Origin of the sequence: Chryseobacterium polytrichastri, assembly GCF_900142445.1 — a bacterium.
Taxonomy (GTDB): Bacteria; Bacteroidota; Bacteroidia; order Flavobacteriales; family Weeksellaceae; genus Chryseobacterium; species Chryseobacterium polytrichastri.
This window is the reverse complement of record NZ_FRAV01000013.1, coordinates 57,672-115,342: the sequence shown is the minus strand read 5'-3', so window position 1 is coordinate 115,342 and position 57,671 is coordinate 57,672. Positions and strand designations below refer to the sequence as shown.

55 protein-coding genes (2 of these 55 cut by a window edge) are annotated in these 57,671 nt (G+C 33.8%); 27 read left to right on the top strand and 28 right to left on the bottom strand.

Annotated features, from left to right (window positions below; all coding sequences use genetic code 11):
• Positions 1 to 3,164, bottom strand: the 5' portion of a protein-coding gene (locus BUB80_RS10175; protein ID WP_073292820.1) for a PKD domain-containing protein. 1,711 nt of this gene lie to the left of the window's left edge; only the first 3,164 of its 4,875 coding nucleotides appear in the window; the start codon lies at positions 3,162 to 3,164; its stop codon lies beyond the left edge, outside the window.
• Positions 3,165 to 3,502: 338 nt separating this feature from the next.
• Between BUB80_RS10175 and BUB80_RS10170 the strand changes: the two genes are divergently transcribed.
• A complete protein-coding gene (locus BUB80_RS10170) occupies positions 3,503 to 5,611 on the top strand; it encodes a prolyl oligopeptidase family serine peptidase (RefSeq protein WP_073292819.1) in 2,109 nt (702 codons plus the stop codon).
• 68 nt (positions 5,612 to 5,679) lie between these two features.
• Here the strand turns inward: BUB80_RS10170 and BUB80_RS10165 are convergent, their stop codons facing one another.
• Complete coding sequence (locus BUB80_RS10165; RefSeq protein WP_073292818.1) at positions 5,680 to 6,483, bottom strand: T9SS type A sorting domain-containing protein; 804 nt, start codon at positions 6,481 to 6,483, stop codon at positions 5,680 to 5,682.
• A 222-nt stretch (positions 6,484 to 6,705) separates the two neighbouring features.
• On the opposite strand from BUB80_RS10165, the gene scpA reads away from it, so the two are divergent.
• Both scpA and BUB80_RS10155 read left to right on the top strand, forming a co-directional pair.
• Positions 6,706 to 8,826 carry a methylmalonyl-CoA mutase gene (scpA, locus tag BUB80_RS10160; RefSeq protein ID WP_073292817.1) on the top strand — a complete coding sequence of 707 codons (2,121 nt, stop codon included), beginning with the start codon at positions 6,706 to 6,708 and terminating at the stop codon, positions 8,824 to 8,826.
• Positions 8,827 to 9,115: 289 nt separating this feature from the next.
• Positions 9,116 to 10,096 (top strand): M28 family peptidase, encoded by a 981-nt coding sequence (locus tag BUB80_RS10155; protein ID WP_073292816.1) that lies wholly within the window; start codon positions 9,116 to 9,118, stop codon positions 10,094 to 10,096.
• A 40-nt stretch (positions 10,097 to 10,136) separates the two neighbouring features.
• Here BUB80_RS10155 and BUB80_RS10150 read toward each other — a convergent pair whose 3' ends face one another.
• From BUB80_RS10150 to BUB80_RS10140, 3 genes are read right to left on the bottom strand one after another with little or no spacing between them, the layout of a single operon-like run.
• A complete protein-coding gene (locus BUB80_RS10150) occupies positions 10,137 to 11,297 on the bottom strand; it encodes an ABC transporter permease (protein WP_175549595.1) in 1,161 nt (386 codons plus the stop codon).
• Positions 11,298 to 11,301: 4 nt separating this feature from the next.
• Positions 11,302 to 11,949 carry an ATP-binding cassette domain-containing protein gene (locus BUB80_RS10145; RefSeq protein ID WP_073292814.1) on the bottom strand — a complete coding sequence of 216 codons (648 nt, stop codon included), beginning with the start codon at positions 11,947 to 11,949 and terminating at the stop codon, positions 11,302 to 11,304.
• A complete protein-coding gene (locus BUB80_RS10140) occupies positions 11,942 to 13,393 on the bottom strand; it encodes a hypothetical protein (RefSeq protein WP_073292813.1) in 1,452 nt (483 codons plus the stop codon). Before BUB80_RS10140 ends, BUB80_RS10145 begins: the two co-directional genes overlap by 8 nt.
• Before the next feature lie 601 nt (positions 13,394 to 13,994).
• Here BUB80_RS10140 and BUB80_RS10135 point away from each other — a divergent pair.
• From BUB80_RS10135 to BUB80_RS10105, 7 genes are all read left to right on the top strand, one after another.
• Positions 13,995 to 14,735 carry a hypothetical protein gene (locus BUB80_RS10135; RefSeq protein ID WP_073292812.1) on the top strand — a complete coding sequence of 247 codons (741 nt, stop codon included), beginning with the start codon at positions 13,995 to 13,997 and terminating at the stop codon, positions 14,733 to 14,735.
• 27 nt (positions 14,736 to 14,762) lie between these two features.
• On the top strand, positions 14,763 to 16,154 hold the full coding sequence (locus BUB80_RS10130) for an RtcB family protein (RefSeq protein ID WP_073292826.1): 1,392 nt from the start codon (positions 14,763 to 14,765) through the stop codon (positions 16,152 to 16,154).
• Positions 16,155 to 16,237: 83 nt separating this feature from the next.
• Positions 16,238 to 16,783 carry a nucleotidyltransferase domain-containing protein gene (locus BUB80_RS10125; protein ID WP_073292811.1) on the top strand — a complete coding sequence of 182 codons (546 nt, stop codon included), beginning with the start codon at positions 16,238 to 16,240 and terminating at the stop codon, positions 16,781 to 16,783.
• A 6-nt stretch (positions 16,784 to 16,789) separates the two neighbouring features.
• Positions 16,790 to 17,410: a hypothetical protein gene (locus tag BUB80_RS10120; protein ID WP_073292810.1), complete on the top strand. Its 621-nt coding sequence runs from the start codon at positions 16,790 to 16,792 to the stop codon at positions 17,408 to 17,410.
• 6 nt (positions 17,411 to 17,416) lie between these two features.
• Positions 17,417 to 18,115: a peptide chain release factor H gene (prfH, locus tag BUB80_RS10115; RefSeq protein ID WP_073292809.1), complete on the top strand. Its 699-nt coding sequence runs from the start codon at positions 17,417 to 17,419 to the stop codon at positions 18,113 to 18,115.
• Positions 18,102 to 18,626: a tetratricopeptide repeat protein gene (locus tag BUB80_RS10110; RefSeq protein WP_073292808.1), complete on the top strand. Its 525-nt coding sequence runs from the start codon at positions 18,102 to 18,104 to the stop codon at positions 18,624 to 18,626. The genes prfH and BUB80_RS10110 overlap by 14 nt, the downstream gene beginning before the upstream one ends.
• Before the next feature lie 25 nt (positions 18,627 to 18,651).
• Entirely contained in the window at positions 18,652 to 19,644 is a 993-nt protein-coding gene (locus BUB80_RS10105; RefSeq protein WP_073292807.1) for an enolase C-terminal domain-like protein, read from the top strand.
• Positions 19,645 to 19,689: 45 nt separating this feature from the next.
• On the opposite strand, the gene BUB80_RS10100 is transcribed toward BUB80_RS10105, so the two are convergent.
• Entirely contained in the window at positions 19,690 to 19,980 is a 291-nt protein-coding gene (locus BUB80_RS10100) for a c-type cytochrome (RefSeq protein WP_073292806.1), read from the bottom strand.
• 213 nt (positions 19,981 to 20,193) lie between these two features.
• Here BUB80_RS10100 and meaB point away from each other — a divergent pair, with 213 nt between their 5' ends.
• Positions 20,194 to 21,207 carry a methylmalonyl Co-A mutase-associated GTPase MeaB gene (meaB, locus tag BUB80_RS10095; protein ID WP_073292805.1) on the top strand — a complete coding sequence of 338 codons (1,014 nt, stop codon included), beginning with the start codon at positions 20,194 to 20,196 and terminating at the stop codon, positions 21,205 to 21,207.
• Positions 21,208 to 21,250: 43 nt separating this feature from the next.
• Here the strand turns inward: meaB and BUB80_RS10090 are convergent, their stop codons facing one another.
• Positions 21,251 to 21,775, bottom strand: a complete 525-nt coding sequence (locus BUB80_RS10090) for a DUF4251 domain-containing protein (protein ID WP_073292804.1) — start codon at positions 21,773 to 21,775, stop codon at positions 21,251 to 21,253.
• 110 nt (positions 21,776 to 21,885) lie between these two features.
• On the opposite strand from BUB80_RS10090, the gene BUB80_RS10085 reads away from it, so the two are divergent.
• Both BUB80_RS10085 and BUB80_RS10080 read left to right on the top strand, forming a co-directional pair.
• Positions 21,886 to 22,692, top strand: a complete 807-nt coding sequence (locus BUB80_RS10085; protein WP_073292803.1) for a M48 family metallopeptidase — start codon at positions 21,886 to 21,888, stop codon at positions 22,690 to 22,692.
• A gap of 92 nt (positions 22,693 to 22,784) precedes the next feature.
• Positions 22,785 to 23,096 (top strand): hypothetical protein, encoded by a 312-nt coding sequence (locus BUB80_RS10080; RefSeq protein ID WP_073292802.1) that lies wholly within the window; start codon positions 22,785 to 22,787, stop codon positions 23,094 to 23,096.
• A 39-nt stretch (positions 23,097 to 23,135) separates the two neighbouring features.
• Here the strand turns inward: BUB80_RS10080 and BUB80_RS10075 are convergent, their stop codons facing one another.
• The 12 genes from BUB80_RS10075 to BUB80_RS10020 all read right to left on the bottom strand — a co-directional run bounded on the left by BUB80_RS10075 (position 23,136) and on the right by BUB80_RS10020 (position 33,937).
• Entirely contained in the window at positions 23,136 to 23,753 is a 618-nt protein-coding gene (locus BUB80_RS10075; RefSeq protein ID WP_073292801.1) for an outer membrane beta-barrel protein, read from the bottom strand.
• Positions 23,737 to 24,552, bottom strand: a complete 816-nt coding sequence (locus tag BUB80_RS10070) for an ABC transporter ATP-binding protein (RefSeq protein WP_073292800.1) — start codon at positions 24,550 to 24,552, stop codon at positions 23,737 to 23,739. The genes BUB80_RS10075 and BUB80_RS10070 overlap by 17 nt, the downstream gene beginning before the upstream one ends.
• Complete coding sequence (locus tag BUB80_RS10065) at positions 24,552 to 25,304, bottom strand: MlaE family ABC transporter permease (RefSeq protein ID WP_073292799.1); 753 nt, start codon at positions 25,302 to 25,304, stop codon at positions 24,552 to 24,554. Before BUB80_RS10065 ends, BUB80_RS10070 begins: the two co-directional genes overlap by 1 nt.
• Before the next feature lie 35 nt (positions 25,305 to 25,339).
• Positions 25,340 to 26,710 (bottom strand): exopolysaccharide biosynthesis polyprenyl glycosylphosphotransferase, encoded by a 1,371-nt coding sequence (locus tag BUB80_RS10060; RefSeq protein WP_073292798.1) that lies wholly within the window; start codon positions 26,708 to 26,710, stop codon positions 25,340 to 25,342.
• 44 nt (positions 26,711 to 26,754) lie between these two features.
• Positions 26,755 to 27,384: a 7-carboxy-7-deazaguanine synthase QueE gene (locus BUB80_RS10055; RefSeq protein WP_073292797.1), complete on the bottom strand. Its 630-nt coding sequence runs from the start codon at positions 27,382 to 27,384 to the stop codon at positions 26,755 to 26,757.
• Positions 27,385 to 27,391: 7 nt separating this feature from the next.
• The gene (locus tag BUB80_RS10050; RefSeq protein ID WP_073292796.1) at positions 27,392 to 28,276 is read right to left on the bottom strand and encodes a bifunctional 5,10-methylenetetrahydrofolate dehydrogenase/5,10-methenyltetrahydrofolate cyclohydrolase; all 885 of its coding nucleotides are present in this window, start codon (positions 28,274 to 28,276) and stop codon (positions 27,392 to 27,394) included.
• Between the two features lie 7 nt (positions 28,277 to 28,283).
• Positions 28,284 to 28,934 carry an FkbM family methyltransferase gene (locus tag BUB80_RS10045; RefSeq protein ID WP_175549594.1) on the bottom strand — a complete coding sequence of 217 codons (651 nt, stop codon included), beginning with the start codon at positions 28,932 to 28,934 and terminating at the stop codon, positions 28,284 to 28,286.
• 83 nt (positions 28,935 to 29,017) lie between these two features.
• The gene (pgi, locus tag BUB80_RS10040) at positions 29,018 to 30,658 is read right to left on the bottom strand and encodes a glucose-6-phosphate isomerase (RefSeq protein ID WP_073292794.1); all 1,641 of its coding nucleotides are present in this window, start codon (positions 30,656 to 30,658) and stop codon (positions 29,018 to 29,020) included.
• Between the two features lie 218 nt (positions 30,659 to 30,876).
• A complete protein-coding gene (locus tag BUB80_RS10035; protein ID WP_073292793.1) occupies positions 30,877 to 31,485 on the bottom strand; it encodes a hypothetical protein in 609 nt (202 codons plus the stop codon).
• Entirely contained in the window at positions 31,475 to 31,984 is a 510-nt protein-coding gene (locus BUB80_RS10030) for an RNA polymerase sigma factor (RefSeq protein WP_073292792.1), read from the bottom strand. The genes BUB80_RS10035 and BUB80_RS10030 overlap by 11 nt, the downstream gene beginning before the upstream one ends.
• Positions 31,985 to 32,009: 25 nt before the next feature.
• A complete protein-coding gene (locus tag BUB80_RS10025) occupies positions 32,010 to 32,879 on the bottom strand; it encodes a TraB/GumN family protein (RefSeq protein WP_073292791.1) in 870 nt (289 codons plus the stop codon).
• 155 nt (positions 32,880 to 33,034) lie between these two features.
• The gene (locus BUB80_RS10020; RefSeq protein WP_073292790.1) at positions 33,035 to 33,937 is read right to left on the bottom strand and encodes a DUF4349 domain-containing protein; all 903 of its coding nucleotides are present in this window, start codon (positions 33,935 to 33,937) and stop codon (positions 33,035 to 33,037) included.
• Between the two features lie 295 nt (positions 33,938 to 34,232).
• Between BUB80_RS10020 and BUB80_RS10015 the strand changes: the two genes are divergently transcribed.
• On the top strand, positions 34,233 to 35,591 hold the full coding sequence (locus BUB80_RS10015) for an acyl-CoA dehydrogenase family protein (protein WP_054512721.1): 1,359 nt from the start codon (positions 34,233 to 34,235) through the stop codon (positions 35,589 to 35,591).
• A 90-nt stretch (positions 35,592 to 35,681) separates the two neighbouring features.
• Here BUB80_RS10015 and BUB80_RS10010 read toward each other — a convergent pair whose 3' ends face one another.
• Complete coding sequence (locus BUB80_RS10010; protein ID WP_073292789.1) at positions 35,682 to 36,059, bottom strand: MauE/DoxX family redox-associated membrane protein; 378 nt, start codon at positions 36,057 to 36,059, stop codon at positions 35,682 to 35,684.
• 154 nt (positions 36,060 to 36,213) lie between these two features.
• Between BUB80_RS10010 and BUB80_RS10005 the strand changes: the two genes are divergently transcribed.
• Positions 36,214 to 36,468 (top strand): bacteriocin-like protein, encoded by a 255-nt coding sequence (locus tag BUB80_RS10005; RefSeq protein WP_073292788.1) that lies wholly within the window; start codon positions 36,214 to 36,216, stop codon positions 36,466 to 36,468.
• Between the two features lie 55 nt (positions 36,469 to 36,523).
• Here BUB80_RS10005 and BUB80_RS10000 read toward each other — a convergent pair whose 3' ends face one another.
• Both BUB80_RS10000 and lon read right to left on the bottom strand, forming a co-directional pair.
• Positions 36,524 to 37,636 carry an AI-2E family transporter gene (locus BUB80_RS10000; RefSeq protein ID WP_073292787.1) on the bottom strand — a complete coding sequence of 371 codons (1,113 nt, stop codon included), beginning with the start codon at positions 37,634 to 37,636 and terminating at the stop codon, positions 36,524 to 36,526.
• A gap of 149 nt (positions 37,637 to 37,785) precedes the next feature.
• Entirely contained in the window at positions 37,786 to 40,191 is a 2,406-nt protein-coding gene (lon, locus tag BUB80_RS09995) for an endopeptidase La (RefSeq protein WP_073292786.1), read from the bottom strand.
• 259 nt (positions 40,192 to 40,450) lie between these two features.
• On the opposite strand from lon, the gene BUB80_RS09990 reads away from it, so the two are divergent.
• The 12 genes from BUB80_RS09990 (at position 40,451) to BUB80_RS09935 (ending at position 53,512) form a co-directional block, all read left to right on the top strand.
• Positions 40,451 to 42,601, top strand: coding sequence for a SurA N-terminal domain-containing protein (locus BUB80_RS09990; RefSeq protein WP_073292785.1), 2,151 nt, complete (start codon positions 40,451 to 40,453; stop codon positions 42,599 to 42,601).
• A gap of 130 nt (positions 42,602 to 42,731) precedes the next feature.
• The gene (locus BUB80_RS09985; RefSeq protein ID WP_073292784.1) at positions 42,732 to 43,682 is read left to right on the top strand and encodes an MlaD family protein; all 951 of its coding nucleotides are present in this window, start codon (positions 42,732 to 42,734) and stop codon (positions 43,680 to 43,682) included.
• Between the two features lie 8 nt (positions 43,683 to 43,690).
• On the top strand, positions 43,691 to 45,025 hold the full coding sequence (locus tag BUB80_RS09980) for a 4Fe-4S dicluster domain-containing protein (RefSeq protein WP_073292783.1): 1,335 nt from the start codon (positions 43,691 to 43,693) through the stop codon (positions 45,023 to 45,025).
• Positions 45,026 to 45,028: 3 nt separating this feature from the next.
• Positions 45,029 to 45,649, top strand: coding sequence for a hypothetical protein (locus tag BUB80_RS09975; protein WP_073292782.1), 621 nt, complete (start codon positions 45,029 to 45,031; stop codon positions 45,647 to 45,649).
• A complete protein-coding gene (locus BUB80_RS09970) occupies positions 45,639 to 46,418 on the top strand; it encodes a (Fe-S)-binding protein (RefSeq protein ID WP_054512731.1) in 780 nt (259 codons plus the stop codon). The genes BUB80_RS09975 and BUB80_RS09970 overlap by 11 nt, the downstream gene beginning before the upstream one ends.
• A gap of 110 nt (positions 46,419 to 46,528) precedes the next feature.
• Positions 46,529 to 47,017, top strand: coding sequence for a hypothetical protein (locus tag BUB80_RS09965; protein ID WP_073292781.1), 489 nt, complete (start codon positions 46,529 to 46,531; stop codon positions 47,015 to 47,017).
• 6 nt (positions 47,018 to 47,023) lie between these two features.
• A complete protein-coding gene (locus BUB80_RS09960; RefSeq protein WP_073292780.1) occupies positions 47,024 to 48,139 on the top strand; it encodes a glycosyltransferase in 1,116 nt (371 codons plus the stop codon).
• A complete protein-coding gene (locus BUB80_RS09955) occupies positions 48,139 to 49,785 on the top strand; it encodes an asparagine synthetase B family protein (RefSeq protein ID WP_073292779.1) in 1,647 nt (548 codons plus the stop codon). The genes BUB80_RS09960 and BUB80_RS09955 overlap by 1 nt, the downstream gene beginning before the upstream one ends.
• A gap of 3 nt (positions 49,786 to 49,788) precedes the next feature.
• Entirely contained in the window at positions 49,789 to 51,036 is a 1,248-nt protein-coding gene (locus BUB80_RS09950) for an oligosaccharide flippase family protein (RefSeq protein WP_073292778.1), read from the top strand.
• 126 nt (positions 51,037 to 51,162) lie between these two features.
• The gene (locus tag BUB80_RS09945; RefSeq protein WP_228433758.1) at positions 51,163 to 51,558 is read left to right on the top strand and encodes a hypothetical protein; all 396 of its coding nucleotides are present in this window, start codon (positions 51,163 to 51,165) and stop codon (positions 51,556 to 51,558) included.
• Positions 51,559 to 51,623: 65 nt separating this feature from the next.
• Positions 51,624 to 52,892: a serine--tRNA ligase gene (serS, locus tag BUB80_RS09940; RefSeq protein WP_073292776.1), complete on the top strand. Its 1,269-nt coding sequence runs from the start codon at positions 51,624 to 51,626 to the stop codon at positions 52,890 to 52,892.
• A gap of 428 nt (positions 52,893 to 53,320) precedes the next feature.
• Entirely contained in the window at positions 53,321 to 53,512 is a 192-nt protein-coding gene (locus BUB80_RS09935) for a bacteriocin-like protein (RefSeq protein WP_073292775.1), read from the top strand.
• Positions 53,513 to 53,636: 124 nt separating this feature from the next.
• Here BUB80_RS09935 and BUB80_RS09930 read toward each other — a convergent pair whose 3' ends face one another.
• From BUB80_RS09930 to ccoN, 6 genes are all read right to left on the bottom strand, one after another.
• The gene (locus BUB80_RS09930; protein WP_073292774.1) at positions 53,637 to 54,404 is read right to left on the bottom strand and encodes a sulfite exporter TauE/SafE family protein; all 768 of its coding nucleotides are present in this window, start codon (positions 54,402 to 54,404) and stop codon (positions 53,637 to 53,639) included.
• On the bottom strand, positions 54,395 to 54,847 hold the full coding sequence (locus tag BUB80_RS09925) for a FixH family protein (RefSeq protein ID WP_073292773.1): 453 nt from the start codon (positions 54,845 to 54,847) through the stop codon (positions 54,395 to 54,397). The genes BUB80_RS09930 and BUB80_RS09925 overlap by 10 nt, the downstream gene beginning before the upstream one ends.
• Positions 54,848 to 54,938: 91 nt before the next feature.
• Positions 54,939 to 56,393: a cytochrome c oxidase accessory protein CcoG gene (ccoG, locus tag BUB80_RS09920; protein WP_073292772.1), complete on the bottom strand. Its 1,455-nt coding sequence runs from the start codon at positions 56,391 to 56,393 to the stop codon at positions 54,939 to 54,941.
• Positions 56,394 to 56,495: 102 nt separating this feature from the next.
• Positions 56,496 to 57,377 (bottom strand): cbb3-type cytochrome c oxidase N-terminal domain-containing protein, encoded by an 882-nt coding sequence (locus tag BUB80_RS09915; RefSeq protein ID WP_073292771.1) that lies wholly within the window; start codon positions 57,375 to 57,377, stop codon positions 56,496 to 56,498.
• A 10-nt stretch (positions 57,378 to 57,387) separates the two neighbouring features.
• Positions 57,388 to 57,585: a cbb3-type cytochrome c oxidase subunit 3 gene (locus BUB80_RS09910; protein WP_034740204.1), complete on the bottom strand. Its 198-nt coding sequence runs from the start codon at positions 57,583 to 57,585 to the stop codon at positions 57,388 to 57,390.
• 18 nt (positions 57,586 to 57,603) lie between these two features.
• A protein-coding gene (ccoN, locus tag BUB80_RS09905; RefSeq protein ID WP_073292770.1) for a cytochrome-c oxidase, cbb3-type subunit I crosses the window boundary here: on the bottom strand, positions 57,604 to 57,671 show its 3' end. It continues 2,194 nt past the right edge of the window; the window shows 68 of its 2,262 coding nt (coding positions 2,195-2,262); the start codon falls outside the window, past its right edge — the gene reads right to left on this strand; the stop codon is at positions 57,604 to 57,606.

Sequence of the window (57,671 nt, the reverse complement as noted above, 5' to 3'; positions counted from 1 at the left end):
GCAACTATAGAAGCGGTAGAAAAATACCAAGTATACCTATTGGCCGGATTATATCCTATAGGAGAAAGATTAATCACTTCTCCTACACATGCTGAAGCCGGTAATGAAAAGTTTAAATTCGGAATCGCTGCCAATGTAATAGTCTGCGTAGTAGTACACGTTGGTTTTCCTGGTGCAGACATTGTCATTGTAAAGGTATAAGTACCTGGCGCCAAATTGTTATAGGTAGCCGTTTGTCCTGATTGATTAGGCTGTCCACCTCCACTAAATGTGTATGAAATTGATGATCCGTTGATGTCAAATATAGTAGATGTGTTGAAAAGAGTAACATTGTATCCATTTCCATTACATACCTGACTAACATTAAACTTCGGTTCATAATTCTTTCTTACTTCTATTCCTTGGCTATACCAACATGTACCATATCTTAATTTTACAAAGACAATATGTGCCCCTGCAAGAGTTGTTTGGTAGGTTGGGGTAGCAGTTCCCTGACCAGAAGCTAAAGTAAGAACATTATCAGATAGCCATTGAATCTCATCCGGAGTTCCAAGGTAACTTAACCCTGTTACTGAAATTGTATTACAACCTGTCCATTTCGGAATAAAGCTGATTTGAGGATTTGCTGTACAGTTATTACCTGTAGGGCAAGACTGTATTACTTTGATATCCTGTGAATAAACAACACAACCATTCTGGTCTGTTGCTTTTACTTTATAAGTTCCTAAAGCAGTAGCTCCTGAAATAGTATAACTATTAGTAATAGCTCCCGGTATTTGTGAACCATTTTGGTACCATTGCCAACCAGTAGTGTTGGTAAGCCCGGTAGAACTATTAGCTGTAAGAGTATACGGGGGCATAGTAGTCGGATCACAAACAGCGATATTATATACTGGAGAAACTGTAATAATTGTTTCAGGGAATATAGTAAAGCTTGCTGATGCTGTAGGTTTGTAATTACATCCGTTAGTTCCGCTATAGCTTACCACAACTGTTTGAGAAATATTACCTCCTGTATTGTTCTGAATATAGCTGTTATTTGGGAAACTATAATTTCCTGATGGATTGAAAGTTGTAGAATACGTTGATCCATTAGCAAAAGTGAAAGTAACATTTGTAGCTGAAGTAATCACTCCCTGATTCACAGAGAAAGAAAGATTTGAACCTAAACAAACTCCTCCAATATTTGTGAAGCTAACAGTAGGAAGCGTAAGTAAAGCCACCTGCATGTTTATAATTTTTGTTACTCCGCACTTTACTACTCTTAAACTCAGATTAGTAAAGCTTGGTCCAGAAATTTCATTGAAATTTACAGTAATATTAGAAGTACCTTGCCCTGCTACAACACTTCCAAAGTTAGAATCTGTAAAACTCCATTCCATAAAGTCAGGAATAATTCCACCTAGATTAGCACTGAAAGTTTGTGTACTACTCGGACAGAAAGGTCCAGGTTTAGGATTGATTGTAATTGTATTAAGATCTATTGGCGTTACAATCAATGAAACTGGAGATGAGAGACAACCTGCTGTTGAATTTTCTGCTCTGTTACGTACTGATATGCCTGAGGCATTAGAGTTGAATATAACAGTAACTGAAGTTCCTGTATTACTTCCTTGAATGACCCCATTTCCAACCTCCCATACTGGAATCATTCCTGGATCTACTGGAGTAATAGTGTACACATATGGCTTTCCAGGGCATACTCTTTTTTCTCCTAAAGGAAATCCTGTAGGGGGCTGTGGAATAGGAGATACCTTTATAACTCTTGCATTGCTCTCGCAACCTCCTCCTTGTTTAGTTGCTGTAACAGTATAGGTACCAAATGTTGCAAAGGTATAGTTAAAAGGTCCCGTTATTGGTGATGATGTATATGTAGAGCCACCTGCTGTTACTTTCCATATGACAGGTACGTTAGGTGTAGCTGTAAATGTCTGAGTAGTTCCTACACAGATTTCGTCTGGTGATCCGCTAATTACTACCGGTTGTTCTACTATAATGCTAATAGTAGCTTGTCCTTTACATCCTAATAGGGTATTGAAGTAACTTGCAGTAAGAGTATAAGTACCTGCCTGAGATGCTGAGAAAATAACTTCGTTTCTCTGCTGAGTATAATTCAATTGACTTCCTGAAGGGCCAGTTACATTCCAATTAACAGTTGTAGTTGGCCATTGAGGAATTGAATAGGTGTATTGCTTATTTGCACACACTACTGATTGTCCCTTAACTTTGGCATTCTTTAAAATTACCGGAATTTTAATGGTTGTCCACTCAGGGCATGCACATTGAGATAAATACTTTACATAACCAAAGCCATCAAGAGGATCTACCTGATCCCATTTTACTTCGATTTCATTACCGTTGATATTTATAATTGTTCCACCGATAACGTCCCATTTTCCTTCTTTACATCCATCCTGTACGCTGTATTTTTCAGTACTGCCTTCACATACTACGGATGCACAGCTAATCTGTACAGGGGGTGCTTTTAATACTTCCACATCTCTTTTATAAACATCCTGACAACCGCACTTATTAGTTACAGTTAAGCGAACGGTATGTACCCCAGGATCTGTATAGGTATGAGAGGGTTCAAAAGCTGTGGATGTTGTTCCATCCCCAAATTCCCAGAAATAATTAACAATGTCTGATCCACCGTTCTGCTGAGAAAGGTTATCAAAATAGATTGCTGTATTTTTACATACCCTATAATCTATGTTCATTATTTTGAAATCGGCAATCGGCTTATTAATCTTTTCAATGCAGATTGTCTGAACTTCTATAGTTCCGTCGTTATAGGTAATTGAAGCTTGTAAAGAACCACTACCCGCAACTCCCCAAGTGACAGCTGCAACAGGGCTTCCAAGTCCAGAAGATACAGTTCCTCCTGAAGAGGACCATATTACGTTAGCAATATTTTGCCCTGTAACTGTATAGGTTATAGTGCTTTTTTCACAAACGCGGAGGCATTGGGATGAATTGATATAAGAAAAAGCCACTCCATTGTCGGGCACTTGATCTTCTTTGTCGCCACGAAATTCCTGGCATCCGACCTGAGAGGTCCATGTAATTCGAGCTTGTGCTTGTAGTGCCCATGGGACTAAAAGCCAACATAGTAGTAGCCATCTAAAGATGTGCTGCCTACCAAAATAGGTGTTGTTTTTCATAGTTATTAAAAATGTGTTCTAGTTTTTTTCGAAAATAATAAAAAAAACAAGACGAAATTCATTTTGCGGTGAAATAATAGAAAAATCTTTTGGTTATTATTTATGTGTGGTATTTATATATGTGAAATCAATAAAAGGTAAGTGCTGCAGTACTATGTGTTGCATGGGAAAATTTAAATACTGACTATTTCAGTATTTTTTAGGTTACTTTGGCTTTAGGTGGTAATCATTCATGTATAAAAATTGTTTTTATAGTTAATTATAGGCGATGTAAAGATGCCTCATATCCATTTTTTTTATTTCCAATACTTTGCGTATTTTTGGTAAAATCGTTCAATATGAATTTTAAACCTATCTTATTAACAGCTGGAGTTTTGTTTTCAGCAACATTTTATTCTCAAAAAATGAATTATCCTAAAGCATTAAAAGGTAATCAGACAGATACTTATTTTGGAACTGCTGTAGCAGACCCTTTCAGAGATTTGGAAAACGATTCTGAAGCTACCAAAAAATGGGTTGATGAAGAGGTAAATTTTACTCAAAACTATCTTTCAAAAATCCCTTTTAGAGATCAGATTAAGAGCCAATTGAAAGAAATATGGAATTATGAAAAAATTTCTGCACCGTTCAAAGAAGGTGATTATACTTATTATTCAAAAAATGATGGTCTACAGGCTCAGTCAGTTTACTACCGAACAAATAATAAAACCAAGGCAACTGAAGTTTTCTTAGATCCGAATAAATTTTCAGAGAAAGGAACAACTTCTTTGGCGCAGTTATCATTCAATAAAAAAGGAACCTTAGCAGGGTATTCTATTTCAGAAGGAGGAAGCGACTGGAACAAAATTATTATCATTGATGCCATCACAAAAAAGCAGATTGATGATACTTTGGTTGATGTAAAATTCAGTGGAATTTCTTGGTTAGGTGATGAAGGTTTCTTTTATTCAAGCTATGACAAACCGAAGGAAGGAACTGTACTTTCTGGAATGACGGATAAGCATAAAGTGTATTTCCATAAATTAGGAACAAAGCAGTCTGAAGATAAATTAATCTTTGGAGGCGAAAAAACGCCGAGAAGATATCTTGGAGCTCATGTAACGGAAGACCAAAGGTATTTGGTTATTTCAGCTGCAAATGCGACTAACGGAAACGAATTATACATAAAAGACCTTAAGAAAGGAGGTGATTTTGTTCAGATCAATAAAGGATTTGACATCAATGCTAATATCGTTGACACAGAGGGAGATGATATCTTTATTTCTACCGACAAAGATGCGCCCAACATGCGATTGGTAAAAACAACCATCAAAAATCCAACTCCTGAAACTTGGAAAAATGTAATTCCTGAAACTGAAAACGTATTAGGAGTTTCTTCTGCTGGTGGATATTTCTTTGCAATTTATATGATCGATGCCATTGATAAGGTAAAACAATATGATAAAACTGGAAAGTTAGTAAGAGAAATTGCTCTTCCAGGAAAAGGAACGGTTAATGGCTTTGGTGGAAAAGAAACGGAGAAGGAACTATATTTTTCATTCGGGAATTATATCACTCCGGGAACCATTTATAAATTCAATGCAGATTCCGGAAAATCAGAAGTATACCAAAAACCAAAAGTGAAATTTAATCCTGAAGATTATGTTTCAGAGCAGGTTTTCTATACTTCAAAAGATGGAACGAAGGTTCCAATGATGATCAATTATAAAAAAGGAACTAAACTTAATGGTAAAAATCCTACAATTCTTTATGCGTACGGAGGTTTCAATGTAAGTTTACAGCCAGGTTTTTCTGTTTCTAATGCGATCTGGATGGAAAATGGAGGAGTTTATGCCGTTCCAAATATTCGTGGAGGTGGAGAATATGGAAAAAAATGGCACGATGCAGGAACAAAACTTCAAAAGAAAAATGTTTTTGATGATTTCATTGCTGCTGGAGAATACTTACAAAGCAAAGGCTATACTTCTAAAGAATATATGGCTATTTCAGGAGGTTCAAACGGAGGATTACTTGTTGGAGCTACGATGACGATTCGTCCTGATTTGGCAAGAGTAGCATTTCCAGCGGTTGGTGTATTGGATATGTTGAGGTATAATAAATTTACTGCTGGCGCAGGTTGGTCTTATGACTACGGAACAGCGGAAGATAGTAAAGAGATGTTTGAATATCTAAAATCATATTCGCCTTTACACAATGTGAAAAAAGTTTGCTATCCATCAACAATGGTGACAACTAGTGATCACGATGACAGAGTAGTACCTGCCCATTCATTTAAATTCGGTGCAGAATTACAGGAAAAACAAAGCTGTGACAACCCTGTTTTATTAAGAATTGAAAAAAATGCAGGTCACGGTGCAGGAAGATCTACAGAACAGATCATTGGCGAAAGTGCAGATAAAATGTCTTTTGCTTTGTATGAGATGGGGATTAAGCAATTAGGAAAATAATTCTTTAAATCCTTTGAAAATATAAATCCGACTGAATATTCAGTCGGATTTTTTTATGAGGCTTACAGTTAGTTTTTGGTAAACTTAGAACTAAGTTCTCCTACTTTGTAAATGTAAATTCCCTTTGGAAGGCTTTCTACATCAATTGAAATTTTATGTTCAGATGTTGAAAAAGATTTGTCTACAACCAGCTTTCCCGTTGTATCGTAAACCTGTACTTTATTTGCGCTGTTTCCGGGATTTACAATGTTTAAGATTTTATTTGTTGGAATTGGAAATGCGGATAATTTAGTTCCTGCTTGAATTTCTTTTGTTGTTAATACAGATGTCGGTAGCGCATAAACGTCTGTTTGAGGGATAGGATTATAATTAATAGTAGTAATATAAGACTCATTGTGTACAACCAGCTTATTAACATTCAATACTGAATCATGGAAGATTTCAAATTTTTCTGCATAGCTTATAGAAGCAGGATTTGGATTGAAATCTTTAAGCAAAGTTCCGTCTTCATTAATTAAAAGAAGCTTTGTTTCATAACTATTACTATTGTTATTATAATTATAAACAGCAATTAGAAATTCGAATTTACTATCAGTATTAAAAATGTTTTTTGAGATAATATAATCTAGATTATCTGACGCAAAACTTAGTACGCTGTAGTTTGCCGGCATTGGTACGTTCACCGTTTTATAAAGAGTATAATTCGAATTATAAATTTTAAGCTTATTGTCTACCGTTTTAGAAACGTAATATGTTTCGGATGGAGTTGAATACGTCAAAGTCCGTTCCTCTGTAAAAGAATGTTCAAGAGTAAGCTGTCCAAAAGCAAAATTAGCAACAACTAATGCCGCAGAAAATAATAATTTTTTCATGGTTTTATTAATTAAAGTTTAAAATAATTTGAATCGACAAAAATACTAAAAATTTATAAGGAGGTAATAATTGAAATACTGAGTAATAGGCAAATGATAGTAGTTTGAACAAAATGTAATAGATCATAACTTTATTTTAAAGTTCACTTAATCATAAGATTATCAATAGTAATTTGTTATTTCAAAAATGCTTAATTTTAGGCATCTAATAAATCTGAAAGTATGAGACGGGAAGTTCAAAACAAAACTCCTCAATTTAATATAACTGGAAAACAAACCGAAATCTATCCATTCGAAAAAGATGGATTAGAATTAAAATCATCTTATACAAAAGACGATGTTAAAAATGAATCTTTAACACAGACTTCTCCGGGAATTGCACCTTATTTAAGAGGTCCATATTCTACGATGTATGTTCAAAAACCTTGGACGGTTCGTCAGTATGCAGGTTTTTCTACAGCAGAAGAATCTAATGCATTTTACAGAAGAAACTTAGCGGCTGGTCAAAAAGGACTTTCGGTAGCTTTTGATTTGGCAACGCACAGAGGATATGATTCAGATCACGCAAGAGTGGTTGGTGATGTTGGAAAAGCAGGTGTTGCAATTGATTCTGTTGAGGATATGAAAATCTTATTTAATGAAATTCCATTAGATCAGATCTCGGTTTCCATGACGATGAATGGTGCGGTACTTCCGATTTTATCTTTCTATATCGTTGCAGCAGAAGAACAGGGTGTAAAGCAGGAACTTCTTTCAGGAACCATTCAGAATGATATTTTGAAGGAATTCATGGTAAGAAATACCTACATTTATCCACCTTCACCTTCCATGAAAATTATTGCTGATATTTTTGAATATACAGCACAAAACATTCCTAAATTCAACTCAATTTCTATTTCAGGCTATCATATGCAGGAAGCGGGAGCAACTCCGGTTTTGGAGATGGCTTATACGTTAGCAGATGGATTGGAATATGTAAGAACGGGAATAAAAGCAGGAATGAATGTAGATGATTTCGCACCAAGACTATCTTTTTTCTGGGCAATCGGGATGAATCACTTCATGGAAATTGCTAAAATGCGCGCCGCAAGATATATTTGGGCAGAACTGTTGAAGCAATTTAATCCTCAAAATCCAAAATCGTTAGCATTAAGAACACACTCGCAAACTTCTGGTTGGTCTTTAACGGAACAGGAACCTTTTAATAATATCACAAGAACGGCGATTGAAGCATTGTCTTCAGCATTGGGCGGAACCCAATCTTTACACACGAATGCTTTGGATGAAGCGATTGCTCTTCCAACAGATTATTCAGCTAAAATTGCAAGAAATACACAAATCATTCTTCAGCAGGAAAGTGGAATTTGTGATGTAGTAGATCCAATGGGTGGAAGTAATTTAGTGGAAAGTCTTACGCAGCAGATGATCGAAGAAGCGATGAAATACATCGATGAGGTTGAGAAAGAGGGCGGAATGACAAAAGCTATTGAAGCTGGAATTCCAAAAATGAGAATTGAAGAAGCCGCAGCAAAAAAGCAAGCTAAAATTGATAGTGGAGAAGAATTTATCATCGGCGTAAATTCATTTAGATCTTCATTAAAACAGACGCCAATAGAAATCTTGGATATCGATAATACCGAAGTTCGTAGAAAGCAGCTCGAAAGATTAGAGTCAATAAAAGCAAATCGAAATACTGAAGCTGTTGAGCAGATTTTAAATGAAATCAGAGAATCAGCAAAAACAGGAAAAGGAAATTTATTGGCATTGTGTATCGAAGCAGCTCGCAGAAGGGTAACCTTGGGAGAAATGAGCGATGCCATGGAAGAAAGCTTCGGAAGATATAAGGCAAATATTAGAACAATTTCTGGAGTATATGCCATGAATGCAGGAAAAAATGAATATTTCGGACAAGCCCTTGCGCTCACTCAAAAGTTTGAAGAAGAAGAAGGACGTCGCCCGAGAATTATGGTGGCTAAAATGGGGCAGGATGGTCACGACCGAGGCGCAAAAGTTGTTGCAACAGCATTTGCTGACATGGGATTTGACGTAGATGTAGCCCCGTTATTCCAGACTCCGGAAGAGGTGGCAAAACAGGCGGTGGAAAATGATATTCATATTTTAGGAGTATCTTCTCTCGCGGCTGGCCATAAAACGTTGGTTCCGCAAGTGGTGGAAGAATTGAAAAAGCTAGGAGCTGATGACGTTACAATTGTTGTTGGGGGCGTAATCCCGCAACAGGATTATGAGTTCTTGTATGCTAACGGCGCAGATTTCATTTTCGGTCCTGGAACTAATCTTCCAAAATGTGCAGTAGACATTTTGAAGAAGTTTTTAGGCGAATAAATAAATTTTATGACTATCCACAATTTGATATAATTGAAAAATAGGATTAAACTTTTTCTTTTTACCACAAAAGGAGAAAAAGATTAATATATTAGTATTTAAGTAATAAGCCGAAAATAAGACCACATTAGTTTTAAAAAATCTTTGATTTTTATTATTTTGATAGCTTTTGTTTTCTAACAATTAAAACAGTTTTAGCCATACAAATAGCTTTTGCGCCTTTTGTGGTTAAATTTTCAAGAGTGTTAACAGAGTAATTATTAAAAGTGGACATTCAAAATAATTTGTAATGAATTTCAAAAACATAGTAAAATCCACGAAAAGAAACATCCTTCTTTTCGTGGGTTTATTTTTTATAGGAATAATACTCTTTAATTCTTTTAAAGGACCTCAAGCAGCGGAAAAATCGCCTGTTCCGGCTGATCGTAATTTAGTCAAAGAACATTTAATAGCACTTACTCAAACGCCCCGATTTCGAAACTATAAAAACCTTGATCAACTAAATACAATTGCAGAATATATTCATCAAAACTTCAATAAATACAGCGACAGTACAAGCCTCCAAGAATATCAAGTTGGAGAAGAAACATATAAAAATGTGATCTGCTCTTTCGGGACAGAGAATAAAAAAAGAATCATTATTGGGGCTCATTATGATGTCTGCGGAGATCAACAGGGAGCGGATGATAATGCAACAGGAGTTACGGGCTTATTAGAATTGGCAAGAATGCTTAAAGGGCAAAAGCTCAATTACAGAATAGATTTGGTTGCTTATACTTTAGAAGAACCTCCGTATTTCAGAACTGAAAATATGGGCAGCTACATTCATGCAAAATATCTGAAAGACAACAATATTGATGTGTACGGAATGGCAAGCGTAGAAATGATAGGATATTTTAAAGACGAAGAAAATTCACAGGACTATCCTTTGGGAATCCTTTCATGGTATTATGGAAATAAAGGAGATTATATTACGTTAGCTAAAAAGTTCGGAGGCGGAGAATTTGTAAACAATTTTAGTGATCATTTTGTTGAAGCCAATCAGGTTAAAACAGAAACCTTTACAGCTCCACAATTTATTAAAGGAACCGATTATTCTGATCATTTGAATTACTGGAAATTTGGATATTCCGCGATGATGATTACCGATACTTCTTTTTTCAGAAATAAAAATTATCATCAACCAACAGACACGTTAGCAACACTGGATTTAAAGAGAATGACAAAAGTAATTGACGGTATTTTTCTCAGTTTGATTCATTTACAATAAAGAAAAATGGCTATCAATTTTTGATAGCCATTTGTTTATTTTATATTTTCCATGATCGGAGCAACCATCGGTAAATCAGTTCTTTCACAAAGAAATAAACCAAAATTGGGATAATGATAATCGCTGTCCAGAGCCAAGGATTAATATAGATTGATAACAATCCGTTCGATACACTGGATTTTGCGAGAAAATACTGTCCGGCAGCTATTAAAATTAAACTTAAAGCTAAGACGATCATTAAATGAATACTGAAACGTCTGCTGATATTACTCACCATTTTTTTCGGAGAATAACCCAAGCTATTTTTAATAGAAACTTCTTCCTGCTTTTCTAAAAATTGAATCTTAATAAAGCTTACAATAATGTAAAGGCATAATGCAAAAATGAAAATACCTAATACGGCAATCGCTTTTAGCACAAGGAAAAGTTTAGACTTTATCTTGGCTGAGCGCAAGCTTTCCTGATTAGATTCATAATTGTTTTCTTTCATTTTTGAAATCAAACCTTCATCTCCGGAATCTTTTACCTGAACCAAAACTCTGTTATAGATTTTAGGTTGATTTGCTAGTTGAGGTTTTTCTGCCAAATTCAAAGAATCAAGAAATTTTTTCGGTATCAAAACAGAATGGATTCGGTCTGAAAGCCCAACCATTCTTCCTTTGTACGTCTTATTTTGTTTGTTGACAACAATATTAATGTTGATCTCAATTTTCTTGGCAAAATCTTCTGAAATTTGTGGAAGCCCTTGATTTAAAGCAAATCCATAATTATAAAGATTCAGATATTCCCTTGAAATAATAATCGGAATTACGTCTCCTTTCACCTGAAATTCATCATCTGTCAACGGAACATCAATCGCTTTTAAATCCAGACCTTCAAAATAAAGATCTGTATAAAAAGGAATAAAATCCCCGCCATTCGCAGAAGCTTTAAATTCATTGGCTGAAAACGGATAAACAGTCTTTATTTCAGACCATTTTTTCAGTTTTGCAACATCATTTTCATTGAAACCAAGAAGCTCTTTTCTTCCGATATTATCTGGCGTTAATTTTTTACTGAAAGTCAGCCAATAGTTGCTGTCACTGCTTTTGCTTCCGAAAAGTCTGTTGGCATTTTCGTACAGTTGCAGGCATGAAATCACAAGAATGAATGCAATAAACAAGCCTGCGTACAATATGATTGAGTTAAAAATTTTCTTCATAAGCTTATAAATGAAGAATTTGATAATCATGCTCAAAAGGAAATTCATTCAGTTCAAAAAATAAAACTGAACTTCCGCTTTTTTGAGACACTTCATTAATTAATGAAAAAGCAATCTTTTTGTTCTCCATATCCAGGTGACTGAAACATTCGTCGTAGATCAGAAAATCGGTTGGATTCACCAAACTTCTAACAATCGCGCTTCTTTGTCTTTCTCCATACGAGCAGTTTTCTGCTTTCTTGCTCAATAAACTTTCTACGCCTAATCTTGCTGCATATTCCTCCATAATCGGAATGAATTTTTTCCGATCCTGATTAAAAACACGCAACAGAATATTCTCAGAAATCGTGAGGTCTTTAATTAGTCTTACGTCCTGAAATAATAAGCTTACACCATCTTTTCTATTTTCTACAATCTTCTCAAGATGAAGGTTTTTTACAATCTGCTGATCGTATTTTATATTGCCTTCATACTGAAAATGAGTTCCGAGAATAGCAGTTGCCAAAGTAGATTTTCCACTCCCAGAGGGTGCAACAATCAGGAATTTCTTCCCCTTCTGGAAAGTGATGTTCTTTTTCCAGATCTGTGACTGTTCCAAATCTTTGGGAGTGAAATATTTAGGAGAAATATTTTCTAGAATAATATTATCCATTCATTATCAAATAATACAATGCGTTTTCATCTTTTTTATCTAGAGTAAATACCGTTTTAGAAACCATATTTCCTCCGTCTTCCTTCGTTTCGTTCACCATATCTATGATCTTCACCGCAGGTTTTTCTTTAGTATTATATTCTTTACCATCAGACCAAGAATATGCGGTAACACCTGATTTCTTATCAAGCTTAGCATTTTTCCCTGCCTTTTTATTTTGGAATTGATAAATTACATTGTTGTCTTCAGAGAAAATTACCTGATTATCAGTGATCATATATTTTTTACTTTGACCAAGAGGGCCGGCCAATAAAGACGTAAGGTCTGCCTTTTTCTTTGGATTAAATTCTAATACTACCGCATTTTTTGTTCTGTAATAATCCATAGAATCCGCAGGAGAAGATTTGAAATCTACAAATGCATAATCTCCCGTAAAAGTAGAGGTAATGTCTTCCAGTGTTTTGTCGGTTGAAGATAAATAATGATTAATTGTAGCTTCAAAGCCAGCTTCTTTAATCAGATATTTCATAAAATCTAAACTGAAAAATCCGATAGAGAAAGATTTAGCATTGTCTAGCTCTACATTTTTTACCAAGTCGTAATTGATCTTGTTTTTATTGTAATATTTTTCAACAATTTTCTTCATGTCTGCATTGAAGAAAGTTTTGGTATCCATTTCAGATTTCCCTTTGTCAAAATTAAAATCGAAACCAATTCCGGAATCTTTTATTAGTTTATTTACAGCAAGTGTCTCGATGTACCCTTTTGATGCATAGCTGGCAACAGCAGCAAGATTTACCCATCCGCTAACATCTTTATCACCAACCAAAGATTGATCTACCTGATCTTTTATCGCAGAATTTGAAGTTCCCTTACGGCTCCAGAAATCTGTGAAATATTTTTCATTAAGTGCAGAAGAAGTATCAATACCTGGTGTGTTCATATAATCATAACCAGCATAAGGATTATATTTCTTATCGGTTGTTACGATGGCCATATCACCTTTTATGCTTCCGCTCAGTTTACCGTCTACATAGATGTAATCTTTTTTGTCGATGGTAACTTTACTTTTGGTAAGATCAGACATGCTTTTTTGGAATTTTGTTTTGTCATCAACCCAGAAAAAAGCTTTTACATCAGGATCATAGGTTGATTTTCCTTGGTCAACGATAAAATAAAGAGGTTTGTCAATATTAATCCCCGATTCTTTGGGTTTGTTTACCAATTGCAAGAAGAACTTCTCTTCTTCTTTTAGGTCTTTTTTCTCTTTCAGTATTTTCTCAACTGGGATCTTATCCGAAATTGTTTTAAGGTTTACTCTGGACAAGCCTAAGGTGGCATCCGTTGTATAGTTCAGAATATCACTGTTCTTGTTAGAATTACAGGAGAATAGGATCGCGACTGCGAATACGTAAAATAACGTTCTCAATAATTTGTTTTTCATAGTTTTTATTATAAGAAAACAAATATACTCTTTTGTAAATAAGGAGAATAAAATTTCATCTCAAAGAGACTTATTTACAGCTAAATCTCAAAAAAATAAAAATAAAATCTTGATTTTCAAGAATTTTTATATATTTGCACCAGAAAATAAAGTTTAACCCATTAAAAAAACAACGAAGCAATGTTCAGATTAGATCATATTTCTCCTTTCGGTTTGCCACTTATGGTGGTAAGGCTTCGTGGTTTGGTACACTCTTAGAATAACAGTACAATGATATATCAAAACCCGAAGTCGCAAGATTTCGGGTTTTTTATTGTGTCATAATTCAAACTTCAAATTTCCCCGAAATCATTTTTAATACAATTTAGGAGCTATTTCCCGCTTTCCGCTATATCCTTTTTGCCTTTGCTTTTTTCAAGCCATCGCAAAAAAAGGATGTCGCTGCAATCGGGGCTAATGATAACGCTCTGTCAATAAACCTCATAGGTTTCAAAAACCTATGAGGTTTGAAAAACTCATCAACTAAAATATTAGTTGACAAAGATTTAATGTGGCGTATAGAAATCAAACTTCCATACCTCACCTCTAATATCTATAATTAATGGAGAATAATAACCTTCTGTTTCATCGCTTAAGAAGCCTGAGAAGCAGAAAAAGAATAAGTAGAAAAGATGTAGAAAAGCAGATAAGAAAAAAGTATAAGCGTAGTAGAGAACTTTGGGAAACAAGAAGAAAGATTCCATTAGTTCCATTGGAAAAGCCTTATCAAAAGGGATTTGTGAGATTCTTTGTCGTAAGAGATGATGTGAAAAGAACTAAAGACGGAAAGTTTTTTGAAGGAATTCTTATGAAGATCAACACCTACATGTATTCTGAAACCCGAAAATTTCAAAAAAAGAAAAGAAAATTCGGAAGAAAAATATATGTACCAAGAGATCAGAAGCTAGATCGTCTTTTACCCTACCAATGGAATGATCCAAAATTGGGATTAACAACCAGAGAAAAACAATACTTTCTGAAAAGAGAAGAATACGATCCGCTCAGAAAAAAGTATGATACGTACTACGAATTCATCGAGCCATGGAGGTTTACTTTACGAATAAAACCTTATATGATTACTCATTATAAGCCTTTAAGCTCCGATTTGGAAAAAGAAATAGATGAGCTTGATTCTTATTTAAATCAACATAAAATTGTTGGATTAATCAATAAGAAAATTCACGGTCAATCTGGCAATTGGAAAAAATACGGTGAAGAAACACATCTTATCGAAAGTAGAAAATACTTTCACTACAAAAAAATGTCCGCAACAGAGTTTGCAGATTATTTTATGGACGAATGAGTCCAATAAATGTTTAAAACAAAAACAATGGGAAATTTAAAATTAAAAGGAAAAGATATATTAAAAATAGGATATCCAAATAATCAGAGTGTTAATATCGCTTTGGAAGTCATGAAAAGAAATTTTGCGACTAAAAATATTCATCATGTGAAATCTCTTTTAAAGGAAATTCTGGTTAATCCGGAGAATTATGAAAAAGATTTAACCTTCGGACAAATTGCAGAAGCGCTGCTTTCATCCAAGAAAACAGAAAAAAGAATGTTGAATGCCAACCGTACTTCTTTTCAGATTTTCGGAAATAATATTTCGGATGAAGCGAAGAATCAATTATACACAGGATTGAAGCTTCCGATTGCACTTCAAGGAGCCTTAATGCCCGATGCCCACAGCGGATATGGACTTCCAATAGGTGGAGTTCTTGCGGTAGATAATGCTGTAATTCCTTACGGAGTTGGGATGGATATTGGTTGCAGGATGAGCCTCAGTATTTTGGATACTCCGATTTCATATCTGGACGGTGCTAAAGATAAATATGAAAAAGCACTGGCCGAACACACCAAATTCGGGATGTATGAAACGCATAAATCTCACGTTGATCATGAAATTTTCGACAGAGACACATTCGATATGATCCCGATTTTAAAACGATTAAAAGGGAAGGCGATCAAACAAATGGGCAGCTCCGGTGGTGGAAATCATTTTGTGGAGTTCGGAGAAGTTGAAATTACGGAAGAAGACGAGCAAATCGGACTTCCAAAAGGAAAATACCTCGGAATTCTTTCACACAGTGGTTCGCGTGGATTGGGCGCTGAGATTGCCCAATATTATTCAAGAGTTGCAACAGAACAATGCCCGTTGCCAAAAGAAGCACAAAACTTCGCCTGGCTGGATTTGAATACCCATCTCGGTTTAGAATATTGGACTGCGATGAACTTAGCAGGAGATTATGCTTCGGCCTGTCATGACGATATTCACAGAAGATTGGTGAAAGCGGTCGGAGGCAGAGTAAAAGCTAAAATAGAAAATCATCACAATTTCGCGTGGAAAGAAATTCACAACGGAAGAGAAATGATTGTCCATAGAAAAGGCGCAACTCCAGCCAATGAAAATGAATTGGGAATGATTCCGGGTTCAATGACCGCAAAAGGTTTCATCGTGCGCGGAAAAGGAAATCCGGATTCGTTGAATTCAGCTTCGCACGGTGCGGGAAGAGCTTTCTCGAGAGGAGAATGTAGAAATCTTTTTACTCAAAATGACATCAAAAAAGAATTAAAATTAAAGAATGTCACTTTGATGGGCGGAAATACCGAAGAAGCACCAATGGCGTACAAAGATATCAATGAAGTCATGAATGCCCAAAGCGAGTTGGTAGATATCCTCGGAACTTTTCAGCCAAGAATTGTGAGGATGGATAGGTAAATTGGTTGATAGGTTATAGTTGTTGGTTGATAGATTTTGACTGACAGCTATAAACCATCAGTAATCAACAAAAATTAACAAAAATGGGAGCACCACATAATATAAAAAGATACGGTGAAGTCTGGCCGGAATTTAGAATTCAACACGGACTGGAAATTTTAGAAAAATTAAAAAATAAAGTCATTTTATCAGGAGGTTGGGCATGGCATTTTATGTCTGAAATTGGGCATACAGAATACAAACATGCTCACGATCATAAGGATATTGATGTTTTTGTAAATAAGGAAAATGTAGCTGAAGTTGTTATGATTCTTCAGCAGGAAGGTTTTCAGAAAGTATGGACGCGTTACGATCATTTGCCAAGCGAAGAGAATTTCCGCAGGTATGAGAAAACAATCGAACGGGAAAATGAAAAATTTCACAGAATAACGATTGATTTCTTTGAAAGAAACGATTTAGAAACCGTTGAAACAAATGGGTTTACTGTCGTAAGATCTGATATTTTACTTTCATTTTACAGAAATATTCATTCGAGTGATAAATGTTGGGCAGTCATGGCTGCAAAAGATTTATTGGAAAAAGGAATTGATCCTGTTGGTCATCCGAGATTAAGTGAAATACCAAAATAAATTTAAATGAACAATAATATTAAAGGAGAAATATTTGAATTTATCAATCAATATTTTTCAAATGACAGAAAAATATTGAGAGAAAAAGCAAATGAGTTTTTGAAAGAATCTTATTTAACTGATTTATTTTTAAAAGAATTTGAAAGCATAAATATTGTTACTCACTTTCAATCTTTATCTTCCGAAACAGATAAATTTTTGAAAGAAGAAATGGGAGATATTTCTGACGTTTGGACATTTTATTTAAATGAAGATATTGATGAAGTAGATACAAGTGAAGGATATGAAGATTGGGATTTTAGAAAATATTTGGAAACAGGAAAATCACTTCATTGTTGCAGAGTCTGGATCAATTGGTTTTTAAAGATTTATTACATTCAAAATTTTGGAATAGTTAGAAAAGAAAAAATTGAAACAGATTATATCTTGAAAACTTTTGAAGCTTATGAAAATGAAAAATATAATTCGATTTTAAATATCATGAACAAAAAAGGGTATGAGAAAATTACTGATGAATTGGCTCTATTAAAAGTAGAATCAATATCTACAGATTGTAATGATAATCCTAATATTTTTGATTGTCTGTTTTCAGATATTATCTATCCTATTCATTTTAGAATTAATTAAAACAAAATGGAAAAACTGATACAAATAACCTCGGGAAGAGGACCTTTAGAATGCCAATGGGTTGTAGCAAAAGTTCTGAAGGTCTTCCTTGAGGAAACAAAAAATAATAATATAGACTACGAAATTATTCACCGTGAAAATGGGGATGAAAACCTGACATTGAAATCTGTAACCATCCTTTTAAAAGCAAAAGATTTAAATGAATTTTTAAAAACATGGTTAGGAAGTATTTGTTGGATGGGAAAAAGTACGTTCAGAAAACTGCATAAAAGAAGCAATTGGTTCATTGGTACTTTTGAATTGGAAGGATTGGAGAAAATCAATTTCAATGAGAAAGATATCCTGTTTCAAACAACGAGAAGTCAGGGAAGTGGTGGGCAAAATGTGAATAAAGTGAACACGGCAGTTCGTGCGACACACATTCCAACGGGGCAAAGTGTTTTCGTGCAGGATACGCGTTCACAATTGGAGAATAAAAAATTGTCTGTCACAAGATTAAAAGAAAAAGTGATGGAAATTCACATTCAGCAATTGGAAAAAAGAATGCAGGAAACCTGGAACAACCATTTGCAGGTGCAAAGAGGAAATCCGATCCGTACGTTTTCCGGAACAGATTTTAAAAAGAATTATCAGGAAAAATCTTTCAAAAAACAAAGAAACGTCCTGAAAAACGAGTTAAAAAACTACAAAAATGACCTTAACTAAAAGTAAATATTACTTCGAGGCTTTAGACAATTATCCTTACAGCTTGCCGGATTGTCTGGAAGCATTGAATTATGCGCTTTCTTATGATCCCGAAGATGCAGACAGTCTTTGTTTGATGGGAAGAATCTACAGCGAAATGTTAATAGATTACGAAAAAGCAAAGCTGTATTTTGAAGAAGCAATGCTGTATGATGTGACAAACTTAAATGTTCCACAATACTACATCAAATGTCTTTTAGACAACGAAGATTTCCATGAAGCTGCAAAACTGATCCATTATTCATTAAAAATTAAAGGAATTGATAAATCAACTATATGGCTTCATAGATCTTTGCTTTCCGAGAAAAGAGGAAGTTTAAAAAATGCTTTGAAATTTTTAAATGAAGCCGAAAAGCACTGTTTCACATCTTCTAGTCTTGATTCAATAAAAGAGCGCAAAAAATTTGTGAAATCTAAAATGCCTAAAAAGCCAAAGAAAAAACAAACTAAAAAGCAGAAGGAGACGAATTAAGTCTCCTTTTTTTGTAAATTTAATAATGGAATTACGTTTTGAGCTGAAAGGTTTACGTTTAAAAGAAACGTTCTCAATTGCTTATGGAAACTACGACAAAAGAGAGGCTTTACTTATAGAATTGTCTCATCAAAATTGTAAAGGATATGGAGAATGTGTTGCGATAGATTATTATCAAATCAATCTTCAACGTTTTGTTTTAAAGTTGAAGGAAATTCAAACTAGAATTGAGTCCCACAAAATCATTCATCCGAAAGAATTTTTCAAGTTTTTATTGAGCTTACATCTTCATCCGTTTTTACTTTCAGCATTGGATTGCGCGTATTGGGATCTTTTCGGAAAATTAGAGAATAAAAGTTTCATTGAATTCAATCAACTTCCTTCTGAAAACTTGATTGAAAGCTCGATCACGATTTCCGTCGGAGATATTGATACACAGATTCAAAAAATTGAAAATAATAGTTGGAATAAATTCAAAGTGAAATGTAAAGGTTTAAACAAAGCTGATATTGAAAAGCTTTTGGAATTAAATCAAAATATTGCTTTAGATTCTAATGCAAGTTTTACTGATGAAGATTGTATTTGGCTTCAGGAAAATTCTGATGTTCAGAGGTTTTCCTATTTAGAACAGCCAAGACCAATTGATCAGTATAAAGTATTGAACAAAAATAGTTTTGCCAATTGGATGGCAGATGAAGATTGCCAAAACTTAGATTCTTTGGACGAATTAATTCCTTATTACAAAAGCATTAATATCAAACTCATGAAATCGGGTGGTTTAACGCCTGCTTTAGAAATGATAAAAAAAGCCCGTGAATTAAACTATAAAATTATGATAGGTTGCATGACAGAATCCTCTGTCGGAATTTCTGCGGGTTGTGCTTTGGCAGGACTTGTTGATTATGCAGATTTAGATGGAGCAAGCCTTATTTCCAATGATTACGCAACAGGAAGTTGTGTGGAAAATGGTAAAATAATGTTGTCCGGAAAGCCCGGATTAGGAATTGAGTTAAAATAAAAAAAGCCTTCGTAGGAAGACTTTATATTTATTTAATGTAAAAAATTACTTTTTCACAGAAACGATATAATCGTAAACCCACTGATGTTGTTCATCTGTTAACTTCGCTTTTGGTGCCATAGAATTCATAATTCCTACCCATTTCACAGAAGTATGTGCTGTAGGATCTGGTAATTTATGACATCTTGTGCATGAGTTTTCAAAGATTGTTTTTCCTTGGGCAATCTGCTCTGCTGTAGAAGTTGAAGCTACGGGAGTAGTTGCTGTTGTAGCTTTTGGCGTACAAGATGCTAATAAAACAGCAGTGAATGATGCTATGGCGATTATTTTTTTCATGTTTAAACTATTTGATTGAAACAAATGTAGGAAATTCCCTTTTCCATTGATGATACGACACTTAATTTAGAAGAAATACAAATTAGAAAATCTGAATGGTGAATTCGTTTCAGTTGTCAATTGTAAATTTTTTTAATTTAAATATTTAAAAAATTCACAGGTAAAGCACATTCACTATTGACCATTCACGGTTTAATCCTTATTTTTGAACTAATGAAATTTTCTACAGAAGAGCTTATAGAAGGAATACAATCAGGCAATAAACGTTTGATTGGAAAAGCTATTACTTTGGTTGAAAGCAAAAAAGCGGAACACAGAATTCAGGCCGAAGAATTATTAAAGCAAATAATGCCTTTAACAGGAAAATCTGTGCGTGTAGGAATTACAGGGGTACCGGGAGCTGGAAAATCAACCTTTATAGAAAATTTCGGAAGACTTGTGATTTCTCATGGTAAAAAAGTAGCTGTTTTAGCCATTGATCCAAGTTCAGCCATTAATAAAGGCAGTATTTTAGGCGATAAAACCAGAATGGAAGAATTGTCAAAAGAAGAAAATGCTTTCATTCGTCCTTCTCCAAGTTCCGGGTTTTTAGGCGGTGTTGCCAATACCACTTTTGAAACGATGATGATTTGTGAAGCAGCTGGTTATGATTATATTTTAATTGAAACCGTTGGGGTAGGGCAATCCGAAGTGTTAGTTTCTGATATTACCGACGTGTTTTTATTTTTAAAAATCATTGGTGGAGGTGATGAACTCCAAGGAATAAAACGTGGCATCATGGAAATGGTGGATGTCATCTTCATTAATAAAGTGGATCAGGATAATCTTCAAAAAGCAAAAAATACAAGATTAGAATTAAAACGAGCGCTAGATTTTATTCCTCCTAAAGAAAAAGACTGGAAAATTCCTGTTTTACTTGGCTCTGCTTTGCATAACGAAGGTCTCGGAGAAATTTATGCTAAAATTGATGAATTTATCGATTTAAAAAAGAAAACGGAGCGCTTTGAAATAGTACGAACTCAGCAGGCTGAAAAACGTTTTGAATATTGGGTCCAGGAATATATTTTAGCCACGATGAAGAAAAGTAATTCTGTTGAGGAGGCTTATCTGGAGCATAAAAAAAATGCTTCGACAATGGTTTCAAGTCCAAGTACCGAAGCAAAATTATTTGTTGAGAAATTTTTACAAAATCCAAAATCCGAGTTTCGTGATTCTGAGGAAATCTAATATTCAGTTTAAGCTCGCATCGCGAATCATGTAGCAATTATAACTATTTCGTTTCTTCATTTTTTGAAATGTAACCATCATAAGAAATGGGCTGTCTGTCATTACTTCTTACTGAGGTAAATGCTTTCCCATTTTTATAAACTTCAACGATAATTTCATCTACATTATTAACGTCATTAGGTTTGATCTTGATGATCCATTTTCCTTTTTTGTTTTGAGATTTAGTTAAGGTATAATCTTTTGAGGTGAATCTGTAACTGTTATCACCTCCAACATTTGCTTTAAATGATCTTCCAAAATAAGGAAGTACAACATCCAACATTTTATCTTTTACAATAATGGTATAGTCTCCATTCAAGTCCAAAATTCTTGTTGAAGTAGAATTGGGCATAGAATTCATTACCTTAATTACATCATAATTCGTAGGGTTTGCTCTTTGTGCATGGAAGGTAAACTCCTGAGAATTGACAAGCGCATCAACTGTTTTAGAATCTGTATCCTGCGCAGAATAGCTCTGGAAGAAAAGCAAAAAACCAAAAACAAATAAGATTGAAATATACTTTTTCATAATTGTAAAATAATAGTTAAATTTATATAGCAAAATGTATGCAAATATATAGTTTGTAAAATGTTTTGGAATAGAAATTGTTAAGCTTGAATTAATAACACTCGAAAAATATGAAAATTACACATCTATTAGGAATAGGAGCAGTTGCTTTATCGGTTACTGCTTGTACAACAAACCCAATTACGGGGAGGTCTTCTTTGCAGATAGCTAATAACTCTGAGATATTAACAATGTCTGCTCAAGAATACAAAACAACATTGTCTAAAGGTAAAGTGATTACCGGGACAACAGATGCGAAAAGAGTGGTAAGCGTAGGAAGCAGAATTAAAAGCGCAGCTGAAAGATATTATCAAACCATAGGAAGATCAGCTGATCTTGCGAATTACAGTTGGGAATTTAATCTTCTACAAAGCAATGAACTGAATGCATGGTGTATGCCGGGCGGAAAAGTAGCCGTATATACGGGAATTTTACCAGTCACTAAAAATGATAACGGACTTGCCGTAGTAATGGGTCACGAGGTTTCTCATGCTTTAGCAGGTCATGGAAATGAGAGAATTTCCCAGGCAATGGTGGCTCAATATGGAGGATCTATTTTGGGAAGCACTATGTCGAACTCTCAGTGGGCAGGAATCTTTCAAAAAGTATATCCTATAGGCTCTCAGGTTGCTTTATTAAAATACGGAAGAAATCAAGAGTCTGAAGCTGATAAAATGGGATTGTATTTGATGTCTATGGCAGGATACGACCCAAGAGAGGCTGTTCCTTTTTGGGGTAGAATGGAGGCTGCTTCTACAGGAGGAAGACAACCCGAATTTTTATCAACACACCCGAACCCTGAAACAAGAATTTCAGATATTAATAAAGACCTGCCAAAAGCGCTAGAATATTATAAGGCTGCGGGAGGAAAAATATAACTTATATAGAATTTTAATCTTGAATAAGGCCTTATTAAATTTTTAGTAAATTTGGTAAGGCTTTTTAATTTAACCACCTAAACACAAATATTATGAAGAGTTTATCAATTACGGGACTTATCCTTTTAGCGGTATCTACATTACTTTTTTATCTTACTACAGATTTTACGGTTGAGAAAATAGGACTTCCTCATATTATGGGAGTTATGGCTGGTGTCGGAATTGGTTTGATTATCGGAGGAATGGTAGGTTATGTGAGCAAAGGAAGTGCAATAAAGCAAGACCAGAAAAGAAAAGAATTCAAACAATTACAAAAAGATAAAGAAGAACTGGAAAAGCAGGCTGCAGAGATTGCAAAACGCGAAGCAGAACTTCAAACACAAAATAAAAATCCTCAAATCTAAGACTTGAGGATTTTACAGTTGATATTTTCAGTTATTTCATTAAAACTTATATCCTAAACCTACCATAAATAGGTTTGGTCTGTTGTCATATCTAATTTCTTCACCAGATACTTTGCTGATAAAGTTTCTGGTATCCTTACTAAATGCACCTTCGTATTTTGCATTTACAATTAATTTTTTGATTTCAAGCTGAGCTCCAAATTGGTAACCTACCGTGAAGTTATCTCTTGAATTTTCTTTAAAGTCATTGAAAGTATCTTCTTTGCTCAAATTGTAGCTTGCAACAGGCCCGATAAATACACCAAGCATGTTTCCTAATACTTTATGACCTACAAGTACAGGTAAATCAATTCTGTTGCTTTTAACATCAAAAGTAGTATTTGAAGTAGGATCTGTAAAATCACTTTTAAAGTGAGTGTAATATAATTCCGGCATTAGGAAGAAAGACATCGGAAGGTTCGCTTTCAAGGAAAGACCAACATTAAAACCAACATTGTTTTTCCCTTCACCTTCAATTGCATTGTTCACAGTTCCTTTAATGTTTTTCCATGAAGGAGATCCCGTAGGAAATATTAAATTTGCTTTACCTGCAAGAGAAATCTGTGCAGTAGCAAGCATGGAGAATCCTATTAGCGCCATACTAAATATCTTTTTCATTATCGTCTATTTTATGTATTGTATTCTCAATCGTTTTATTGTTTTCGAGTAAATACTCTCTCAATTGTTTGAATAGCTCTGAAGAATAAACGAAGTCAATAAGGTTTTTATTGCCTGCCGTAATCAGAACGTCTTTATTTCCTTCCCATTCTTTGATCCCTAATCTTAAATAAACGATCTTCTGGCCAATCGTCATTACAGAGTTCATATCATGGGTGTTGATAATTGTTGTGGTGTTGTATTCCTGAGTGATCTCAAGCAATAGATCATCAATAATATTAGAAGTGTAAGGATCCAAACCAGAGTTGGGCTCATCACAGAATAAATATTTAGGATGGTTTACAATTGCTCTTGCAATGGCCACACGTTTTTGCATCCCTCCGGAAATTTCAGATGGATACTTTCTGTTGGCCTTATCTAAATGTACTCTTCCTATTACTTCAAAAACTCTTCTCTTTTTTTCTCTGAAAGTTAAGTTGGTGAACATGTCTAAAGGAAACATAATGTTTTCTTCTACTGTTAAAGAGTCAAACAAAGCACTTCCCTGAAATACGGTTCCGATTTCAGAACGCAAATGCTGTTTTTCTTCTCTGTTCATCACATTGATATCTCTTCCATCAAATAGAATTTCCCCCGAAGAAGGTTGATATACATTCAAAAGACTTTTAAGGAAAACAGTTTTTCCCGATCCACTTTGTCCAATGATAAGGTTTACTTTTCCTTTCTCAAAATTTGTTGAAATCCCTTTAAGTACTTCAACTTCTTCAAAACTCTTTCTAAGATTTTTTACCTCGATCATTAGCTTAATATTAATTGGGTTAATACTAACTCAGAAAGGATAATGAATACCATTGTCCAAACCACAGCCTGCGTACTTGCTCTACCCACTTCTAGTGAACCTCCTTTTACATTATATCCGAAATACGATGGAACTGTTGCAATAATAAAGGCAAACACAGCCGTTTTAGTAAAGGCATAGTAAATAAACATGTTAGGCATGTACATTTGAATACCAGTGATATAGTCAGATTGTGTCCAGTTTCCTGTTATCATTCCTGCAAGATAACCTCCACCAATACCAAATACGATACTAATCGCGATAAGTAACGGATTGAAGATAACACAGGCAATAATTTTTGGAAGGATCAAGAAATTAGGGGAATTTACACCCATAATATCTAATGCGTCAATTTGTTCTGAAACCCTCATGGTTCCAATACTTGATGCAATATATGAACCCACTTTTCCTGCTAAAATCAAACTGATGATAGTAGGTGCGAATTCCAAAATTAATACCGCTTTTGTTGCATATCCTACAAATGCAGGAGGAATAGGAAAGGAAGAAGAATCAAAGTTATTAAACATTTGAATGGCAACTACCGCCCCTACGAATATAGATGTAAAGATAACCAACCCAAAAGAGTTGACTCCTAAATCATTAATTTCTCTCATGAACAGCTTCCAGAATACCCTCGATTTCTGAGGCTTCTGCATTGATTTACCTAGAAGGATAATGTATTCTCCTATCGCTGTAAAAAACTTTTTTAACATTCTGCTAAATTAGACTTTTTTTATTAAAGCATTATTTATTTTGCATTTTTGTCTCCTCCGATTACTAATAAAATAGTTTTCAAAATGATCACCATATCTAAGACAAAACTCCAGTTTCTAACGTAAAAGGCATCGGCCAAAATACGTTTATTCATCTCCACTTCTACATCTCCTGAGTCCCCGCGTAAACCATTGACCTGTGCTAGGCCGGTAATACCGGGACTTACCATACTTCTTAAGCTATATCTTCCTATTTTCGGTTTATAATAATTGTCAACAGACAGCATATGTGGTCTTGGCCCTACAATAGACATTTCTCCTTTCAATACATTAATGAATTGAGGCATCTCGTCAAGACTCGTTTTCCTTAGGAATTTTCCAATTCTAGTAATTCTGCTATCATTTTCTTCAGTAGTTTTGGTTGAAGATTCTTCATTAACGATCATTGTTCGGAATTTAATACAATTAAAAACCTCCTCATGAAAGCCATATCGTTTCTGCAAAAATAAGACCGGACCTTTAGATGTTGTTTTTATTAATATAGCAATGATTGGAAACAACCAAGAACAAACAAATATTAATATAACAAATGAGAATAGGATGTCAAAAGTTCTTTTCAATAAATAGTTCGAATAATAATCTAAAGGATATCTTGCCTGGTTTAATACGGGCTGAGTCTGGATATAGGCCAAATCATAAAGGAAAAAATCACTTTGTGTAATACTCGGAACTAATGAAATGTGAACTTTATTAGCTTCTGCCAATCTAAAAATATCATCTTCAGTTCTTTCATCAAAAGAATTCTCAGATGGAAAGAATAGAGTATGTATCCCGTGGTCTTTCCAAAACTCTACCAATTCAAAAGAATTGATTTCAGATTTATCGTATTCAAAAATCTTGTATCCGTAATCTTTTCTTTCACTGAATATATTTTTTAATATCTCCGTAGAACTGTTTTCATTAAGAAACATGATATTCCTAAAGTTGATACCTAAACTACGGAAGTATTTAATCCCGAAATAAATGATAGATTTCGCGAAAAATATAAAGAAAAACAGGTAAAATGAAAGCCAATAAATATCAGAATTAAAAAAAACATTATAGCTTACTTTTCCTATTAAAAGTACTCCAAGAACAAATAGTAAAAAGTGAATGAGTAGCCGCTCAAGAAATATCGTATAGGTTAAGTTCCTGGAAATATTATAAATTTTTGTTCTACCACTCAAGAGCATCCAGAACATAAATAATAAGACTAAGGAAAAAACATTCTGATACCAGGTTTCCTGATCATATTTTAAATTTTCATTTCTACTGATAAAAAAGAAAACGAAAACAGACGCTATAACCAAAAGGTCTAGCAAGATAATAATCGATTTTAAATATCTAGAGTATCGAATTCTTTGCATCTATCGGCTTTATAATGGATACGAAGAGCTAAATTACGCTTTTTTTATGGTATATTAAGATATTTATGAGTCTGAACTGAGGCCTGCCATTCCGGATGTGCTAAAATAAAATCTGTAATTTTAGGATACATTTCATCACGCTTGCTCCATTCGCTTTGAAGATACAACTTACAGTTTGCTGAAACTTTTGCGGCCTGTTCTTCTGCAAATTTAAGATCGTTGTTATTGAAAACAATTACTTTAAGCTCGCTTGCTTTCTCATAAATTTCCTCTTTAGGAAGTCCTGTTTTCTTTGGGGAAAGCGTAATCCAGTCGATATGTCCACTCATCGGATATGCTCCCGAAGTTTCTATATGAATGGTGCATCCCAATTCTTTTAATTTGGATGTTAAAATATCAAGATTCCACATTAATGGCTCGCCACCTGTTAAAACAACAGTTTTACAATGTTTGGCAGCGGTTTCTGCAATTTCTTCTGCATTCATTAACGGATGTAAAGTTGGGTCCCAACTTTCTTTTACATCACACCAATGACACCCGACGTCGCAACCTCCCAATCTAATGAAGTATGATGCTTTTCCCGTGTGTGCTCCTTCTCCTTGAAGAGTGTAAAAATGCTCCATCACAGGGAGCATTTTACCTTCTTTTAATAAAATATCTTCTTCTTTATTCATTTTAAAATTAGTCGTTATAGACTGAAGTCTTATAAGCAATGATGGTATTCTTCATCAACATCGCTCTTGTCATAGGTCCAACTCCTCCCGGAACCGGCGTAATCCAGCTTGCTTTTTCTGCACAACTGTCAAAATCTACATCACCAGCCAAATAATATCCTTTAGGAGAATCATTATCTACTCTTGTGATACCTACGTCAACAATTACCGCTCCGTCTTTGATCATTTCACCTTTTAAAAAGTGAGGATCGCCTAAAGCTGTAATTACGATGTCTGCTTTTTTAGTATATTCTTCAATGTCTTTTGTATAAGAGTGTGTAAGTGTAACCGTTGAATTTCCTGGGAAATCTTTTCTTCCCATCAAGATACTCATTGGTCTTCCTACTATTTTACTTCTTCCGATAATAACACAGTCTTTTCCTTTTGTTTCGATATTGTATCTTTCTAATAAAGTTAAAATACCAAATGGAGTTGCAGGCAAGAAAGTATCCATTTCCAATGCCATTTTTCCAAAATTTGTAGGGTGGAAACCGTCAACATCTTTTCTTGGATCAATTGCGTTAATGATTTTCTCCTGATCAACCTGATCTGGTAAAGGCAACTGAACGATAAATCCGTCTACAGATTTATCCTTATTAAGTTCCTCAATTTTTTCTAATAATTCAGATTCAGAAACTGTGCTTGGAAATTTAATTAAACTAGATTGAAATCCTACTTCTTCGCAATCTTTCACTTTAGCATTTACATATGCCTTGCTTGCTCCGTTGTTACCAACAAGAATTGCTACCAAATGAGGTGCTCTTCTTTTGTTTGCAATGATCTTATCAACTTCAACCTTGATTTCTGCTTTTATTTCTTTGGATACTTTTAGTCCGTCAAGAATTTGTGCCATTTTACTTTTATTTACTTTTTATTAGATTCTTATTGATTAATGATATCTCATCATAGGTTTCAGAAATGCCAAAGACCAGAAAACCATGTGCTTTTAGTTTCTCTAATATATCTATTGTTTTCTGCTTTCCATTTGGGAAAAAACGATCATGAAATTCAACAAGAATTTGTCCAATTTCAATGTCAGAATCCAAAATATTTTCTAATACCTTATATTCTGCGCCCTCAATATCCATTTTTAAAACATCCACTTTCTTGTGTTCTAATAAAGACATTGTATCATTCAGAGTTTTAAGTTGAACTTCAATCTTTCGATCTAAATTTATATTACTCTGTTCTACTGTACTTCCAGAAACAAAATCAGGGTTTTTGGGAAAATAAAAAAAATCTGTTTTTGTTGTGTCTCCAATGCCAAAATCGAAAAACTTAAAATTTTGAGACAATTGGTTTGATTTTACCCAATTGATTGATTTTGGTGTAGGGTCAAATCCAAAAACCATACAATTATATTTCTCAATTATTTCTGTGTCAAAAGAAATATCTTCTCCAACCCCAAAAGAATAAACAATAGAATCTCTATTTAAAAATTCTGTTGCTACCAAAAAACCTCCATAGTCATTACCAAACCATTTTTTCTTTAGCGATACATCTTTTTTCAAATGATTGGTCTCGCTACTCAAAAATAACTTGATAAATTCAATTTTTCTTTTGATTTTATCTTTTGTTTTTCTGCTAAGCATTTTTATTTATTTCCTTTATAATAATTAATCAACCCATTTGTTGAAGAATCATGAGAGCTAATTGCTTCATTACTTTCAAGTTCTGGCAAGATTTTGTTTGCTAAAACTTTTCCTAATTCCACTCCAAACTGGTCAAAACTGAAAATGTTCCAGATAACTCCCTGAACAAATATCTTGTGTTCATATAATGCAATTAATTGTCCTAATGCAAATGGAGTTAATTCATTGAAAATAATTGAGTTAGTAGGTGTGTTTCCTTGGAAGACTTTGTAGTTTAATAAGAAGTCAATTTCTTCCTCAGATTTTCCTGCGTTTTTTAATTCTTCTTCAACTTCTTCTTCTGTTTTTCCGAAGGCAAGTGCTTCAGTTTGAGCAAAAAAGTTTGCTAACAATTTATCTTGATGATCAGAAACCTTATTCGGGCTTTTCGCATAAGCGATAAAATCCGCAGGGATTAATTCTGTTCCTTGGTGAATCAATTGATAGAATGCATGTTGTCCGTTTGTTCCAGGCTCTCCCCAGATGATTGGTCCAGTTTCATATTCTACAAACTCACCGTTTCTGTCAACACATTTTCCATTACTTTCCATATCTCCTTGTTGAAGATACGCTGCAAATCTGTCTAAATATTGAGAGTAAGGAAGGATAGCATATGTTGTTGCCGCGTAGAAATTACGATACCAAATTCCTATTAATCCCATTAAAACAGGAATGTTTTCAGAGAAATCTGCGGTCTGAAAATGTTGGTCGCTATCAGAAGCTCCTTTTAATAATTGCTCGAAGTTTTCATATCCAACTGAAAGAACAATGCTTAAGCCGATTGCACTCCAAAGTGAATATCTTCCGCCAACCCAATCCCAGAATTCAAAGATGTTTTCTTCTGCAATTCCGAAGTCTTTAACTGCTTGAACATTAGTTGATAAAGCGACAAAATGTTTAGCTACATCTTCCTGTTTTCCTGCTTTTAAGAACCAATCTTTTGCTGAATTAGCGTTCGTCATTGTCTCCTGTGTCGTGAACGTTTTAGAAGCAATGATAAATAAAGTGGTTTCAGGATTTAAGTTCTTTACAACTTCTGCGATATGATTTCCGTCTACATTGGATACAAAATGAACATCCAATCTTGTTTTAAAATGCTTTAAAGCTGAAACTACCATCACAGGTCCTAAATCTGAACCTCCGATTCCGATGTTCACAACATCGGTAATTTCTTTTCCGCTGAAACCTTTATGTGATCCTGAAATAATGCTTTCAGAGAAAGATTTCATATGGTCCAAAACTCTTTTGATCTGTGGTTTAATATTTTCACCATCAACCAAAATTTCTTTGTCAGAAAAATCCCTCAAAGCTGTATGTAAAACTGCTCTTCCTTCCGTTTCGTTGATTTTATCTCCTGAGAACATTTTAGAAATAGCGTCTTTTAACTGACATTCTTCTGCCAGGTTCAATAGAAGTTCTTTCGTTCTTGAGTCAATCAAGTTTTTAGAATAATCAAAAAGAAAATTGTCTTTTTTTAATGAAAACTCTTCAAAACGATTCGGGTTGTATTGGAAAAGAGTTCTTAGTTCGAAATCATTTCCTGCAAAGTGTTCATCAAGAGCTTTCCAGCTGTTTGTTTGTATAGGATTTATTTTTGATAGCATATATTTCTAAAGGATTTAGATTATTAATTTTAGAAATTAGTTTTCTGAATAAAAATTTCTAAAAAATTTGGTGTCGTTAAATTTCTAATATGCAAATTTAAGGAAAAATAAAACCTCAGATAAATTTGAGCGTTATAAATAACAATTTTTTAAAAAACAAACCCCAGATCAAGTCTGAGGTTTCATGGTTGTTATTTTTTGATAGATAAATTATAAAATTATTCGTCTATTTCGTTCAGTATATTTTCGAGTTGTTTGGCATTTTTTCCATAGAAATATCTAGTCCATAAAACAATACCTGCTACAATCGCGATAGTTCCTATGAGAACGCTGAAGATTAAAATCTGCTGATTATGGCTTGACATATTTCCTAAAGATTCTCCTTTTTTCGCCAATGTATTATAAAACACGAGTCCTAATGTGATCATAAAGTGAGGAAGAAGAAGGAATCCTAAAGATTGATATCTTTCCATGTTCAGTTTCAGTTCATGGTATATTTTCCAAAGGCTGTTTTGGGTATTTCCGGTATACAGTTCGGTTTGTTTATAAAATTTAAAGAATCCGAAAAAGTAATAAGAAGATATTACCACAAATAGGGTGTAGGAGGTATAATAAATAATATGCTGCGATGCAGGAAAATCCAGTTGCTGCGGAAAGAATCCGATAAGAATAATGCCAATAATCTGGAATGGAAGTTCCATTTTCATGCTTTTTTGGATCTTTTCAATAGGATGTTTACTTTTCTTTAATTGTTCTATATTGTTGGGAATATTTACGCTGTCGGCGTCTTCGTTATTCCATTGTTCTTTTAATCGATCAAAATTCATAGCCTGATTTTTTTATGATTTGCTGTATTTTTTCTTTGGTTCTGTTCAGTTTTACACGGGCATTGCCTTCACTAAGTCCTAAGTTATCCCCGATTTCTTTATGTGACATACCTTCCATAAAGTAAAATATGACAGCTTTTTCTAGAGATTTAAGTTCTTGAACCGAAGCGTAAAAAACTTCTAATTGCTTGTCTTTTGCAGGATTGTAATCTTCGCTTTGGACTTCAAAATGATCGGGCACATCCGTTTGATTGTTTGTCCGCTTTTTTTCTTTTTTTAAATAAGTAATAGCGGTGTTAATGGCTACGCGGTACATCCAGGTTGAAAATTCACTATTACCTTTGAAGTTCTGATATGATTTCCAAAGCTGAATAAGAATCTCCTGCTGCAGGTCTTCTCGGTCTTCCAAAGAATCGGCATAGATGCGTGAGGCCTTATACAAAATACCTTTGTGTTTGTTAACGAGATTTAAAAAAGCGGTTTCAGTTGGATTGCTCACGGTGATTTCATGGTTTGGTTATGTGCTAAAGGCTTGATACAGGTTTCAGGGTATATCCTTTTGATTTTAAAAGTTGGATAACTCCGTTTTTACCCATAAGATGAGCGCCTCCTACTGCAAAGAACGAACTTTCTTTTTTCATAATTTCCGGCATTTTTTCTGCCCAGTTATTATTTCTGTCCGTAAGCATGGCCTTTTCTTGTTCGGCATTCATTAATTTATCATTTTTAAAGTGTGTGTAAAGAGATGTTACATCTTCATTTTTAAATGCAATTACCATTTTCTTAAGAAGGATTTCATATTCCTTTCCCATTTTTAGCTGCTCAATGACTGCTTTCAAACCATAGGCTTTATTAATGGATGTAAGTTGGTCTTCTACTTTTTCAAGCCCGTAGACTTTCTTTTTACTTTTAATAGCATTTTTAAGAAGTTCTATTTCATAAAGTTTCATTTCAGTTTGAGGACATGGTGTAGCTTTTAAGGCAATAAGCGAATATAAGGCTTGTGAACTTGAATTATCCATTTTCTTTAAATCTGTTCCATAATCGTTGAGGATTTTGTCTAATTCCTTTGCTTCCGCAGGAGTAAGCTGATCTGATAGTTTTTTATCCGTCTGATACATTTTCTGCATGGTTGCCATTTCAGCAGGATCTGTATAATTAACCTCCATTACAAAATTATCAGATTTTTCCAGCGCTTTCATCACTTTCGATTTTATCTCAAAATCCGAACTGCACATTGTATGAAACGTTCCTGAAATATAAGATGGTTTTGTGAGCCCGTTCCCTGAAACTTCCCAAAGTATACTGTTTTCTGGATTGGTACTTTGCGCTTTTGCTGTCGTGAAGGTTGCTGATAATAATACTGCGAACCCAAGTTTTACTAAATTTTTCATGTGATTAAGTTTTAATTATTTATTCTTTAAACAGTAGGTAAGGGCAGTATTATAATCGTTACAGTTTTTTTTTGAAAAAAATAAAAACCTCCTGAAAATGGAGGTTTGAAAATCTAAAATTATGTTGATAACCATCAAGGTTAGGATAGTTTCAATTAAATATGATCAGGCTTTTTAAAATATTTTCTTTTTCTCAATACATACATGATGACTGCTGCAATGAGTAGAATAGGCCAGATGGTAATTAACCCCACCGCAATTCTTTGAATTAAATAGAAGCCTTCCACAAATGCATTTTTTGCATCGTAAATGAAATTGAATTTATATTTATTGTCAATGCTTTTGGTATTGGTAACCGCAATTTCTGCAATTCTAAGTTTAGGTTCTTTAATGTAAATGTCAACGGTGCTGTATTTGAGGTTGTCAACAATATTCATGCTTTCCAATTGTTGTTGATTTCCTTCTTTCATATTATCATTACCTATGTTTACTTTGTCTTTGTTGACTTTCATCTGAGCAATGTTTTCGTTGGTTTTTTTATTTCTTTGAGTTTCTAATTCTGCATATTTGATGCTGGCTGTTACATCTTCTGCATTAATAATTCTTGAATTCAGAAATAATTTTTTATCATTAATTAAGGTTAATAATTCTCCCAATTTATCGGTCGGAACACGAACCTGCATCGTGTTTTCAGTTTGAAATTTTTTCACCAACATTGAATTTTCGTTAGACGTATTATAAGTGTCTTCTGAAACTACATTGCTCTGCAAATTACTTTTTGTGACAAATCCGCCAAGCTGCTGAATAGATTTTTCAATGGAAATTGTTGCATCATAAACATCTTTCACTTCCATATTTACCTCTGCAGTTTTGATAAACTGTTTGTCTTTCACTTTGGTGGTTGCAGCGGAGGAAACACTATCTGAAACCACAACTGCCGCAGAATCTGCTGTGCCTTCAAGTTCATATTTGCTTGCTGTAGCTTCTCCCTTTTTACAAGAATAGATTCCTAATAAAAGAATACTGGCTAGGGATAATTTGATGTACGTAGTTTTCATATATAGATATTTTTTATGTTCAATTGTTGAATGTAATCGCCGTTTTTAAACTGAGATAAGCAATGGGATTTATTGATAGCGATTTCGTCAGGTTGACTTTTACTGTTTTTGCTTATTCCAAAGTTCAGGCTGAATGGGTTGTAATGTTTGAAAATCACGAGTAAAAAAGTTGTAAAGCAAAAAAGTTAATTTAATTAGTTTAAAATCAGTGTTTTGTAAATTAAACAAATGTGTTGGAGTTAATTTTCGGATTGATTTTTGCATATTTTTTACAAATCAAAACCACACAATAACTATGTCTAATACTTTTTCCAAAATCAGAAACACGATAGAATTATTCAGATCAATAGATTTTGATCAGCTAAGTGCTATTTCTCAAAAGGTAGATTTACCGAAATTGATGCAAAGCTTTTCCAAATTAGATGATAAACAATTAGGAGGATTGATGAAAATGCTGGATCCCAATAAGAAGAAAAAAGAGCTTCCGCCAATTGATGGAGATTTCTACGATATTTATCATACGTTGACTCCTGAGCAGAGAGAAATTCAACTTAAAGTAAGAGAATTCATGGAAAAAGAAGTGAAGCCTTTGGTGAATCATTATTGGTTGAGAGACGAATTTCCTCATGAATTAATTCCAAAATTCCAAAAATTAAATATCTGTGGCGTAACCTACGAAGGATATGGCTGCCCGGGAATGCCTTTCTTGATGGAAGGGGTTATTGCCATGGAAATGGCTAGGGTTGATGCTTCTATTGCTACATTTTTCGGTGTGCAATCTGGTTTGGCAATGGGTTCTATTTATATTTGTGGATCTGAAGAACAAAAGCAAAAATGGCTTCCTCAAATGCAGAAATTTGAAAAGATTGGAGCATTTGGGCTTACAGAACCTGAAGTGGGTTCTGGAGCAGCTGGCGGATTAACGGTAACCTGCAAAAAAACTCCTGAAGGCTGGATTTTAAATGGTCAGAAAAAATGGATTGGAAATGCAACGTTTGCAGATTTAATTATAATTTGGGCAAGAGATCTTGATGGTGGTGAAGTGAAAGGCTTTATTGTGGAGAAAGATAATCCCGGATATTCTGTTGAGAAAATTAAAGGGAAAATGGCGTTAAGAATCGTTCAAAATGGATTAATTACTTTGACGGATTGTTTAGTAACCGAAGAAAATAGATTGCAAAATGCCAATTCATTTAAAGATACAGGAAAAGTATTGAGAATGACGAGAGCCGGAGTTGCATGGATGGCAACAGGTTGTGCGAGAGGAGCGTATGAAAGTGCTTTAGCCTATACAAGAACAAGAGAGCAATTCGGAAAACCTATTGCTTCTTTTCAAATGATTCAGGGGCATTTGGTAGAAATGCTTTCTAATCTTACGGCAATGCAAACAATGGTTTTCAGATTGTCTGAAATGCAGGATGAAGGAATTTTAAAAGATGAACATGCTTCTTTAGCCAAAGTTTTCTGTACGCTCAGAACAAGAGATATTGTTTCCAGAGCAAGAGAAGTTCTGGGTGGAAATGGAATTTTATTAGAATATGATGTCGCAAGATTTGTTGCTGATGCCGAAGCAATTTATTCTTACGAAGGAACAAAAGAAATCAATTCACTGATTGTTGGAAGATCAATTACAGGTTTCAGTGCATTTGTGTAATGTCAATAGTCAATGGTGAATTTTGCTACGCAAGTGAATTTTAAAATTGACAAGCAAAGTGAATTCACTATTGACCATTCACTGTTATTTTCAGCTTACTAAAGCTTTATATTTCTTTTCATTATCAATAATGATCCAAAGGTTGATTAAAAATAAAACGACAGCAATTGTAATTCCAGGTGAAGATGGGGTTCTGTAAACATTGTGTAAAAGTATTCCTACCATTACAGGTAAAATTACGATTGCACCTAATGCTCTTGTTTTTGGAAAGATAAATAATAACCCTCCAATAACTTCTACAGTACCAACTAAAGGCATCAGCCACCCGATTTCGCCGAAAGCAGCGAAAAGTTTTGTTTGATCAGCCGTAAGTGCTGGCATTGGCATGTAGTGTAAAAACTTGTCGAGACCTGCATTAATAAACATAAGTCCGAAAAGCAGGCATAGAATAAACTTTACGATTTTCATAAGTGATGGATTTTTATCAAATGTAAATAAAATTCTTATTCGTTAATTAATTCGAAATGGATTGAATTAAAATTTATTTTTAACAAAATGTTTTTCTTTGATATCAGTGAATTTTATATATTTGTTTAACAAGTCAAACTAAACAAATAATATTATGTTGAAAAATTTTCAAAAATTAGATCGCGAGAGTTTAAAAAAAATTAATGGAGGAGGGAAAGAACTCTGTGATATAGGACTAGAAGGATGTCCGTGTAAAATTCCACCAGGACACCCTTGTTTAGGCGGTGGAGGTGGCGGTGGCGGCACAGATCCAGGATCTGGTTTAGGATATTGCCCGGATAATCAAAGCTATATTCCATGTGACCAATCTTGTCCAAACGGAATGAGTCCATATTGCGCTATAGGATAAAATATAAAAGCCCTCAATTTGAGGGCTTAATTTTTATACATGTATTAATTACATATTAATCCATCTCCTTCAAAGTAATATTCTTTGATATTTTGTAGCTCTTCTTCTTTTTGTGAGGCTTGTCTTCTTCACCGAGTAATTTTCCCCAAGGTTTCAATCCATCAACTCTTTCAAAGATAATTTTAATAATAGCAATTGCCGGAATACAAAGAAACATTCCTGCAATTCCCCAAAGGTGCTCTCCTAAAAGAATTCCAATAAAAGAAAACAACGCGTTGATCTTTACTTTTGAACCAACAACAAAAGGAAGGATGATATTTCCATCAACAATGTGTACTGCGATATAACCTATAAATACATAAATACAAGTGGATGGAGTAGCTGTAGCAAAAGCGATAAAGCATGAGATTAATAAAGAAATACAGATCCCTAAATAAGGAATGACGTTTAATAATCCGGTTAAAACTCCAAGAAGAATTGCATACTTTACCCCTAAAACGGTTAATACAGTTGAAGAAAGAATAGATACAATAAATACCTGTATGCAAAGACCGAAAATATATTTTTTGGTCATAATTCGTACTTCATTTACCACTTCCTGTACGCTGGCTTTATGTTTTTCGTTAAAAACGGTAAGGATAAAATTGTTTAATATTCTTCTGTAATTTAATATGAAAATGAAAAACAGAATGAAAAATACAATGAAGCCCAGACCGGTTGAAAATATACTGAAAGTGAACCCTAATATAACACCCGATGAAGATAGAAGCTTGCTTAAGCCTTGGTCTAGATAATCTAGTTGTTGGTGGATTTTAACATGGAACGTGTCTGAAACCCAATTTTGAAGGCTGTTAAAAACGGTAGTGAACTGTGTTCTTAAATGAGGAAGGTCTTTGCTGAAATTTGATAATTGCGATCCAAAGAAGTAGATAAGCCCGGTTAACATAACCAACATGATCATTACCGAAGTCATGGTTGAGATGCTCCTTGGGAATCTCAGTTTGTTTTCCATAAAAGTGGCAATTGGCAAAAATAGCATGGCCATTAAAAATGCTAAAAAGAAAGGTGCTAAAATACTTTGCCCCAATGCCAGTAGATATCCGAGCCCAATGATTGAGATAATAACCAAAGTAAGCTTAACGAGGAAAGGAAGTTTAAGAAAGTTCATAATTCGAGTCTGTAGTATAAAAATAGTAAAACCCTCCGAATTGAAGGTCTTTTAATTTAATTAACTTGAATTCTTTTTTTACAAATAAAAAAACACGCCCCCAATTTTGGAGACGTGTGGTATGTGTTGAGAAGTTAATCTACGTAAATTTATTTTTCAAGGGCAATTTCTACCACTTCTTCCATTCTGTTAACGTAATGTACGTTTAGATTTTTAAGATAATCTTTCTTAATTTCTTCTACGTCTTTTCTGTTGGCTTCACAAAGAATCACCTCTTTAATGCCCGCTCTGGTTGCTGCCAAAAGTTTTTCTTTAATTCCACCTACAGGAAGTACTTTTCCTCTAAGCGTAATTTCTCCTGTCATGGCAAGATGTGGTTTAACTTTTTTATTTTTAAAAGAAGAAACCATTGATGTCAGCATAGCAATTCCCGCAGAGGGTCCATCTTTTGGTGTAGCACCTTCAGGAACGTGAACGTGGATGTTTTTAGTTTCGATATCTTCCTGAGAAATACCAAGTTCATCATGCTTTGCTTTGATATATTCCAAGGCAATGGTAGCAGATTCTTTCATCACTGTTCCTAAGTTACCTGTCATTGTTAAAGCCCCTTTTCCGTTGCTTAAAATACTCTCAATGAATAAGATATCTCCACCAACGCTTGTCCATGCAAGACCTGTTACAACACCAGGAACTCCTGTAATCTCAGATAAACTTTTAGGTCTTGGAACGCCCAAAATTTCATCTACTTTTTCAACAGAAATTTTAGTGTCGTACTCTTTTGCTAAAGCAGTTTGTAAAGCTACCCAACGGGCAATAGATGCAATTCTTTTTTCTAAAGATCTTACTCCACTTTCCGAAGTGTGCGCTTCGATGATATGTTTCAATTCAGGATTTCCCAATTTGAATGATCGTATCGTCAAACCGTTTTCTTCCTGTTGTTTTTTAATTAAATGTCTTTTAGCAATCTCGATTTTCTCTTCCAATGTATATCCTGCGATCTGGATGATTTCCATTCTGTCTAACAATGGCGTTTGAATCGTTGAAAGCGAGTTGGCTGTAGCAATAAACATTACTTTAGAAAGGTCATAGCCCATTTCTAAGAAATTATCATAGAAAGCACTGTTTTGTTCAGGATCAAGAACTTCAAGAAGTGCTGAACTTGGATCTCCATGCATGCCTTTTCCTACTTTATCAATCTCATCCAAAACAATCACAGGGTTTGATATTCCTGATTTTTTGATGGATTGAAGAATTCTTCCTGCCATCGCTCCGATGTACGTTTTTCTGTGTCCACGGATTTCACTTTCGTCATGAAGTCCACCCAATGAAACACGAACATATTTTCTTCCCAAAGCATCAGCAACAGACTTTCCTAAAGATGTTTTACCAACTCCCGGAGGGCCTACCAATAATAGGATTGGGGATTTCATGTTGTTTTTTAATTTCAAAACAGCCATGTGCTCTAAAATTCTTTTTTTAATATCTTCTAATCCGAAATGCGCTTTATCCAAGACTTTTTCGGCTTTTTCAATATCAAAAGTATCTTTGGTGAAGGTGTCCCAAGGCAGATCTGTAAAGAAATCTAAATAATTTCTCTGAACATTATAATCTGGTGAATTCGGGTTTTGGCGTTGTAGTCTGTTGATTTCCTTCTGGAAATGTTCCTCAACTTCTGCATTCCATTTCTTTTTGCTTGCTTTTGCAATAAGATCTTCAACATCATTTTCCGGTCCGCCTCCCAATTCTTCCTGAATCGTTCTAATCTGTTGATTTAGAAAGTATTCTTTCTGTTGTTTGTCAAGATCCTTTGATGTTTTTTGATGAATTTGATTCCTTAATTCTAATTTTCTGAAATCTTCATGCATCATTTCATAGCACTTGTTTGCTCTTTCCATTAAGTTCTTTTCTTCAAGCAAACTTTGCTTTGCACTAGATGAAAAATTAGCGTTGGTACAGATGAAATTTAAAAGATCATCATTATTGTTGATGTTTTTAATCGCAAAATTAGCTGCGTTAGGAATATTCGGGTCAAGCTCAATTATTTTTAATGCTAAATCTTTAACATTCTCTAATAAAGCTTCGTATTCTTCCTGGTTTTTAGCCTTCCCATCTTTTAATTTTGAAATTTCAGCTTTAAAATAAGGTTGATTTTCAATGATCTTTTTTATCTTAAATCTGTGGAAACCTTTCGTAATAGCAGTGATATTCCCTTCAGGAAGTTTTATTATTTTAATAATTTTTGCTAGAGTTCCTGTTTGGTATAGATCTTTTTCTGTTGGCTGCTCAATATCTGAGTTTTTTTGGCTTACAATTCCGATAAAGTCTCCGTTTACTTGGGCTTCTTCAAGGAGTTGTATAGATGTCTTTCTTCCTGCAGTAATAGGAATTACCACATTAGGAAACATTACCATATTTCTTACAGGAAGGATAGGGAATATTTTTTGTTCGGAGTTTTTTTCAGTCTCCGCAAGATCAGAAAGATTGATTTCCTCGGCCACAATATCAAATCCGTCACTTATCATTTCCTCTAAACTTATATCTTCAAATTCTGTCATAATTAATCGAATGACAAATTGTCATTTCCGTTTTAAATCGTTAAAGTAGAATTTCATAATATGCCTTGAAAACGTATCACATATTATGATGTTGTAAAATGCACAATACTTATGCCATTTGTTTTTTGTTAAAAAATCTGGTCAAAATTTCCTTTTTTGCATAAATTAAATTTTAAAAATTAAAATAAAGAACTAGGATTTCCGTAATTTCTTAAAAATGTGTATTTTCGCAAACTGATAAAAAACTATAATTTATAAAATGGCAATTTTAGGACAGATTAGGAGTAAGCCTTGGCTTTTGATGGGAGTAATTGCACTGGCGCTTTTAGCGTTTTTGGTGAACCCCGATAGTATTGAGAAGGTTTTTGGTAAAAATCCTGATGTTTTAGGGAAAGTAAATGGTGAGAAAATTACCCGTGAGGAGTATAATGATCAGCTTTTCGTTCTACAACAGCAGGCTGAGCAGCAAAATCAACCGAAAAATGGTCTTGAAGAACAGGCTTGGCAGTTATTGGTGCAATCCAAACTGATTAAGCAGCAATTCGAGAAAATGGGGTTTGAAATGACGGAAGATTATTTCTGGAATCAGATTCAGTATGATCAAATGTTTGCTCAAAACAAACAGTTCTTTGACGAAAAAGGAAACTTTAAGACTCAGGAGCTTAAAAAACAAATCGAAGAATTAAAAAGTACAAGTCCGGAAGGTTATAATCAATGGATTAAAACCAGAAAATCTGTTGAATACAGATTGATGGCAAGACAAGTATTTGCAAATATTTCTACAGGTATTACAACAGGTAAGAAAGAAGCAGAAGAATTAATGAGACAAAGAGATCAGTTAGCTGATATCGATTTTGTGAAAGTTGATTATACTGCTTATCTTCAAAAAACTAAAATAAACGTTAAGACTGAGGACTTAGCTAATTATATTAAACAACACCCTGTGATGTTTAAGGCTGAGGCTAGCAGAAATATCGGAATTGTATATTTCCCTGCTCAACCAAGTGCGGCTGATGATGCAGCGGCTCAAAAAGAGATTACTAAATTATTCTCTGGAGGTACTGATGCAAGTGGAGGAAAAGAAAATTTCCAAAATACAACGAACGATTCAATGTTTGTAATGGCTAATTCTGATATGCCTTTTAACAATCAGTATTTGAAGCCAAGCCAATTGCCACAGTCTGTACAAGCTCAAATTGCAACTGCAGCAGTGGGACAAACTTTTGGACCTTACAAAGAACAAAACTTTTATGTAGTGTCTAAATTAGTAGGTAAGAAGACTTCTGATTCTACATTGTCTAGACATATTCTTATTGCATTCAAAGGAAGTCCTGCGGGAGAAGGTGTTACAAGATCTAAAGAAGCAGCTAAGAAATTGGCAGATTCTATTGGTGCAATTGTAAAAGCTACTCCGGCTAGATTTACAGAATTCCTTAAGCTTTCTAACGATCCAAATTCTGCTGCTCAAGGTGGTAGCTTAGGATGGACTACTCCTGAAACTCCTTTCGTTCCTGAATTCTTAACCTATTTGGCGAACAATCCTAAAGGTGCTACAGGTGTTGTAGAAACTCAGTTCGGATACCATATCATCAATATTGAAGATAAGAAATCTGGATCTATGGGATATAAAGTGGCTAACTTAGTAAAAGCGGTGAAGCCTTCTGATGCTACTGAAGCTGATACAGATAAGAAAGCAAGAAGATTTATCCAGCAGGTTCAAGGGAAATCTTTCAACGATTTCGTAAATATTGCTAAAAAATCTAACTTCCAATTCTCAAACCCTAAATCGGCTAAGAGATTTGACGGTCAGTTACAAGGTTTAGGTACTGATAAAGATGGAGAAATCCTTTCTTGGGCTTTCGATAAGAAAAGAGAAAAAGGAGATACAGAATTCTTTACAGTAGAAGGAACTGGAGATAAAATTGTAGTTTATCTTAACGGGAAACAAGAAAAAGGACTTGCAGATCCTGAATCTGTAAGAGATCAAATTGAAACAATTGTTAAAAATAAATTAGCAGCAAAACAAATTTCTGATAAAATTGCAGCTGCTAAAGCAACGAGCTTAGATCAGATTGCTACATTATTTGCAACAACAAAACAATCTGCACAGGTTAATTTATTAAACCCATCAGTTGCAGGTTCTATGGAGCCTAAAGTAGCTGGTGCTGCATTTGGTGTTGCAAAAGGAAAGTTATCTAATCCGGTTGAAGGTGGAACAGGTGTTTATGTTTTAATCAAAAAGAATGAAACAACTAACAAGCAACCTGGAGACCTTAAGCAGTTCACAGAATCTGTTACTCAGAGAAACTCAGGAATGTTCGGTCAGGCTTGGTTAAAGAGCTTACAGGATAATTCTGATATCGATGATTACAGAATCGAGATCTGGAATAAAGTAGGATCTCAAAAATAATAAGAGATTTAATTTCATCATATCAATGCGGCAAAGTTTTTTTGCCGCATTTTTTGTATTTAAGGCAGAGTAATAAAAGGAAACATTAATTTAAAATGTATTATATTTGCTTATTAGAAAAAATTAGCAAGTGAAGTTTAGTAAAGAATTAAAAGCTGGTGTAATAGCAATTTTAGCCATTATTGGCTTCGTTATATTATTCCAATTTATGAAAGGCAGAAGTCTTTTTACTACCGATAATATATTTTACGCAAAGTATGATAATGTTGAAGGATTGGCGCAATCTTCGGCTGTTTCAATCAATGGATTGAAAGTAGGTCAGGTTGACAAGATTATTCCGCAAAGATCAAAAGATGGAAAAATTCATTTTGTTGTAAAAGTAACGGTTGATAATAACTTTGAGTTTTCAAAACAGTCTACTCTTGAGATTTTCGAACCCGGCATAATGTCTGGGAAAGAAATGAGAGTGAATCTTTCCTATGGTGGAGTCACTGCAAAAGATGGTGATACATTACAAAGTTCTTTCAAGTTGGGTACTTTGGGAAGTCTTTCTGCTCAGGTAGGTCCTGTTAAAGATCAGCTACAGTCTGTTTTGTATCGTGTTGATTCTTTGATGGCTAATGCTAACCAAGTTATGAATGCACAGAACAGAGAGGAAATTAGATTATTGCTTACAAATCTTAACAAAACTGTAGGTGCTTTACAAACTACTGCGGGAGGAGTAAGTGCTTTAGTAGGGCATAATGATCCAAAACTTCAAAAGGTTTTAGATGATGCTAGTGTTACCATGAAAAGTGGTAAAGTTACTTTAGATAAATACGGAAACTTAGCAGAAAGCATTGATACTAAAAAGTTAAATGCTACCATTGCCAATTTAGATGTTACAGTAGATAAATTGAATCAAGTTATTGGAGGAATTGATAAAGGAGAAGGAAGCTTAGGGAAATTGATGAAGGATGAGCAGCTTTACAACAACCTGAATTCAGCATCTACCAATCTGAACTCATTGATCGAAGACATGAAAGCCAATCCGAAAAGATATATCAACTTCTCGGTTTTCGGTAAGAACAATAAAGACTAATATACCTTATGCAATATATCGATAATATTATTTTTCTAATTTTATTAGTTGCTGGTTTTGGGCTATTTGCAAAAAGTCTGCAAAAGATATATAGAAATATCAAATTAGGAAGAGAAATCAACCGCAGTGATAATAAATCTGAACGTTGGGGAACCATGGCACGAGTTGCAATGGGACAGAGTAAAATGACAGCGCGCCCTGTTGCCGGAGTTTTACACCTTTTTGTATACGTTGGGTTTGTGATTATTAATATAGAACTTGTAGAGATCATTGTTGACGGGATTTTTGGAACACACAGATTCCTTTCATCAATTTTTGGACATACTTTTTATAATTTCTTTACAGCAACATTAGAAGTTTTAGCTCTTTTGGTGGTTATTGGAGTTGTTATATTCTTTATCCGTAGAAACTTTTATGGGGTTAAGAGATTAACCATGAAAGAACTTTTCGGATGGCCAAAGAATGATGCCAATTGGATTCTTATCATTGAATTTGCCTTAATGATGGCTTTCTTTAAAATGAATGCTGCAGATTCTATTTTGCAAATGAGAGGTGTTCTTCCAGAACATGGAAGTTTCCCAATCAGTGAAATGATATTTGTTCCATTTTTAGAAATTTTCAGTTTTGATAACGGATTCTTGATGTTTACTGAGAAAGCGGCTTGGTGGTTCCACTTTATCGGAATTCTTTTCTTCATGAACTATCTTTACTATTCAAAACATTTACATATAATTTTAGCATTTCCAAGTACTTGGTTTGCCAACTTAGATAAGAAAGGAAAATTCAACAATTTAGAATCTGTTACCAAAGAAATTAAATTGATGATGGATCCTAATGCAGATCCTTACGCTGCTCCGGCAGAAGGTTCGGAAGCTGATGTTCCGTCTAAATTTGGAGCTGAAGATATTTTTGATCTTAATCAAGTTCAATTACTGAATGCTTATTCTTGTACAGAATGTGGAAGATGTACTTCTGTTTGCCCTGCCAATATTACAGGTAAAAAACTTTCTCCAAGACTGATCTTGATGAAAACAAGAGACAGATTGGAAGAAGTTGGAAGAAATATCGACAAAAACGGATCATTCGTTGATGACGGTAAAAAGTTGTTGAATGATTACGTTACCAAAGAAGAACTTTGGGCATGTACTACTTGTAATGCTTGTACTGATGCTTGTCCTATATTATTAGATCCGCTTTCTATCATTTTCGAAATGAGAAGATTCTTGGTGATGGAACAGTCTGCTGCTCCACAGGAATTGAATCTTATGATGACCAATGTAGAGAATAATGCTGCTCCTTGGCAGTATAATCAGGCAGATCGTTTGAATTGGGCGAATGATTAAAAAATGAAAAAACTATTTCTTACATTTTTAGTATTGTTATCTGGTTTTTTGTTAGCTCAATCCGCTGATCAAAAGAAAATTTTATCAGATACTCAATCTTTTTTGGATCTTTTTCAAAAGAAGGACTATGAAGGAATTATTAATATGACTCACCCTGCAGTGGTAGAAAAGTTTGATAAGCAAACGATGATTGCTGGATTCAAGAATCTACTTGAGGGGAATGAAGCTTATAAAATACAACTTAAAAATGCGGATAAGAGTGCAATCAATGTTTCTGATGTTTTTAAAACTAAAGAAACAGAATATGCATTTGCCACTTATCCTATTACAATGATTGTAACTTTTATGAATGAAAAACTAGATGAATCTAAGCAAGAAGCGGTGAAGTCTGTTATGCAATCAAAAGGTATGAATCCTAAATTTGTAAATGATAATACTTTGGAAATGGCAAAGCAAAGTATGGTAATTGCCTTGAAAGATAAGTCTACCGGGAATGAGTGGAAATACCTAAACTATGATGAGTCGAATATGATGCTTCTTTTCGTAGTTCCTGTAGATGCAATGGCAAAAGCAAAAGAATACTATGCCAATTTTTTAAATAAACAAAAAGAAAATGCAAATTAAAACAATGGCAGAATATGCTGCCGAAGGAAAATCACCGGAAGTTTTGTTTTGGGTTGGCTGTGCGGGAAGTTTTGATGATCGTGCAAAAAAAATAACAAAAGCATTTTGCAAAATACTAAATAAAATAGGCGTTGAATTTGCTGTTCTAGGACAGGAAGAAAGCTGCACTGGAGATCCTGCAAAAAGAGCAGGAAACGAATTTGTTTTCCAGATGATGGCCTTAACGAATATTGAAGTTCTGAATGCTTACGATGTAAAAAAAATAGTTACGGCTTGCCCACACTGTTTCAATACACTTAAAAATGAATATCCGAGCTTAGGAGGTAATTTTGAAGTAATACATCATACCCAATTCCTTAGAAAGTTAATGGAAGAAGGTAGACTGAAAATTGAAGGCGGTGCTTTCAAAGGTAAAAAAATTACTTTCCATGATCCGTGTTATTTAGGAAGAGCAAATGATGAATATGAAGCACCAAGAATGTTGCTTGAAAAATTAGATGCTGAGCTTGTAGAAATGAAGCGTTGTAAGACCAATGGTCTTTGTTGTGGAGCTGGAGGAGCACAGATGTTTAAAGAGCCTGAAAAGGGTAATAAAGACATCAATATCGAAAGAACAGAAGAAGCTTTATCTTTCGAACCTAAAGTAATTGCTACGGGTTGCCCATTCTGTAATACAATGATGACAGATGGGGTGAAACATTTTAATAAAAATGAAGAAGTTGTTGTTAAAGATATTGTAGAGCTTTTGGCTGAAGCTGAAGATTTGTAGGATATTACAACTTTAAAATATAATAATAAGACTCAAGATATTCTTGAGTTTTGTTATTTAAAAAATATGTTAATTATAATTCTTAATTTTATACTTTAAAATTACCAGAAATGAAGATTGAAGAATCAAGTATCGTAGAAGCTAACGACTATAGAGTTATTATATATCCGGCATCAAGACCTTTCACAACAAAGGAAGCAAAAACTATCACTGAAAAGTTATATGATTTTTTGTCTAATTGGGCTGCGCACGGAAAACCACTTTCCTCTTCTTTTAAGATTGAGAAAAATCAGTTTATTGTAGTTTGTGTTGATGAAGAGAAAGAGATGGCTTCTGGATGTAGTATTGATGCATTAGGTAAGATCATGAGAGAGATTGATGAAGAGTACCAATTAGGTTTATTCGACAGAATGAAAGCCAGTTTTGTAGAAAATGGTGAGATTAAAACGTTGAAACTTATTGATTTTAAAACAAAATTGAGAAACGGAGAGTTATCAAGAGATATCGAAGTTTTTGATTTTTCAAAAAATACATATCTTGATTTCTTAGGTCATTTTCTTTTACCAATCGATAAAAGCTGGGCTGCTTCTATAAAATAATTTCTCTTGAAAATACTCTTTATTTCCTCATGGTTCCCGAACAAGCTGGAGCCTACTAACGGCAATTTTGTGCAGCGTCATGCGGAAGCAGCGGCATTATTTCATGATGTTGAAATATTGCATGCAATTGGAGATATCAATCAAAAAGAAGAATTTATTTTTGATGACAATATAATAAATGGGATTAGAACTCTTGTTGTTTATTATAAAAATACACATAATCCTATCCTCAATTTTATAAAAAGAATAAAAGCTTATAAAAAAGGTTTTCAGAGAATGCAAAAACCGGAGTTGGTTCATGCAAATGTTCTTCATAATAATATGCTTTTCGCGGTGTATCTTAAAAAGAAATATAAAATTCCTTTTATTGTTACAGAACATTGGACAGCCCTAAGAAGAAACAACTATAATATTACATCCTCGAAAATTAAAAGGATAGCAAAATATATTGGAAATCAAGCATCAGTAATCTGTCCTGTAAGTGAAGATTTAAAAAAAGGGATAGAAAATATAGGTGTTAAAAAACCGATGGTTGTAATACCAAATGTAGTAGATACACATCTTTTTTCACCCCGATTTACTGAGAATAGTGTTTTTAATTTTATTCATATTTCAAGCTTGATTCCTAGAAAAAATGTTGGAAAAATATTAAAAGTCGCGATTAAACTTTTGAAAAAGGGTTATAATTTTACCTTACAAATAGGAGGGGATGGTGATTTTTCAGAAATAAAAAATATTGTAAAGAAAGAAGATTTACAAAATAATATTGATGTGTTTGGGATGCAAACTTTGAAGCAAGTATCTCAAAGAATGCATGATGCAGACTGTTTTATACTTTTTAGTGATGATGAAAACCAACCATGTGTAATTGCAGAATCATTTGCTAGTGGTATACACGTAATTTCAACAAATGTGGGTGGTATTTCAGAGTTTTTTCCTGAAAATAGCGGAATACTTCTGGATAATGCAGATGAAAATCTACTGGAAAACGCGATGATAAAGATACTGTCAGATCATCATTCCTTTTGCAACAAAGATACATTGGTGCAGTATGCTCAGAAGACTTTTTCCCAAGAAACTATTGGTAAGCAATTTTCTGAAATTTATCATAAAGTAATATAATGACAAAAGGGTTTTCTGTATTTATTCATAATAATCAGGTTCAAATTAAGCACTATTTTGAACATAGAACTTATGACTCAGTTTTCATAGAAACATCTGAAGTTATCATTTTGCTTGAAGGAGTTGTTCTCAATAAAAAAGATTTACTTAAAAATTCATCTGATACTTTTCAGAACTATTTAGTTCAGAGTTATTTGGAAAAGAACTGGAGGGTTATTCAACAATTAGAAGGTGAATTCAGAGGTTGTATTTGGGATAAGCAAAAGAAAAAAATATTAATTTTTACTAACCCTACTTCTACACAAAGAGTTTTCTATGCAAAAATAAATAACAAATTTTTTGCAGATTCAGATTTAGTCAGATTAAGTAAGACTCTCAAAGAACATAGTATTTCTTTGGCTCCGGACATGATTTCGTTGTATCAGTTGCTTGCCATAGGTAATCTTTTAGAAAATAGAACTCCTATTGAAAACGTTTATAAAATTTCAGATTCTCACTTTCTAGAAATTGATTGTGAACACAACATAGCTAGTGAGAAAGAATATTTTAATGTTTCTGAAATTGAGTATTATTCTAAAACTAAACAAAATGCAGTTGATGATATTCACGAAATTTTCACAGAAGCTATAAAATGGGAATACGAAAAAGATATAGAGCTAAATACTTCTCATTTAGCATTTTTAAGCGGAGGATTAGATAGTAGAATGGCAATGTTTTATGCTATTCAAAATAAATTTGACATCGGATGCGCGCTTTGTTTCTCTCATTCAGGATATCTTGATGAAAAAATTTCTAGAGAAATTGCTTCTGATTATAAATTACCCTACGAATTTGTTTCTTTAGATAATGGAAGCTTCCTTAAAAAAATAGATGAACTGACGAGAATTTCAGAGGGAACGAGTGTTTTTTCTGGAGGAATTCATGTGCAATATGCTTTGGATAATCTTTCTTTTCAGGACTTTGCAATTTTTCATGGCGGACAAATAGGTGATGGGATTTTAGGAGGGTTTAATTCTGAACCTAGAGCAAAATCTCCCACAGAATATAAAATTATAGTTAATCAAAATTTCCTTCCAAAGATTCAATCTGATCTTAAAAAAGTGATGAAAAACTATGAAAGAGAAGAAATATTTTTATTGAAAAATCTGGCATACAATAGAACTGTTCTGGGAACTCAGGTATTACAGCAAAAATCTTATCATCTTTCTCCTTTTATGACAAAGGATTTTATTAAATTATCTTTAAGTCTTCCAGAAGAATGGAAATATAAACATAAGTTTTATTTTGAATGGATGTCAAAACATTGTAAAGAAGCTACAAAATATACTTGGGAAAGAACTCTAATGAAGCCTAATGCCCATTGGAAAGTGAAGTTTGGAGATACATTTTTGAGAAGAGGATATTTGCTTTTATATAATAAGATTTTAAAATCGCCTGAAAAAGCCAGTATGTATCCTTATCAATACTACTTTGATTCTACACCGGATATTCAACGATATTACCAGAATTATTTTAATGAAAATATAGGAAGATTAGAGTCCTATCCTGAGCTGAGAGAAGAGGTGACAAGTTTATTTTTTCAAAATACTTTTTATTATAAATGTCAGGCAATTAATATTTTATCAATTTTTAAACTTTACTTTTAGTGAATGAAAAGTCTCCCAAGTTTTTTACGAAATTTTCTTAAAAATCAAGGACAGTATATTCTTGCCTCTCTTTTAATTGGGAAAATTTGTGCTTTTCTTTCTTCGTTATTTATCATTAAGCTGTTACCCATAGAAGACTTTGGTAAAATGAGTATTGTAGCTGCTGTTTTTGCTATTTTTTCATCATGTGCAGGCTTTGGAAGTAATCAAAGTTTATTGCGTTATGGATCTATTTCTGAAAGTCAGATTGATAAAGAAAAGCTTTCGGCTTATCTTTTGAGACAAGGTTTTATTTATCAACTTGTTCTTACGGTAATTTTTTTAGTCTGCAGTTTATTTTATCTGAATAAATATGAAGATATCATCTGGATCTTTATATTTTTTGCTGTACGCTTTTTAGGATTTTATTTTTTCAATTATGTTCAGACAGAATTGAGAATTAACAATAAAAATCGTGAATTTGCTAAGTTAAATAATGTCATAAACATTGCTGGATTATTTGTAACACTTGTACTGACTTATTTTTTTGAATTAAAAGGATATCTTATTGCAATCGCTTTGATTCCATTCTTATGTTTTTTTTGGTATGAAAGAACTGATTTATCTGTAAAAAAAGTTCCAAATATTTTTAATTCAAAAGAAATTTGGAAATATGCATTTCATACCTCAGGAACAACAGTTCTGTCTGACGCTCTTTTTTCTTTAGATATTCTTCTTCTGGGGTTCTTATTAAATGAGAGCTATGTGGCAGATTATCGTGTTGCTATTCTTATTCCATCTAATGTAACTTTTCTTGCTCTAGCTTTTATGCAAAGTGATTTTCCTGTTTTGGCTAAAAACTATAATAATAAAACTTTTTTGAAAGGGTATATATCTGGCTACTATAGGTTTTTTATTCCTGTTTGTTTAGTGATTTTTTTTGTTTGTACATTTTATAGTAAAGATATTTTGAAAATATTTTTTAATGAAAAATATGCTGAAAATTCATTGCTATTTGTGATTTTTACATTTACTTTTTTGATGAATATTCTCTTTAGAAACTTATATGGAAATTTAATGTCTGCTGTTGGAAAAATGGTTATTAATACAAATGTTTCCTTACTATCTTTGCCACTTTTAATAATGCTGTCTTTTATTCTAGTTCCTAAATATCACCTGATGGGAATGACGATAAGCGTTTCTGTTACATTGGTATTTTCAGGTTTCTTTTTAGCGTTCTTCTTTTATAAATATCTTAAAGAATTAAAATAAGTTTTTATCTTTGTTGAAATGAAAAATATTGTTTTCGGAATATTGGTCGTATTATTTGCACTTATAAGCTGTAAAAGGGATGATGAAGATTCTCTGCAAAAAATAGATCAGATATTTGATCTTTACATGAAAAATAGTGCAGGACAGGATTTGCTTAATGGAAAAAAAGCAGGTTCCTTTTCCTCGTATGCTGTAAATGACATTTTTGGAGATACAGATAATTCCCCTGTAAGTATTCCTCTTAAAATGACATCCGATTCTGTATTTTACATGGAGTACATTGCAGGAGCTAAAAGAGTAATTTTAGATTCAATTAGTCCTAGTGACAGAACATACCGTTCAAGGCTTGCTCTTTCGTTAAGAAGAACGGTCAACAATGTTGCAGACACAGTTAATGATGTTGTAGAGATACAATATCACTGGACTCCTACTGTTTTTGAAGTCTCCAAAGTATATTATAATGGTACCTTAAGGTTTACAAAGCAACCTGGTATGCCAAATGTAGTTACAATCGTAAAATAATTTTTAAATTTGCACAACTGTTAGATAATTACATCTAACATTCTAATAACTAACATCTAAATAAAATGTTACAAGTCAATTTTTTGCGCGACAATAAAGAACGCGTTTTAGAAGGTCTGAAAAAAAGACAATTCAAAAATCTTGAGTTGGTAGATGATGCTATTGCTACTGACGACGAAAGAAAAAAAATCCAATTTGAATTAGATTCTCAACTTTCAGAAATCAATAAAATCTCCAAAGAAATTGGAATTTTAATGAAGGAAGGAAAAAAAGAAGAAGCGGAATCATCAAAATCTAAAACAGTACAGTATAAAGAGTCGAGCTCAGAATTGAAATCTCAGTTAGAAATTAAAGAAAAGGCTTTATTAGATATTTTATACCAACTTCCAAACATCCCAAATGATTTGGTAAAAGGCGGAGTATCTGCGGAGGATAACGAAATTATTTATCAATCTCATGATGTAGAAGGTCTTGGTGAAGGAGCAATTCCTCACTGGGAGCTTGCTAAGAAATATAATTTGATTGATTTTGAATTGGGCGTTAAAATTGCCGGTGCCGGTTTCCCTGTTTATTTAAATAAAGGAGCAAGATTGCAAAGAGCTTTAGTTCAATATTTCTTAGATAAGAACGTTGAGAAAGGGTATATGGAAGTAAATCCTCCTCACGTTATTAATGAAGCTTCAGGATATGGAACGGGTCAGTTACCTGATAAGGAAGGGCAAATGTATTATATTAAAGAAGATGATTTATATTTAATTCCAACGGCGGAAGTTCCGGTGACGAATTTATACCGTGATGTTTTGTTGGAGGAAAAAGATCTTCCGATTAAAAATACTGCATTTTCTCAGTGCTACAGAAGAGAAGCGGGAAGTTATGGAGCTCATGTTAGAGGACTGAACCGTCTTCACCAATTTGAAAAGGTGGAAATTGTAAGACTTGAAAAGCCTGAAAATTCTTACGCTGTGTTAGAAGAAATGGTAGAGCATATCAAAGAGATTTTAACAGATCTTGAACTTCCTTACAGAGTCTTGAGACTTTGTGGTGGAGATACTGGTTTTGCTGCTGCAATGACCTATGATTTTGAAGTTTGGAGTGCTGCTCAGGAAATGTGGTTAGAAGTAAGTTCAGTTTCAAATTTCGAGACTTTCCAGGCGAATCGTTTGAAATGTAGATATAAGACTGATGGTAAATCTCAATTAGTTCATACTTTAAATGGTTCAGCAATGGCTTTACCAAGAATTATGGCTGCTTTGCTTGAGAATAATCAAACAGAAGAAGGTATTAAGCTTCCTAAGAAGGTTGCTGAATATGCAAGATTTGATGTTATTAATTAAACTAAAAGTTTAGACTAATATAAAAACCACCGAGAATATCGGTGGTTTTGTTTTATTCAGTAACTATGATATTTGCCTGCATTTTAGATTTGGTCTCTTTGTTAAGTATAGTTTTTATATTGTACTTTTTGAAATTGAATATATTTTATTCTCTAATTTATCAAAAAATGATTATCTTCATCAGTGTTAATTGTACCAGCGTAAAATATTAATTTTATCACATAACTGATTGCGTCAAAGCTCAATCATAAATTCTATTTACTCAATTCAATCTTATCCAAATATTTCACGACTATCCTTATTAATATAAAGGTAGATTTAAGTGATTTATATGAATTGAAAATTTTCAATCTGTAATTATTTTTTTTAAAGCGGGATCCGAAAAGCTTAAAATAGAGTAGGAAATACCAAATACAAAATCATTTTTTATGAGAAAGTTAGAAAAAATTTCTAGAGAAAATTTAAAATCAATTAACGGAAGTGGAAGCGTTCCATGTTTGGATGATCCAGCGGTTATAAAATGTTATCTTCCCGGCTTCCCAAACGGGGTTTGTATGTTTCAATACCAGTGTTGTATTAAACTAGGAACTGATCCTGAAGGATGTAAGCTTAATCCTTAGATAATAATAAAGGCCACTTCATAATTTGTGAAGTGGCCTTTTTCATATTATAATTTCTGTTTCTGTTCAGAATAATATTTTATTCAGTAGCTAAGATTATTTTCTTATCCGCATTTAAATGGTCTTAATGACAATTTGTTGCGTCGTGTTGATGCGTGCTGTGATCTCCGGGTAAATGGCAATCTCCTTGATTATCTTTAGAAATGGTCATCGCTTCAGCTCTTGGAGAAATGTAAGGGATTCCGAGTTCCAAACCTCTTACGATGAATAATCCTCCTAAAATGATCATAACGATCGGAATTACTTTTAATACCTTTACTCTAAAAGCTTGATTCATCAAGTTTCCGACCAGAACTACGGCAAACATAAATGGAAGTGTTCCCAATCCAAATAGAGCCATATATGAAGCTCCCTGCCATATTCCTCCGCTTGCTAAACTTGCCGTTAATGCCATGTAAACCATTCCGCAAGGTAAAAAGCCATTAAGAATACCTGTTGTAAATCTAGAACGGTAGTCTGCTTTTTGAAGAAGTCTTCCTAAATTTGATTTAACTTTAAATAAAAACTTAGAAAAAAAAGGGATTTTCGAAGCAAAATCTTTTCCTCCAAAAGAAAATACGGCCATTATGATAAGTAAAATTCCTACGGCTATGGTTAAGTATCGCTGAAAGCCTGCCATCTCAAATCCTTGACCAATGATTCCTAAGATAGCTCCCAAAAGAGCATAAGTGAAAATTCTACCGAATTGATACGTCAGATTTTGAAGATAAAAATTAGTAGCCTGTTTTTTTGTTAATCCCATCGATAAGGCAATAGGTCCGCACATTCCGATACAATGAAAACCGGAGGCAAACCCCAAGCCTATGGCCGATAAAATAAGTGCTATTTCCATATCACATCATAATCCATTCTGTAGTCTGTTTTGTCTTTCGTCCACATCAATCTTAAGGTATAATTTCCTGGTTTCAATACTTTTCCTGGTATTGAGATAGATTGATTTGCATCCAGCTGTTCAGATTTTTTAATATCTAAATTCTGGTCATCAGTTCTATTTAAAACAAATTTTACTGTCGTATTAGAATTGTCATATCCTTTTGGGAAAAGTACTTTAATCCCGTTTGTATCTTGGCTGTAAGTAGGTTTTTCCTGTAGGTCATCTGCTTTTTTCTTAGCATCAATTACATCTTGGTATTTTAATTCTTCTTCATAATAATTATCGGTTACCATTTCAGAATTCTTCTGCCCGTTCGGGAAAAGAAATAACATTGATAAAATAAAAACTATGAATGCAAATAATGCAATTACAACACCGTGTCCCCAACTAAAGTTTTTCATATGTAAATTTTATTATTTTTTAAAGGTTATAGGGAATATGTTCATCATTGGTGTTTATATTTCCAAATCATGGAAATTATATTGCTGAAAATTAAAATTGTAATTTAAATGGTCCTTCAAAATAGGTTTTGTAAGAATCTACCAATTTACCTTTCATATCATAAACACCAATCGTGATGTTTTGTTTTGAAAGCTTCATTTCGTCTTCAGGGAAACTGATATTAATGGTTCCTTTTGACATCTTATCTCTTTCTACAGTAATTTTACTTGATGCACTATAGATGATTTCACCATGTTTAGGCTCAATTACTTTAATTGTTACAATTTTCTTGTCGTTCGTCTTGTTTAAGAAGGTATAATTATAGGTATTGGTAATTTTTCCGTCTCTTACAAAGAATGTACTTCCTGCAGGTTTGATGAATTTAGCTTCCATCTCTCCACGATTATAAAGTAAAAACCCTAAGAATCCAACCAGTAAAGCAAGAACAACAGCAAAGCCTTTCATTCTTCCGGTGAATTTGAATTCAGTTCCTTGTTCAATTTCATTTTCAGAAGCATATCTGATCAATCCTTTCGGAAGACCTACTTTTTCCATCACTTCATCACACGCATCAATACAAGCTGTACAGTTAACGCATTCCAGCTGTTGACCATCTCTGATATCAATTCCTGTAGGGCAAACTACCACACATTGATGACAATCTATACAATCTCCTTTTCCGGCAGCTTGTCTGTCTTCTCCTTTTCTCCATGAAGATCTGTTTTCTCCTCTTTTGAAATCATAGAAAACATTGATGGTATCTTTGTCAATTAAAACCCCCTGTAATCTTCCGTATGGACAAACTAATGTACAAACCTGTTCTCTGAACCATGCAAATACAAAGTAGAATGCTCCGGTAAAAAGAACCATTACAATGAAATTGGTAGGGTGTGCAAATGGTCCTTCAGATATTATTTTAAGTATTTCCTGATATCCAACAATATACATGAGCATAAAGTGGGTGATAATCAATGAAATAATGATGTAAACAGTCCATTTTAAACTTCTTTTCCAGATCTTTTCTGTGTTCCACTCTTGTCTGTCAAGCTTCATCTGTCTGTTTCTGTCACCTTCAATAAGATATTCAATCTTACGGAAAATCGATTCCATAAAAATTGTCTGAGGACAAATCCACCCGCAGAAAATTCTTCCGAACGCAATCGTAAAAATGATAATAAATATTAAAGATGCGATGGCACCTAGTGTAAGAATGAAAAAATCTTGTGGATAGAAGGGTTGTCCAATGATGAAGAACTCTCTATCAATAACATTGAACAAAAAGAATGGGTTGCCATTAATCTTAAGAAATGGCACTGTAAAATAAATAACTAATAAACTATAACTTACAATATCTCTATAGTTGGTAAATTTCCCTTTTGGTTTTCTAGGAAATACCCATTTTCTTTTTCCGGATCGCTCCATTGTCCCTATAGAATCTCTGTAAGTTTCAGGCTCCAGAACCTGTCCTTGCCCTCCTTTTACTTCTATTTCCTCTATGTCTGACATTTTGTGATGTGTTTAATAAAAAAAGAAAAGCATAATTCGTTACTATTTTTTCATTTAATAACAAATTATGCTTTTCATATACTTTCTAATTTTCTTTTTAAATTATTCTTTTTCCCAATGAGCTTCTGTTCCCTGAGGAGCAGCTCCACCTTGAGCCGGTGTCACTGGAGGTTGCTCTTGATTGATGTGATATACATAGGCTGCAATCTTCTCAATCTCCGCACCAGAAACTTCACCGTTTTTACCAAATGCTCTCATGGCAGGGTTAGTAGGTGAACCATTCCAGTCCATGTGGAAAACGTTTTTGAATAAAGTTTTCTCTGGCTGGTTGATCCAGTAGTTATCTGTCAAGTTTGGACCGATACCACCACTACCGTCTTCTTTGTGACATGAAGCACAGTTGGTTTTGAAAAGTTCTTTACCTTCAGCAATATTATCAGCAGAGTATTTTGCTGACTCAATTGTTACAGGAGGCTGATTTTTTTCGTATTCAGCAATACTAGCAATCTGCTCTTTGTATTCTTGTTCGTATTCGCTTAATGGGTGAGCAAAATCTGTGAAAGAGTATGCACATATATAAACGATACAAAAAGCGGTCCCAAAATAGAATAAACCTACCCACCATTTTGGTAATTGGTTATCCAACTCCATGATTCCGTCGAAACCGTGGTCAATAAGGATATCTTTTTCTTCTGTTTCAGATTGCTTCTTAAATGCAGCATCGTACATTCTTCTTAGGAATGGTACTTTTTTTTCTGCTAAATAAGCTGCTTTTTCTTCTGCAGATAATTTCTTGAATTTATTATTTTCAATTAAATCTCCAATTGAACTGTGGATATAAGCCAAAATAGCACCTATTACAACAGTACCCCAAAAATATGGTGAGGCTAAAAACGCGTAGCTCTGTACAAACAAATAATAAAAAACTATTAGAAGTCCAATTATTATTAAAATGTTTACAACAACCGGTGTCCTTTGTTTCATAATAAATAGTTTAATTTTTTAAATTAAAATCATCTTCATCATCCCCCAGAGGAGCTTCTTCTTCTTCCTTATAATATTTTTTAGGCCTGCTAAAAACATATATTATTAAGGCTACGAAGAACATCATAAAGAATATCAGTGCCAATGTTTGATACAAGCCTGCATTTTCTGTATTGGATAATATATCTTTAAAGTTCTGAGGAATCATTTTTGAAGCTTTTAATGTTTAGTTATTACTTGCTGTTTTTATTTCCGTTGTTTTGATATCTGTTCCTAATCTTTGTAGGTAAGAGA

What these genes read in the sequence shown, in the direction of transcription:
- BUB80_RS10170 (WP_073292819.1), top strand. Translation starts at nt 3,503, where the DNA reads ATGAATTTTAAACCTATCTTATTAACAGCTGGAGTTTTGTTTTCAGCA.
- BUB80_RS10165 (WP_073292818.1), bottom strand. Translation starts at nt 6,483, where the DNA reads ATGAAAAAATTATTATTTTCTGCGGCATTAGTTGTTGCTAATTTTGCT.
- scpA (WP_073292817.1), top strand. Translation starts at nt 6,706, where the DNA reads ATGAGACGGGAAGTTCAAAACAAAACTCCTCAATTTAATATAACTGGA.
- BUB80_RS10155 (WP_073292816.1), top strand. Translation starts at nt 9,116, where the DNA reads ATGAATTTCAAAAACATAGTAAAATCCACGAAAAGAAACATCCTTCTT.
- BUB80_RS10150 (WP_175549595.1), bottom strand. Translation starts at nt 11,297, where the DNA reads ATGAAGAAAATTTTTAACTCAATCATATTGTACGCAGGCTTGTTTATT.
- BUB80_RS10145 (WP_073292814.1), bottom strand. Translation starts at nt 11,949, where the DNA reads ATGGATAATATTATTCTAGAAAATATTTCTCCTAAATATTTCACTCCC.
- BUB80_RS10140 (WP_073292813.1), bottom strand. Translation starts at nt 13,393, where the DNA reads ATGAAAAACAAATTATTGAGAACGTTATTTTACGTATTCGCAGTCGCG.
- BUB80_RS10135 (WP_073292812.1), top strand. Translation starts at nt 13,995, where the DNA reads ATGGAGAATAATAACCTTCTGTTTCATCGCTTAAGAAGCCTGAGAAGC.
- BUB80_RS10130 (WP_073292826.1), top strand. Translation starts at nt 14,763, where the DNA reads ATGGGAAATTTAAAATTAAAAGGAAAAGATATATTAAAAATAGGATAT.
- BUB80_RS10125 (WP_073292811.1), top strand. Translation starts at nt 16,238, where the DNA reads ATGGGAGCACCACATAATATAAAAAGATACGGTGAAGTCTGGCCGGAA.
- BUB80_RS10120 (WP_073292810.1), top strand. Translation starts at nt 16,790, where the DNA reads ATGAACAATAATATTAAAGGAGAAATATTTGAATTTATCAATCAATAT.
- prfH (WP_073292809.1), top strand. Translation starts at nt 17,417, where the DNA reads ATGGAAAAACTGATACAAATAACCTCGGGAAGAGGACCTTTAGAATGC.
- BUB80_RS10110 (WP_073292808.1), top strand. Translation starts at nt 18,102, where the DNA reads ATGACCTTAACTAAAAGTAAATATTACTTCGAGGCTTTAGACAATTAT.
- BUB80_RS10105 (WP_073292807.1), top strand. Translation starts at nt 18,652, where the DNA reads ATGGAATTACGTTTTGAGCTGAAAGGTTTACGTTTAAAAGAAACGTTC.
- BUB80_RS10100 (WP_073292806.1), bottom strand. Translation starts at nt 19,980, where the DNA reads ATGAAAAAAATAATCGCCATAGCATCATTCACTGCTGTTTTATTAGCA.
- meaB (WP_073292805.1), top strand. Translation starts at nt 20,194, where the DNA reads ATGAAATTTTCTACAGAAGAGCTTATAGAAGGAATACAATCAGGCAAT.
- BUB80_RS10090 (WP_073292804.1), bottom strand. Translation starts at nt 21,775, where the DNA reads ATGAAAAAGTATATTTCAATCTTATTTGTTTTTGGTTTTTTGCTTTTC.
- BUB80_RS10085 (WP_073292803.1), top strand. Translation starts at nt 21,886, where the DNA reads ATGAAAATTACACATCTATTAGGAATAGGAGCAGTTGCTTTATCGGTT.
- BUB80_RS10080 (WP_073292802.1), top strand. Translation starts at nt 22,785, where the DNA reads ATGAAGAGTTTATCAATTACGGGACTTATCCTTTTAGCGGTATCTACA.
- BUB80_RS10075 (WP_073292801.1), bottom strand. Translation starts at nt 23,753, where the DNA reads ATGAAAAAGATATTTAGTATGGCGCTAATAGGATTCTCCATGCTTGCT.
- BUB80_RS10070 (WP_073292800.1), bottom strand. Translation starts at nt 24,552, where the DNA reads ATGATCGAGGTAAAAAATCTTAGAAAGAGTTTTGAAGAAGTTGAAGTA.
- BUB80_RS10065 (WP_073292799.1), bottom strand. Translation starts at nt 25,304, where the DNA reads ATGTTAAAAAAGTTTTTTACAGCGATAGGAGAATACATTATCCTTCTA.
- BUB80_RS10060 (WP_073292798.1), bottom strand. Translation starts at nt 26,710, where the DNA reads ATGCAAAGAATTCGATACTCTAGATATTTAAAATCGATTATTATCTTG.
- BUB80_RS10055 (WP_073292797.1), bottom strand. Translation starts at nt 27,384, where the DNA reads ATGAATAAAGAAGAAGATATTTTATTAAAAGAAGGTAAAATGCTCCCT.
- BUB80_RS10050 (WP_073292796.1), bottom strand. Translation starts at nt 28,276, where the DNA reads ATGGCACAAATTCTTGACGGACTAAAAGTATCCAAAGAAATAAAAGCA.
- pgi (WP_073292794.1), bottom strand. Translation starts at nt 30,658, where the DNA reads ATGCTATCAAAAATAAATCCTATACAAACAAACAGCTGGAAAGCTCTT.
- BUB80_RS10035 (WP_073292793.1), bottom strand. Translation starts at nt 31,485, where the DNA reads ATGAATTTTGATCGATTAAAAGAACAATGGAATAACGAAGACGCCGAC.
- BUB80_RS10025 (WP_073292791.1), bottom strand. Translation starts at nt 32,879, where the DNA reads ATGAAAAATTTAGTAAAACTTGGGTTCGCAGTATTATTATCAGCAACC.
- BUB80_RS10020 (WP_073292790.1), bottom strand. Translation starts at nt 33,937, where the DNA reads ATGAAAACTACGTACATCAAATTATCCCTAGCCAGTATTCTTTTATTA.
- BUB80_RS10015 (WP_054512721.1), top strand. Translation starts at nt 34,233, where the DNA reads ATGTCTAATACTTTTTCCAAAATCAGAAACACGATAGAATTATTCAGA.
- BUB80_RS10010 (WP_073292789.1), bottom strand. Translation starts at nt 36,059, where the DNA reads ATGAAAATCGTAAAGTTTATTCTATGCCTGCTTTTCGGACTTATGTTT.
- BUB80_RS10005 (WP_073292788.1), top strand. Translation starts at nt 36,214, where the DNA reads ATGTTGAAAAATTTTCAAAAATTAGATCGCGAGAGTTTAAAAAAAATT.
- BUB80_RS10000 (WP_073292787.1), bottom strand. Translation starts at nt 37,636, where the DNA reads ATGAACTTTCTTAAACTTCCTTTCCTCGTTAAGCTTACTTTGGTTATT.
- lon (WP_073292786.1), bottom strand. Translation starts at nt 40,191, where the DNA reads ATGACAGAATTTGAAGATATAAGTTTAGAGGAAATGATAAGTGACGGA.
- BUB80_RS09990 (WP_073292785.1), top strand. Translation starts at nt 40,451, where the DNA reads ATGGCAATTTTAGGACAGATTAGGAGTAAGCCTTGGCTTTTGATGGGA.
- BUB80_RS09980 (WP_073292783.1), top strand. Translation starts at nt 43,691, where the DNA reads ATGCAATATATCGATAATATTATTTTTCTAATTTTATTAGTTGCTGGT.
- BUB80_RS09975 (WP_073292782.1), top strand. Translation starts at nt 45,029, where the DNA reads ATGAAAAAACTATTTCTTACATTTTTAGTATTGTTATCTGGTTTTTTG.
- BUB80_RS09970 (WP_054512731.1), top strand. Translation starts at nt 45,639, where the DNA reads ATGCAAATTAAAACAATGGCAGAATATGCTGCCGAAGGAAAATCACCG.
- BUB80_RS09965 (WP_073292781.1), top strand. Translation starts at nt 46,529, where the DNA reads ATGAAGATTGAAGAATCAAGTATCGTAGAAGCTAACGACTATAGAGTT.
- BUB80_RS09955 (WP_073292779.1), top strand. Translation starts at nt 48,139, where the DNA reads ATGACAAAAGGGTTTTCTGTATTTATTCATAATAATCAGGTTCAAATT.
- BUB80_RS09950 (WP_073292778.1), top strand. Translation starts at nt 49,789, where the DNA reads ATGAAAAGTCTCCCAAGTTTTTTACGAAATTTTCTTAAAAATCAAGGA.
- BUB80_RS09945 (WP_228433758.1), top strand. Translation starts at nt 51,163, where the DNA reads ATGAAAAATAGTGCAGGACAGGATTTGCTTAATGGAAAAAAAGCAGGT.
- serS (WP_073292776.1), top strand. Translation starts at nt 51,624, where the DNA reads ATGTTACAAGTCAATTTTTTGCGCGACAATAAAGAACGCGTTTTAGAA.
- BUB80_RS09935 (WP_073292775.1), top strand. Translation starts at nt 53,321, where the DNA reads ATGAGAAAGTTAGAAAAAATTTCTAGAGAAAATTTAAAATCAATTAAC.
- BUB80_RS09930 (WP_073292774.1), bottom strand. Translation starts at nt 54,404, where the DNA reads ATGGAAATAGCACTTATTTTATCGGCCATAGGCTTGGGGTTTGCCTCC.
- BUB80_RS09925 (WP_073292773.1), bottom strand. Translation starts at nt 54,847, where the DNA reads ATGAAAAACTTTAGTTGGGGACACGGTGTTGTAATTGCATTATTTGCA.
- ccoG (WP_073292772.1), bottom strand. Translation starts at nt 56,393, where the DNA reads ATGTCAGACATAGAGGAAATAGAAGTAAAAGGAGGGCAAGGACAGGTT.
- BUB80_RS09915 (WP_073292771.1), bottom strand. Translation starts at nt 57,377, where the DNA reads ATGAAACAAAGGACACCGGTTGTTGTAAACATTTTAATAATAATTGGA.
- BUB80_RS09910 (WP_034740204.1), bottom strand. Translation starts at nt 57,585, where the DNA reads ATGATTCCTCAGAACTTTAAAGATATATTATCCAATACAGAAAATGCA.